We start from the raw sequence: 55,678 nt of genomic DNA, 5'->3' as shown, positions 1-55,678 counted from the left end.
GAGTCGCCTTCTCCAGCGACAAACCCACCTCCTCGGAGATCACCGTGCCGCCGGTGAGAATGGCAATGTCCTGTAGCATGGCCTTGCGGCGATCGCCGAAGCCCGGCGCCTTGACCGCGGCCACTTTTACGATACCGCGGATGGTGTTGACCACCAAGGTCGCCAGCGCTTCGCCTTCCACGTCTTCGGCCACGATCAGCAGCGGCTTACCTGACTTGGCCACGCCTTCCAGCGACGGCAGAAGTTCGCGGATGTTGGAGATCTTCTTGTCGTAAAGCAGAATGTAGGGATCTTCCAGTTCGGCGGTCTGGTTTTGCTGCGTGTTGATGAAGTACGGCGACAGATAGCCCCGATCGAACTCCATGCCTTCCACGACTTCCAGCTCATTATCGAGACCCGTGCCGTCTTCGACCGTGATCACGCCTTCCTTACCGACCTTGTCCATCGCATCGGCGATAATCTTGCCGATCGCTTCGTCGGCGTTGGCGGAAATCGCGCCGACCTGGCTGATCGCCTTGCTGTTTTCGCAGGGCTTGGAGAGCTTTTTCAGTTCGTCGACCGCGGCGATTACCGCCTTGTCGATACCGCGCTTCAGGTCCATGGGGTTCATGCCGGCGGACACGGATTTCATGCCTTCGCGGAAGATCGCCTGTGCCAGCACGGTCGCGGTGGTGGTGCCGTCGCCGGCCACATCCGAAGTCTTGCTTGCGACCTCTTTAACCATCTGTGCGCCCATGTTTTCGAACTTGTCCTGAAGCTCGATCTCCTTGGCCACGGACACGCCGTCCTTGGTCACGGTCGGGGCGCCGAAGGATTTATCCAGCACCACGTTACGGCCCTTGGGACCCAGCGTCGCCTTGACGGCATTGGCCAATACATTGATGCCGGTCATCATGCGATGCCGGGCGTCTTCGCTGAAACGTACTTCTTTTGCTGCCATATCGAATTCCTTGGATGTTGAGTTCTTTGAAACGAAAAAGTCAGGCGGAGGAAAATGGCGCGGTGTTCGCGCCGATCAGGCGTCGATGACCGCCATGATGTCGTCTTCGCGCATCACCAGCAGGTCTTCGCCATCCACCTTGACCTCGGTCCCGGAATATTTGCCGAACAGAACCTTGTCGCCGGCACTCACATCCAGCGCGCGCTTCTCTCCGCTGTCGAGAATCTTGCCGTTGCCGACGGCTCGGACTTCGCCCTTGATGGGCTTCTCCGCGGCGCTATCGGGAATTACGATCCCTCCGGGACTGGTTCTCTCTTCTTCCATACGTTTGATTATGACTCGATCGTGAAGGGGACGGATATTCATAGGCAAAACTCCTGAAATTTACCAAGCTTGTTGAACTGTCGAACTTTATTGTGAACTGGCGATGCCCTTGCTGGCAGTCGCCGACGGTGAGTGCCAATCATAATGGCGGCCAGCGGCTTGTCAAGCGCACGATTAATTCTCCGGTTTACGCCTGGATTCACCCTCGATTACGCGGCCGGTTCCCGCCGTCGGCCCCCTCGCGGGCCCGTTTACCCTCTTCGCCGGACGGTTTACATTGTGCACGGCGACGATCCGCATGCGCGGCAACAGGCGGCTAAGCAGGAACGCGCGGCTGGCCGGCCACAGGATCAAAAATCCAATCGCATCGGTGAAAAAACCGGGAATCACGAGCAACACGCCACCCACCAGCAGCGCGGCGGCTTCTAGCAATTCGCGCGCCGGCATCTCGTCGCGCCGCAGACTCGCCTGCGCGCGCCGCAGCGCGGCAGTGCCTTGCGCGCGCACCAGCATCGCGCCGAAGACCGCGGTCAGCACGGTGAGCACAATCGTCGGGAACGCGCCGATGACGCCGCCAACTTTGATGAAAAGGTAGATTTCCAGCAGCGGCACGCCGATCAGCGCCGCGGCTAATAATGGGAAAGGTCGCATCGAAAATCAGATAAGATGAAATTCACTGACATGTAAACATGGGGCCGGAACGCGCCAATTCAATGTCTCCGTTGTAAACCCGTTATTTTGCGTTCGATTATGACTGACTCACTACTCGTTTTTGCGACCTATCCCGATGCCGAATCAGCGCTGCTTGCGGCCAAGCACATCGTGCGGCAAAAGCTCGCCGCCTGCGTTAACGTGCTCCCGCAGATGACATCCGTCTACGAGTGGCAGAGCGAGGCGCGTACCGATACCGAGCATCTATTGCTCATGAAAACCACGGCTGCACGCTATCCGGCGCTGGAGAGCGCCATTCGGGACGCGCACCCTTATGAACTTCCGGAAATTATCGCGACTCCAATCGCGCGGGGACTTGACGGGTATCTCGAATGGATCGCGGCGCAGACTACAGCCTGAGCAACACACATCGGAAATGGACGGCGGCGCTATGTATCCTGCTGCTGTGCCTCGCGCTGTCCGCGCCGAATGAACCGGCATCGGCGCAGCATACAAACCTCGCGGCCGGCGCGAACCCGTTTGATGCGCTGGGCAAGCTGTTCGGCGGCGGGCAACCGGAGTTTCTACCGGCGGACGAGGCGTTCAAACTGAACGTTACCACACGGAATGCGTCCAGCCTGCTCGCGTCCTGGCAGATCGCGCAGGGCTACTACCTTTACCGGGACAAGCTGCGATTCAGCTTGCGGGGCAATGGCGTAAGGCTGGGCAGTGCGGAATTCCCCGCAGGCGAAATGGAGGAAGACGAGTACTTCGGCAGAGTCGAGATCTACACGCGGGAACTGCTGGAAATCACGTTGCCCCTGCGGCGCGATACCACCGCCGCGCGCACCATCACATTGAATGTAAGATATCAGGGCTGCGCCGAGGCCGGCATCTGCTGCCCGCCGATCGACAAACAGGTACGCCTGCGCGTTCCCGCCGCTGCCCCGAACGGTGACGCGGACGCGACGTTCAGTAACCCGCCGGGGACGCACAGCCGCGTCATCGCCCGCCACGGCCTTGGCCGCGCTGCGTTAACGGCAGCTTCGCGGTTAGCGCGCCCGTGACACGCGGTATTCCAGTCGCTTACCTGCTGGTGGCGCTGGGCGCGGCGCTCGCGGGTTTTTCCATTTATCAATGGTCACGCGCCCCGCAACCCGCGACATCACCATCAGTGGCAGTGGCGCCTGAAGCGCCGCAGGATCTGCTGGGCGCACCGCGTCCGGCGTTTAGACTGCCTGATCTCGATGGCCGGCCCGTATCGATCAGCCGCTGGGACGGCAAGGTCATATTGCTGAATTTCTGGGCCACCTGGTGTCCGCCGTGCCGCGAAGAAATGCCCGAGTTCGCGCAAACGCAAATTGAGTTCGGCGCGCGCGGGTTCCAGGTGGTCGGCGTGGCGCTGGACCGGCCGCGGGCAGTCGCGCGCTTCATTGAAGAAATCGGTGCGGACTACCCGCAACTCATTGGCCACGAAAACGCCATAGCCATCGCGGATCGATACGGCAACGCTTCCGGTGGCTTGCCGCACAGTGTGCTGATCGACCGCGACGGCGTGATTCGTTTCATCAAGGCGGGGCGTCTGAGCAGACGGGAACTCATTGACGAGTTATCGAAGCTGCTGTGAACCTCGCTCAACCGCGACCGCCCGAACATGCGCGTGTAACAGGCCGTGGCGGTGTAGATTCCCCCGCTATTTAAGTCATATTTCGCCCATTCTGACGCGAAGTTGCAGCCAACGGCAGCAATCTGGACATGACGGAAAGGGTCGTGCACAATCCGGTGCGCTCGTATAACATCAAGTCATCCATCATCAGCCATTGACGAAGATTATCTAGGAATGGCAAAAATACTGCTGCTAAACGGGCCCAACCTGAATCTGCTGGGGACGCGCGAGCCGGAGCGTTACGGGGCCGCCACCCTGGAATCGATTGGCGCTACGCTCAAGGGCCAGGCGCAGTCCGCCGGACATGTGCTCAGTGCGCTGCAAAGTAACGCGGAACATGAGTTGATCGAGCGCATTCACGCAGCGCGTAGTGACGGCACGGCATTCATAATCTTCAATCCGGGCGCGTTCACCCACACGAGCATTGCCCTGCGCGACGCACTGCTGGCGGCGGAAGTTCCGTTTATCGAGGTTCACATCACCAACATCCACGCACGCGAGGCGTTTCGCCGTCATTCGTATCTGTCGGACATCGCGGTGGCTGTGATCGCGGGTTTGGGCGCCAGGGGATACGAACTCGCGCTGACAGCGGTCATCGACGCCTTGAAATCCCATTAACCTGAACGACAATAACCGGACTAGCGAGTGAGAATCCGCGACGTTTCGCGCAACGTTGAACTGGGAACATCATGGATATTCGAAAAATCAGAAAGCTGATCGAACTGCTCAACGAGTCGGGTGTCGCGGAAATCGAAATCAGGGAGGGCGAGGAGTGGGTGCGCGTCAGTCGTGAGCGACCGCCACCCGCCGGCACACCAATTTATATTTCGGGCGGCGCATCGTCGCATCCTGTGGGCGAAACTCAGGGGCGTCCCGCCGCGCCCTCATCCACTGACGCGGAAACGGTAGAGCCGGCGATTACCGGACATCGGGTCACCTCCCCCATGGTCGGCACGTTTTATCGCGCGCCTTCACCGGGCGCCAAACCGTTTGTCGATATCGGCCAGAATGTTGAGGTCGGCGACACGCTGTGCATCATCGAAGCGATGAAGATGTTGAACCAGATCGAGGCCGACAAAGCCGGCGCGATCAGCGCGGTGCTGGCGGAAAACGGCCAGCCGGTGGAATTCGGCCAGAGCCTATTTGTTATTGAGTAATGACTCATCGAATAATGGGTCATCGAATAATGCATTACCAACTAATGGGTTATCGCCTGCCAGTCATCGGTTGATATGTCTACACACCTGGTTGCCCAGATTTAGCCCGCATGCTGGACAAAATCGTTATCGCCAATCGCGGCGAGATCGCGCTGCGCATCCTGCGCGCGTGCCGCGAACTGGGCATCAAGACCGTGGCCGTCCATTCGGATGTCGATCGCGCGCTGATGCACGTCAAGCTGGCCGATGAATCCGTTTGCATAGGCCCGCCGTCCGCGAACGAAAGTTATCTGAATATTCCCGCCATCATCAGCGCCGCCGAGGTGACCGACGCGGTCGCCATTCATCCGGGTTACGGATTCCTGTCGGAGAACGCCGACTTCGCCGAGCGGGTGGAATCCAGCGGCTTTAAATTTATCGGTCCGCGGCCGGAGACCATCCGTCTGATGGGCGACAAGATTTCCGCGCGCGACGCCATGCGCAAGGCGGGCGTGCCCTGCGTGCCAGGTTCCGAGGGTTCGCTGGACGACAGCCAGGACACCAATCTGCTGCTGGCCAAACAGATCGGCTATCCGGTCACTATCAAGGCGGCGGGCGGCGGCGGCGGGCGCGGCATGCGAGTGGTGCACGGGGAAGGCGCGCTGTTGAACGCGATCGCGCTCACGCGCGCGGAGTCCACGTCGGCATTCGGCAGCAACGTGGTGTACATGGAAAAGTATATGGAGCGGCCGCGCCACGTCGAATTTCAGGTGCTGGCCGATAATCACGGCAACATTATCCATTTAGGCGAGCGCGACTGCTCCATGCAACGCCGCCATCAGAAGATAATCGAAGAGGCGCCGGCGCCCGAGCTTACCGATCGGCAGCGCACCAAACTGGGCCAACTGGTGGTCGATGCCTGTAAACGGATCGGTTATCGCAGCGCCGGCACCTTCGAGTTTCTGTTCGAGGACGGCGAATTTTACTTCATCGAGATGAACACGCGCGTGCAGGTCGAACATCCGGTGACCGAGATGATCACCGGCATCGATATCGTCAAACAGCAACTGCTGATCGCCGCCGATGAAAAGCTCAGCATGCGGCAAAAAGACGTGGTCATTCGCGGCCACGCGATCGAGTGCCGCATCAACGCCGAAGACTCGCGCAGCTTCATGCCGTCGCCGGGTGTGATTACGCAGTTTCATTGCCCCGGCGGGCCGGGTATCCGGGTCGATTCCCATGTCTATAACGGCTACACGGTGCCGCCGTATTACGATTCTATGATCGGCAAACTGATCGCATTCGGCGAGAATCGCGAGTCCGCGATCAGCCGCATGAAAGGCGCACTCAGCGAGGCGGTAATCGAAGGCATCAAGACGAACATCCCGCTGCATCGCGACATCATGCAGGACGCGAACTTCCAGAAAGGCGCCACGGATATTCATTATCTCGAAAAGAAGCTGGGGCTTTAGAGAGCCCGCTCGCGCGAAGCTGGTTTCGCAAAGTCCGCTCCTGGCGCGCCTAAGCTTCGAAGAACTGCGCCCACGCGCGTTATGTATGCTTCAAATCTCCCTCACCATTGATCGCGCGCAACTTGCCTCAACCGAGCAGGCGCTGCTGGATCATGGCGCCTGTTCGGTGACCTTGCGTGACGCCGCCGACGATCCCGTGCTGGAACCGCGGCCGGGGGAGGCGCCCGTGTGGCCCACCGTTGTCGTCACGGGTCTGTATGCCGATAACATCGACACTGAATCATTGCAACGGCGTTTGCACGGCATGCTCGCGGGCCGGCCCCCGCTGGAAATTACGCGCCTTGCGGAGCGGGACTGGACGCAAGTCTGGAAACACGATTGCGCGACCTTGACATTCGGGCGTCGCTTGCGCGTACGCCGCGGCGATGGCCCCCAAGCTCGGCACCCTGAGCGTGACCACCCTGTCCAGATATCCTCGTCGGTCGATCTTTTTCTCGATCCCGGCCTCGCCTTCGGCACAGGGGATCACCCTACCACCGCGCTGTGTCTTCAGTGGCTGGACGCGAATCCGCCCCCGCAACTGCGAGGTGATCGACTATGGTTGTGGCTCTGGCATCCTCGGGCTGGCGGCGCTGAAACTCGGCGCGCGCCGCGTATACGCGGTGGACATCGACCCGCAGGCGCTCTTCGCCACGCGCGACAATGCCGCGCGCAACGGCATCGGGACACGCGCGCTGCAGACGTATTGCCCTGAGGAACTCCCCATGCATGCGGCCGACCTGCTGCTCGCCAACATCGTGGCGCGTCCGCTAATTGGGCTGGCGCAAACCTTCGCTACGCGCGTGATGCCCGGCGGGCGTGTGGTGCTGTCCGGACTGCTGACCGAGCAGGCTGACGCCTTGGCCGCCGTTTATTCGCCGTGGTTTACGTTCGCGCCGGCACAAGCAAAAGGGGGCTGGTCACTGCTGGCAGGGCTCAGACGCCCGGCGAGCCGCTGATGGTTCGCAAGTGCCCGACCTACAAGTCAGTATTTCGCGTGACGCGCTGATCATCGTCATCAGTTTACTGCTGCTGGCCGGCAATGCCTATCTTGAGCGCGATCACCTTTTGAACGGAAGTGACCGATCCTTTAGGTCCACTTGCCATTTCGATTATCGATTACCGCCGGTTATTTCTGCGGCAAAAAAAATGCTTGAAGGGGTTGGCAGCATTCGGAGCGAATGCCATGATAACCATCCCGTAAGTCATCGCGCACTTACACCCACAAAAATTTAAAAGAGCCGTCCCGGGCAAGCCGGGCGCGCCGGTATGCCGTCAACACTGGTAACTAGTTCGTTTCGAGTCTCAGCACTTGATCGGACACCGGGGCCGCCTAGTGATTCCCGCCTTGAAGCTGACCGGAGATAAACTAAGATATGCGAATGGTTCAGCATTCGGCATCGGTATTGCCCAACCAGGAGCGACGCAAACAACCGCTATGCACGGCGGTAAGAATTGCCATGTCGCTCTTTTTCGATCAGCTAAATGGCCATCAGCCGGACAGCCTTTATCGCCTGGTGATCGAGGAAGTCGAGCGACCGCTGCTCGAAATCCTGATGAAGCGCTGCGACGGTAACCAGACCCAGGCCGCGCAGTGTCTTGGTCTCAATCGTGGCACCTTGCGCAAAAAGCTCAAGCATTACGGACTAGAGTAGGCGTTCGCCGTTATGCCCGTTCCGGGCGGCGATCATTCACTCGCGCCGGATCGATCCGCTGCACCTCTGGCATAACGGTAAGGTGATCTGGCGATGTGACGATGCAGGGTGGTAACCCGCCACCCCGTCCGGGCGGGCGCACACAAGCTTGCGGGCGTATCCACCGACCGCAGTGGGTGAGCAGTCGGGACGTTTTTCGCCATGGAGGGCTACGCGGCGCCTGGATGTGTCGCTATGCGCCGGCGTACGGGATCAAACTGAACACCCTGCAGAGGTTCATGCACCGGCCAATAATGCAGAGGCTGATTACTAATTGCCCATGACTCCGTCACCCGCACGCGCGCTGCTCAGTGTTTCCGACAAGAACGGTATCGTTGAACTCGCGCAACGCCTGCGCAAACTGGGCATGGAGATACTGTCCACCGGCGGGACCGCGCGCCTGCTGGCCAAGCATGACATTCCGGTTATCGAGGTCTCCGATTACACCGGCTTTCCCGAGATCATGGACGGGCGGGTCAAGACCCTGCATCCCAGGATTCACGGCGGCATCCTCGGCCGGCCCGGCGAAGATGACGCGGTCATGGCCAGCATGGATATTCCGCCCATCGATCTGCTGGTGGTGAACCTCTATCCCTTCGAGCAGACTGTGGCGCGCGCTGACCATACGCTGGCCGAAGCGATCGAGAACATCGACATCGGCGGGCCGGCGATGCTGCGCGCGGCGGCCAAGAACCACGCGCACGTGGCCGTGCTGACCGACCCGGCGCAATATGCAGACGCGCTCTTGGCCCTGGAACGCGACGGCGCGATCTCGGACTGGACGCGCTTCGGCCTCGCCGTGGCGGCGTTCAATCACGTCGCGGTTTACGATGGCGCGATCAGCGATTATCTTTCTTCGCTGGACGGCCACGGCGCGCGCCAACCGTTTCCCGCGCAGGCCAATGGTCGTTTCGTGAAGGTCATGGACCTGCGCTACGGCGAGAACCCGCACCAGCAGGCGGCATTGTATCGAGATTTATATCCTGCCCCCGGCACGCTCGCCACTTTCCGGCAGTTACAGGGCAAGGAACTGTCCTTCAACAATATCGCGGACGCCGATACGGCGTGGGAGTGCGTGCGCCATTTCGGGCAGCCGGCCTGCGTGATCGTCAAGCACGCCAACCCGTGCGGCGCCGCTGTCGCGAAAGATATCGGCGCCGCTTACGATCGCGCCTATCGCACCGATCCCACCTCGGCCTTTGGCGGTATCATCGCCTTCAATCGAATACTCAACGCGGCCACCGCTAAAACTATCATCGAGCATCAATTCGTCGAAGTATTGCTGGCGCCGGGCTTCGAGACGGATGCGCTCAAAGTTATTCAGCGTAAAGCCGGTATGCGCGCGCTGGAGATTCCGCCGGGCGACGGTTACAACACGCACGACATAAAACGGATCGGCTCCGGACTGCTGATGCAGACCGCGGACAATCGCGCGATCACGTCAGACGACCTCAAGGTGGTCAGCAAACGTGCGCCCGGCTGGCAGGAGCTCGACGACCTTCTGTTCGCCTGGCGGGTAGCGAAGTTCGTCAAGTCGAACGCCATAGTTTACGCGCGCGACGAACACACTCTAGGCATCGGCGCCGGCCAGATGAGCCGTGTCTATTCGGCCCGCATCGCGGGGCTGAAGGCAGCCGACGAGGGCCTGCCGCTCGCGGGCGCGGTGATGGCGTCCGATGCTTTTTTCCCTTTCCGCGACGGCATCGACGCCGCGCATCTAGCCGGTATTGCCGCTGTCATCCAGCCCGGCGGCTCGCAGCGCGATGGGGAAATCATCACCGCCGCGGACGAGCACGGCATGGCGATGGTGTTCACGGGCGTGCGGCATTTCCGACACTGAAAAATCTTCCCTATCCCCTCTTTGCAACAAGAGAGGGGCGATATTCATTCGCCATCGCCGAAGCGGCAGCGCTATTCTTCCCCCTTTTCCAAAGGGGGATCAAGGGGGATTTTCCATGCTCATGGCCCGCATCCTGGAAATCGTCCTGCCCATCTTCGTGATCGTCGCGGTGGGCGTCGCGTACGGACATTACCGGCGGCCGGCAATGGAAGTCGCCAACCGCATTAATCTCGATGTGTTCGTGCCCGCGCTGGTCTTTTCGGCGTTGTCGACGCAGTCTTTCAATCTGGCGCACGCGCAGCTCGCGCTGGGTGGAACTGTGGTGATTTTAGGTTCGGGCCTGCTCGCCTGGGTGCTGACGCGATTAACATCGATTCAGTTCAAGACGTTCGCGCCGCCCATGATGTTTCGCAACGCCGGCAACATGGGGCTGCCGCTGCTGGTGCTGGCCTTCGGCGATGCCGGGCTGCCGGCGGCGCTGATTCTTTTTCTGCTCGGCAATCTGGCGCACTTCGGCTTGGGCACTTACATTCTCGATCAGCACGCACGCATAATGACGGTGTTCAAACAGCCCGTGATCGTCACCGCCATCGTTGCACTGACGATCAGTATGGCGGGCGTGAATGTGCCGAAGGCCATAGCCCTGCCCATTAACATGCTGGGCCAGATCGCCGTGCCGCTGATGCTGTTCGCGCTGGGCGTGCGGCTCACCGACGGTGACTTCGGCGAGTGGCGTATCGGTCTGCTGGGCGCGGTGTTCGCGCCGGTCAGCGGCCTCTTGATCGCCGCGCTGATGCTGGCGTTTCTCGATTTGCCGAAAGCGCAGGCGGGCGTGCTGTTTCTGTTCGGCGCGCTGCCGCCGGCGGTGCTGAATTTTTTATTCGCCGAGCGCTACCGTCAGGAACCTACCAAGGTGGCGTCCATCGTCATGCTCAGCAACCTGGCGACGGTGGTGACCCTGCCCTTGGCGCTTGCGTATGCGCTGCCGAAGTATGGATAGGACGGCCGCGTAATCCCATCATTGTTGCTGCTTGCTTAGAGATTGGCGTCTCTGGTCTCACCCGGGCTTCGACGCTATGCTCGCCGCATGACCCTGAAGATGACGATGAAAATTCTGATAATTGGCGGCGGCGGGCGTGAACACGCGCTTGCCTGGAAAGTCGCGCAATCGCCGCGAGTCGAACGCGTGTTCGTAGCACCCGGCAACGCCGGCACAGCGCGCGAGCCGAAGACGGAGAATGTCGAAATCGGCGCGGAAGATACTGCCGGGTTGCTGGAGTTCGCGTGCGCCAGTGCGATCGACCTGACGATAGTCGGACCCGAGGCGCCGCTGGTGGCGGGCATAGTCGATGCCTTTCAAGCCGCCGGCTTGCGTATTTTCGGCCCGACGAAAGATGCCGCGCAACTGGAAGGCTCGAAACGCTTCAGCAAGGAGTTTCTCGCGCGCCACCAGATCCCCACCGCGGCGTTCGCCGCGTTTACCGATATAGAAAGCGCCACCGCGTACATCCGTGAGCGCGGCGCGCCCATCGTGATCAAGGCCGATGGGCTGGCTGCGGGCAAGGGTGTGGTCCTTGCGTACAGCGAGAACGAGGCGATCGCCGCGGCCCGCGACATGCTGGGTGGCCGAACTTATGGCGCCGCCGGAACGCAAGTGGTGTTAGAAGAATTCCTGGAGGGCGAAGAAGCGAGTTTTATCTGCATGGTGAACGGCGAACAGGTATTGCCGCTCGCGACCTCGCAGGATCACAAGCCGCGCGACGACGGAGACACCGGCCCCAACACGGGCGGCATGGGCGCATATTCAGCGGCGCCGGTCGTCACGTCTGACGTACACGCGCGCATCATGCGCGAGGTGATCGAACCAACCGTGCGCGGCATGGCCGCCGAAGGCAATCCGTATACCGGCTTTTTATATGCCGGTCTGATGATCGATGCCGCGGGCAGGTCCAAGGTGCTTGAATTCAATTGTCGTCTGGGCGATCCGGAGACGCAGCCACTGTTGATGCGGCTGCGAACGGATCTCGTCGAGCTTTGCCTGGCCGCGCTTGGCGAAAAATTTGCGGATGCGAAGGTCGAATGGGACCCGCGGGTGGCACTGGGCGTGGTCATGGCCGCGGACGGTTATCCCGGCGTCTGCAAGTCCGGCCATACGATTGGCGGCCTGCACGACATTGACGCTGACGACGTAAAGGTGTTTCACGCCGGCACCGCCGAATGCGACGGAGCCATCGTCACCTGCGGCGGGCGCGTGCTGTGCGTCACGGCGCTCGGCGCTACCGTCGAAGAAGCGCGGAGTCTCGCTTACCGGGGGGTACGTCGCGTCGGGTGGGAAGGTGCGTATTACCGAACGGACATTGGCTATCGGGCCATGAACCGCCGCGCTGATGGCGGCAGTTGAGTTTAACCAGCGACTGTTGGCCCGCTGATTATCTTGCTGAAGCGGCCTAACGCTTCATCGCCTCGAAGAATTCGTTGTTGGTCTTGGTCGATTGCAAGCGCCCCAGCATGAAATCCATGGCTTCCACTTCGTCCATCTGATTGAGAAATTTGCGCAGTACCCACATTTTCTGCAATTCGTCGGGGCTGGTGAGCAGCTCCTCGCGGCGGGTGCCCGAGCGATTGATGTTGATGGCCGGGAAAACCCGCCGCTCGTAGATGCGGCGATCCAGGTGGATTTCCATGTTGCCGGTGCCCTTGAATTCCTCGAAGATCACGTCGTCCATCTTGGAGCCGGTGTCGATCAGCGCGGTGGCGATGATCGTCAACGAACCGCCTTCCTCAATGTTACGCGCCGCGCCGAAAAAGCGCTTGGGCTTCTGCAGCGCGTTGGCGTCCACCCCGCCGGTCAGCACCTTGCCCGAGGATGGTACTACCGTGTTGTAGGCTCGCGCGAGACGGGTAATTGAATCCAGCAATATCACCACGTCCAGCCTGTGTTCGACCAGTCGCTTGGCCTTCTCGATCACCATCTCGGCGACCTGTACGTGGCGGGTGGCGGGCTCGTCGAAAGTGCTGGACACGACCTCCCCTTTTACCATCCGCTCCATCTCGGTGACCTCTTCCGGACGCTCGTCGATAAGCAGCACAATGAGATAGCAGTCGGGATGATTGATGGCGATGCTCTGCGAGATGTTCTGCAACATGATGGTCTTGCCTGCCTTGGGCGGCGACACGATCAGCCCGCGCTGACCTTTGCCGATGGGCGCCACGATGTCGATTACGCGCGCCGTGATGTCCTCGGTGCTGCCGTTGCCGCGCTCCAGCTTAAGCCTTTTTTCGGCGTGCAGCGGCGTGAGGTTTTCGAACAATACCTTGTACTTCGCATTCTCCGGTGCCTCGAAGTTGATCTGATCGACCTTCAGCAGTGCGAAATAACGTTCGCCGTCTTTCGGCGGCCGGATCTTGCCGGATACGGTGTCGCCGGTGCGCAGGCTGAAGCGGCGTATCTGGCTGGGAGAGACGTAAATATCGTCGGGGCCGGCCAGATAAGAACAGTCGGCGGAGCGCAGGAAACCGAACCCGTCCTGCAGAATTTCCAGCACCCCGTCGCCGAAGATGTCTTCGCCACTCTTGGCGTGCGCCTTGAGAATGGAAAAGATAATGTCCTGTTTGCGCGAGCGGGCCATCCCGTCTACACCCACGCTCTGGGCGACGTCCACCAGTTCGGCGGCGGGTTTCTGCTTGAGTTCGGTGAGGTTCATAAGTCTGCGCTACCGTCAATGGATATAACGCGCTGGCCGGCGCGCACATACGCGCGGCAGCACTGGAAACAGATTCCGGCATAGGGCCTTTGGCAGGCGCCAGAGGTCTTATTTATCGATGAAAGCCTGGCTTTTGACGGCGCAATTTAAACGCTTCTCGCCCACTGGGACGTCGTCTTGGCAGTGTATCGTTTGCTAAAAAGAGGAAATGCCTGAACGGCAGGAATAAACTAAATTCTGCTGGATGCTAACACCATACCTGCGGGCCGTCCAGCGTTAATTCTTCACGCGTAAATTATTGCAATCCGCGACCTAAATGCTGTCATCGATAAATGCGGTCAGCTGCGACTTCGATACAGCGCCTATCTTGGTGGCCTGCACATCGCCATCCTTGAAGATCATGAGCGTGGGGATGCCGCGTATGCCATAGCGACGCGGCGCGGCGGGATTGTCGTCAATGTTGAGCTTGGTCACCTTCAGTTTACCGTCGTAGTCGCTAGCGATCTGATCCAGAATCGGCGCGATCATCTTGCACGGGCCACACCATTCCGCCCAGTAATCGACCAGTACCGGCATCTCCGCGCTGAGCACTTCAGCGTCGAAACTGTCGTCGGTAATATGAGTGATTTTTTCGCTCACGGGATAAGCCTTCGCAGCGGAGTGACGCGCGGTTAATTTTAATGGCCAAGAGATTAACGCATAGACCAAAACAAGTCCATGTCCGCAGGGGTTAGCCGCCATGCGACAAATTACGCTATGCTTGACCGATGACCACTCAACTGTTATCCGACATAAGTTTTTCCCAGTTCGAGTTGCCGGCGCCAGTCCAGCAGGGGCTGGACCACGCGGGTTTCTCGCGTTGCACACTCATTCAGGCCCGCGCCCTGCCGAACCTGCTCGCCGGCCGCGACGTCGCCGGTCAGGCGCAGACCGGTACCGGCAAGACCGCGGCGTTTCTCGTCGCGATGTATACGCACCTACTGAGCACAGAGGCGCCCGCCACCCGCACCGTCACGCAGCCGCGCGCGCTGATCCTCGCGCCGACGCGGGAACTCGCCATACAAATTCACAAGGACGCCGTGCAGCTGGGCCGCCACACGGGCTTCGAACTGGGGTTGATTTATGGCGGCACCGACTACGTGAAACAGCGCGACACCTTGACGGCGGGTGTTGACATCCTCATAGGCACACCGGGGCGCATTATCGATTATTTCAAGCAAAAGGTGTTTGATCTGCGCGCCATCGAAATCCTGGTGCTGGACGAGGCCGATCGCATGTTCGATCTCGGCTTCATCAAGGACATCCGTTTTCTGCTGCGGCGCATGCCCAAGCCCGAGGAGCGCCTCTCCATGCTGTTTTCGGCAACCCTCTCGTATCGCGTGATGGAGCTGGCCTACGAACACATGAACAACCCGGAACTGATCAAGATCGAGTCCGACCAGGTCGCGGCCGACAACGTACGCCAGATCATCTATTATCCGTCCAATGCCGACAAGATCCCGTTGCTGATCGGCCTGCTGCGACGGCATCGCCCGGAACGCACCATGATTTTCGTCAACACCAAACACGTCGCGGAAAAGGTCGCGGCCTGGCTCATCGGCAACGATTATCAGGTCGCGCTGTTGTCCGGCGATGTCCCGCAGCGCAAACGTCAAACGCTGCTGCAAGGTTTTCTCTCCGGCGAGTATCCGCTGCTGGTGGCGACCGATGTCGCCTCGCGCGGCCTGCACATTCCTGCCGTCAGCCACATTATAAACTTCGATCTGCCAGAATCCGCGGAAGACTACGTGCACCGCATCGGGCGTACCGCGCGCGCTGGCGCGGAAGGCGACGCCATCAGCTTCGCCTGCGAGGATTACGCGGTTCACCTGCCGGGTATCGAGGAGTTTCTAAACTACAAGATTCCCGCCGCGGATGTCGAACCGGAACTGCTCGTCGTCCCGCGCCCGCCAGCCAGGATCGAGCGCAAGCCCCGCCTGCCGGCGAGCAACGCAGGCGCCGGCAGACCGGGACGACGTCGGGCGGCACGCCGCACGGCCTGAAAGTCGCGCGCGTTGCGCACGATCTCCGACGAAATTCGATTCCCAGGATGAGCGAGCAGGTTATTTGTGTGCTGGGGGGCACGGGTTTTGTTGGGCGGCACCTCGTCAGCCGGCTGGCGGAACGGCAGCTGCGAGTGAAAGTATTGACGCGCAGGCCCGAGCGTCACCGCGGTTTGCTGGTGCTGCCCACAATCAGGCTGATCGAAGCCGACGTGCACGACCCCACGCAACTGAGACGGCATTTTCAGGGCTGCGACACCGTCATCAACCTGGTCGGAATTCTTAACGAACGCGGTCACGATGGCGCGGGTTTCCAGCGCGCGCACGTCGAACTGGCGCGCGCGGTAATCACAGCCTGCCGGCGGGCAGGTGTGCGGCGGCTGCTGCAGATGAGCGCGCTTGGCGCCGACGCCGCCACCGGCCCCAGTTTTTATTCGCGCAGCAAGGGCGCGGCGGAAGATTTTGTCCATGCCAGGCCCGGCGAGCATCTCAGCGTAACGAGTTTTCGGCCGTCGGTGATCTTTGGGCCCGACGACAGCTTCATCAATCGCTTCGCTGGCCTGCTCAGGTTCTCGCCGGTACTGCCGCTGGCCTGTCCCAACGCCCGCTTCGCGCCGGTTTACGTCGGCGATGTGGTGGACGCCTTCGAGGCCGCGCTACGCGACCGCACGACATTCGGCAGGCGCATCGATTTGTGCGGCCCGCACAACTACACGCTCCTGGAGGTGGTTCGATACATCGCCCGCGTGATGGATGTCAGGCGGCTGATCATTGGCCTGCCGGCGCGCCTGTCCAGAGCGCAGGCGAACCTGCTCGAATATGTGCCGGGCAAGCCGTTCTCGCTGGACAATTACCGGTCGCTCACCCGCGACAGCGTCTGTGTCGGCGCCGAGCGCTGTCCGACCTCGCTGGAATCCGTCGTGCCCGGCTATCTTGGAAGGCGCTGAAAATCCCTTGAAGCATCCTGCCCCTCGTCGCGCGATGATTGCGGGTAACCAAGGCTTTACGAGTCATCGCTACGACAGTCTGCGAGCCATCAAGGGCTCCAGCGCGCACGGGCAACCAAACATGCACAAGCTGATGCGCAGACAATTTGGATTCAGGCTGTGCTAGAGCGCCTACCTTCGCCCAGCGTAAGCATCGGCAGTCGTGGCCGTCGCATGCCGATCGAAATATGCGGCCGCCGCGCGCCGTACCGCCGCTGCTCGTTCGGGATCAGCCAGCAACGCCATGATCGTGTCAGCAAAGCGCTCATAAGCGGCTTCATCCGGCAGCACCTCATCCGGGCCAACGCCGCACGTACCGTCTACGAACTCATGATCGGCCCGCAATGGTACCGGCCATTCCGGATACGGCGCGCGATCCAACAGAGTGCATGCGCCCATCGCGAGCTGATCGATCATGCGCCACGATATGCACATATGCCGACCCGGTCGCAAAAGACCAGGCGTGACGTGGACATGGCGGTCCACAGATCATCTGCGCTTATAAAGTCGTCCGTGATCTCGACGCCGCAACGGGATAGACGATCGAAGTACTGCTGCGGAAGCTTGCGTGCGAACAACTTCGGCACCATGGCGCGCATAACAGAGCGGATCTTCAATTTAGCAACTGTCTCGAAGACCCGTACGAGATGCTCAACCGGATGCCAGAAAGTCGGTCCGCCACGTTTACCTGGCCACAATTTGGCAATCAACATCAGGTCCAATTGCTTAGGGCAGTCCCGCTGGTCGCGAGGAAGATGGTGCCGCCGTCGGCGAGTTCGAACCTGCCCTTGCGCTGCGCAGTGGCGCTGGTGAAGGCCCCCATTTCGTGTCCGAAGAGCTCGCTTTCGATCAACTCGCTGGGCAGCGCGGCGCAATTGACGATGATCAGCATTTTGTCCTTGCGCCCGCTGGCATTGTGCAGGGCCTTGGCGATCAACTCCTTACCGGTCCCCGTCTCGCCAGTCAGCAGCACTGTGGCGTCGGTATTCGCCACCACCTTGATGCTCTTGGCGATGGCGCGCATTTCGGCTGAATCGCCGATAAACTCGATTTTGCCGAGACCGATCCGCCGGCTGATCTCCTCCTGCCAGTTAAGGTGCTCCGTTTGAAGTTTGCGCAGCTCGCGTTCGGCCTTTTCGCGCTGGTTGACATCGCGCAGAAAGATCGTGCAGAGACGCCCTTCGTCCGTCGCTTCGACGGCAGAAACTGTTACCTCAATGAACGTGCCCTGCGATCCACCGGTGGGTACGCCAGCCGCGAACCTTGGCGTTCGTGTCTGAAACCTCGGCGACCAGGACACAGCGCGCCTGCGCGACAATGGCGCGCCATGCCCGAGAGAGCTCGCGACCAGCGGTCGTGACGTTATGTTCGTACATAGCGGCGGGGGCAGTCACAGCGTAGGTGTCCATTCACCAGTCTCTGCTTCGTTTACTTCTTCAGAAACCCTGATCGTTGCGGCGGCTCTTCCGGAGCATACAAGCACGGATGCCCGGGCAATATCCGCAGGAACCTAGAGGTTTCTCAAGCGTCTCTAGCGGATCAGAGCAACAACGCTGAAGCGTATTGTCACTCTTGCGCACCGGCCTGTTTGGATCGCCGTCTTTTTAGTCCATGGCTGGCGCGCTACTCCAACTACCGTACCCTCTTAGATGTCGCGCACGATTACGAGCAGCCATGGGCCGAGTTCAGATGAGCATGGCGCCGATTCGGTTCAAGCTCGCCCAGTGCCGCCACTGCGGCATAGAACCGCGCTAAATCGCCGTCACAGGCGGCCATTAATCGTTCGAAATCAGGCACCAGCTCTCGGTAGATAGCAACCGCCGCCAGCTTGGCGTTGTTGATCGGCGCGTTGAACCAGTGATCGTAGCCGTCACGACCGGTTCGGCGTTGTTGCAGGCGCACATATTGCGCGCGCAGTTGCGCGATCATCCGTCGCTTCCCTCGACGCTTGAACGCCGGCTTCGCGTCGCTCGCGTAAAGCGCGGACAGGCGCGCGCGAGCGGTTTCGATAAGATCGTAAAATACCTGTTTGTGTCGCCACGTGGTTCGATAGGCCCGCCGTTGCGCGCTCGTGCCGTGCGCCGCCAGCCAGCGATGCATGCCCGCGTGCTCGACCGTCATCGCGAAGCTTTCGTTGAACACCGCGTCACCGGCCGCATACACTTTAGCGTGCGCCAATTCGTGGAAGATGATGGCCGCGGTTTCTGTTTCGCCGCGATAAAGCATGCTGCTGAGCAGTGGATCGTCGAACCAGCCCAGGGTCGAATACGCCGCGACGCCGCCGACGTACACATCCATGCCTTCAGCCCGCAGCGCGCGCGCAAATTTTCGCGCGTCGCGCGCGGCGAAATAGCCACGATACGGCACGCAACCGGCGATGGGGAAACACCATTGCCGCGGTCGCAGCGAAAATTCCGGTGTGGCGAACAGCGACCAGACGACGTATGGACTTTCAAGCTGCACATAGCCGCGGTAACTGTCGTTGTCGGGCAGTGCGAGCACCTCGCTTGCAAAGCTGCGCATCGCCTGTGTCCGCGCCAGGCGGTTTTTTAGTTTCGCATCCGTGCCAGGGTCTTTCAGTAATGCCGCGACCGGTTCGCGGCTGGACAGCAAACGCAGCTGGCCGCCGATGGATTGCGCGTAATACGACATCGTACCGCATGCGGGGAGCGACCACGCCAGCAGTACTATCGTTAAAAATCGGCAACGATTGTGCATGGCTCAAGAAACTTAACACGTACAGCGCGATTTCCACCATCGTTATCCGGCCACGGATCAGTCGCATTCCTCAGCGGTTATGCGCTAGGCTTTTGCGCATGAAGATTTTTATGGTGGGCGGCGCCGTGCGCGACAAACTGCTGGGTCTGTCGGTCAAGGAACGCGACTGGGTGGTGGTGGGCGCGAGGCAGGAAGACCTGGAAGCGCAAGGGTACAAGGCAGTTGGCCGGGACTTTCCGGTATTTCTGCATCCGCGTACCAAAGAGGAATACGCGCTCGCCCGCACCGAGCGCAAGACCACCGCGGGCTATCGCGGATTCAGCGTTCATGCCGCACCGGACGTCAGCCTGGAACAGGATCTCCTGCGCCGCGACCTGACCATCAACGCCCTGGCCGAGGACGACACCGGCAACGTCATCGACTTCTACGGCGGTCGCGACGATCTGCGGCAGCGCGTGCTGCGCCACATTTCGCCTGCCTTCGCGGAAGATCCCGTGCGGATTTTGAGAACCGCACGTTTCGCGGCCCGCTTCAAACACCTGGGATTCAAGGTCGCCGAAGAAACCATCGCGCTCATGCGCGCGATGGTCAAGAGCGGCGAAGCGGACGCGCTGGTGCCCGAGCGCGTCTGGCAGGAGCTCGTCAAGGCGTTGGGCGAGCGCACGCCCGCCGAGTTCTTCGAGGTGCTGCGCAGGTGCGGCGCCCTGGCGGCGATATTCCCCGAACTCGACCGGTTGTTCGGCGTGCCGCAACCCGCCCGCTATCACCCGGAAATAGATACCGGCGTGCACACTTTGCTGGTATTGACCGAAGCCGCGCGGCTCACTACAGACCCGCGGACCCGATTTGCCGCGCTAACACACGATCTCGGCAAGGGTGTCACGCCGCGCGAACAATGGCCGCACCATTACCGCCACGAGCAGCGTGGCGGCGAACTGGTAGCCGCAGTGTGCGACCGGCTCAAGGCGCCAAATGAATATCGCGCGCTGGCCGGCCAGGTCGCGCGTTATCACCTGCATTGTCATCGCGCGCTGGAACTGCGAGCCGCGACGACATTGAACGTGCTCGAGCGGGTGGATGCGTTTCGTCGCCCGCAGCGTTTTGAGCAGTTTCTGTTGGCCTGCGAGGCGGACGCGCGCGGACGTGCGGGCATGCAGGATAACGACTATCCGCAGGCCGGAATCCTGCGCGCGGCGCGCGCGGCGGCCGCAGGTGTGGATGCGGGCGCACTGGCGCGCGCGGGCCTCAAGGGCGAGGCGCTGAAGCGTTCATTACGTGCGCGGCGCATCGCGGCGATCCGCGATTTGCGAAGTCCCGGTGCCAGCCACGATCAGACAAACACTGTCAGCAACACCACGCCCAGCACCACGCGATAAAACCGATCCATTCGAGCAGATTCAGGAATACGTCGTCAGAGATAGACATGAGCCGCGAAAGCTTCCGACGTTTAAGTCTACAGGCGCCCGCGGAAATCCCGCAACGAGAAGCGCATAGTCGGGGCGTAGTGTTTCCCAAGCGCCATTACCTGAAAGCGATCCCCCATCTCACCGGGCAACGTCAGTAATTTTATTTCCTGAGCCACGCGCAGATATGCCGCGGCATTATCGGCGAGTTCCAGTGTCTCCAGCAGACCGCTTCCCAGCAGGAATTGCGCCTGACTTGTGTATGCCAGCAGGTCGAGTTCCGCCGTCGCGGCCGCTTCCGCGACCACAGTGAAATCCACGTTGGCGCTGATGTCCTGCAAGCCGGGATAGAAGAAGGGATCCGCATGGGCGCGGTGGCGATAGTGGCACAGCAAGGTGCCGTCACGTCGCTGCGGATGATAGTACTCGCCGCGCGGATAACCGTAGTCGCAGATCAGAACCAGTCCGCGCGCCAGCCGTGCGCCGAGCGCGCCCACCCACGCATCGAGCGCGGGGCTGAATTCGCTGCGATAACCGTCAGGTAGCGGCCCCGGCAAGGCCGCGGTGATATTGTCAACCTGCGCCCGCGTCGGCACATCGGCGGTGCGCTCCCGAAAGTCTAGCCGGCCGACTGAATCGTACCCCACGCGCCGCTCGAAGACTGCACCGTCGCGCACCGCGAAACACATGACCGGCATAGCGTCCAGCACCTCATTGGCCAGCACCACGCCGGCAAAACCCTGGGCGGGGAGGACTTGCAGCCACTCGACTCGTTCAGTTAAGTGCGGCACAGATGCACACAACCGCTCGTGCTGGCGTTGGCGCAATTCGCCGCTCAGTTCCAGCATAAGGTAACGGCCTGGCAGCGCACCGAGACGCTCCAGATCCGCCAGCAGTTCCGCCGCAAGCGCCCCCGATCCCGGACCGAACTCCAGCAGGTCGCCGCCTTCGAGTTCCTTGAGCGCCAGCGCGCAGTGACGCGCGATTGCGCGCGCAAAAAGCGGCGAGAGCTCGGGCGCGGTGACAAAGTCGCCATCAGCGCCGAATTTGCGCGAGCCATTATGATAATAGCCAAGCCGCGGCGCGTACAACGCCATTTCCATATAGCGGTCGAAGCCGATGCTGCCACCGTCGGTTTCGATGGCGCGCCGGATCTCGTCCACCAGCGCGGCGCTCAATGCCTGCGCGTCCGGATCGGGCGCGGGCAGCGCCAGCGCATGCCGCGTCGATTCTGAATGTGGAGACGACATCAGGATGCTTCCGAACCGCCGCTCGCGTCAGGATCGCGCGATACCCGAACGACGCGCGGGATCGCGAATGACATACCGCCGGGGCCGCGCTTACTCAACGGCCTCCGCGCCAGGTTCGCGCCCGGCAGTCTGATAGTAATAATCGTAACGGCTGAGGACGTCGTTGGTAAAATCCCAGGCCTCGTTGTAGGACAGCCCACTGTTGTCGGGGATGATAACGCGCACGTACAAATCATTGCCGTAACGTGCCTTGAGTTCGTCCAGCCGGCGCATCATCTGCGAACCGCTCACGGTACTAAATGCCTGATCCGCGCTGTCTTTCAAACCGATGCGGTAGCCATCGGGTTCCTTGTCGTAACGCACTTCCACGACGTGTTTGCCGTCGGCGCTGCGCGCGGGCTGAATCAGCCGGTCGTACTTGACCCGCAAGGTGTCGAAATCGCCCCGCAATTCCGTCAGCCGCTGTTCGCTTTGCTGGCTTTGCTGCACGGCTTCCACGCGCTCCTGACGAATGTCGCGCAATTCTTGCGTGCGAGCGCCCAAGGTCATATCGAGTTCCGCGGACCGTTCCCGCGCCGCGCTCACACGGCTTTGCTGACGATCGTAGGCCGCCCGGAGTTCTAAGGTCTCGGTGCGCGCCTGCTCGACCCGGCTCTGCATGGCGCGCTCGGTCTCCGACGCCGCTTCGAGTTCCCGGGAAAGCTGCGCGATTCGCGCCTCCGCCGCGATCAGGTCAGTTTCGCCGCCTGCCAGCGAATCCCGCAACGCCGCGCGCTCGGCGCGCACTTGTTCGTTCGCCTGTTCAAGGGTGCTGACCCGTGCGGTGAAAGCCTCCAGCGACTGCGCAAGCTCCGCGATTCTCGACTCCGCGGCCTGCAACTCGGTCTGGCGCGCGGCGTATTGCGCCTGCATTTGACCGCCGCGCTGCCGTGCCTGCTCGAGCGTTGATTCCAGCGCGCCGACCTGCTGGCGGGATGACTGTAACGCTTCCTGGAGGCGGCTGGAGTCGGCGCGCTGCGCCTCGAAAGCCGTCTGCAATTCCTCGCGCCGTGCCGCGGCCTGCCGCGCCTCCTGCTCCAGCGCGCTCACCCGCTGCCGCGACGAAGCCAGATTGCCCGACAGATCCGCGGCACTTGCCCTAGAGGATTCGAGTTCCGACTCTGTCCGCGCGACCGCGCTTAACAGTTGCGCGCGCTCGGCGCGCAGCGAATCCGTTTCGTCATACGACGACAGTAAAGTCGCGGACAGTCGCTTGACCGCGGAGCGTGCAGACGACAGGCTGCTGTCGCGCTCGGCCAGTAGTTGTGCGTCGCGCTGCGCTTCACTGGCGGCGCGCTCGAGTCGCACCTTAAGATCCGCGATTTCCGCTTGCGCGCGCACGAGTTGCTGTTCCACCGCAGCCTGAGCTTGCGTTCTGTCGCGCGCCGTCTCGGCAGCCCGTTGCTCGGCCTCGATGCTGCCGCGCAGAGTCTCGACCAGTTCCCAGTTGCGCATGATCAACACCATGCTGGTCAACAGAAAGATCATGACCACCACCGTCATGATGTCGGTGAACGAGGGCCATACCGCGTTGTGTTCGGATAGCGCGTCGCCGTGCGCTACACGCAGATCGACAAAGCCCCGGCTCATTAACGCGAATCGCCGGCCGGCAGGCGGAATCCATCGCGCAGCATGCTTTTGATCGTGCGCACGTCGCCGGTCATGCCGCTCATGCGCGAGTCCAGTTCAGCCAGCATCATGCTCATGCGGTGACCGACCTGCGCGTAGTCGTTGACCGTTTCGCGCAGGCGGATACCGGCCTCGGCGTATTCGGTCTGACTGCCGCGCATGCTCTCCGCGGTCTGCCTGAGTTGATCGACCAGATGCGCGATCTCGTGCATGATCGAATCGGCGTTGCGGGAAAACCGTGGCAGCAGGTAAAGCTGGGTCACCTGCTCGACGCCGCTGATGACGTGTGTCTGCGCATCGGTCAGGCGGATATAAAAGTAACCGGTGAACACATAACAGATGATCGCGATGATGGTCGTGGCCGGCGCGACCGACATGCCGTGGATCAGCACATCCATGCTGCCTAAGTTCTGTTCCGCTTCGAGCAGATCGGCCGCACCCACAAGCGCGATCGCCAGACCAACAATGGTGCCGAATACGCCCATCAGGATCAGAATATTGTTGACAAAACGCGGGAACGACAATCGCTTGCTCTCATCGGCCAGCAGCAGCGCGGTCAGCGCGCCGTGATCGACCGGCGCGTTCTGCTTGCTGATTCTTAAAATGGCGGCATAGCGTCTATGGATGATGCTGCGCGGGTTTACGCCCGCCGTTAAATCGCGCTGCTCGTCGTCCAGCGAGCGCATGAATCTGGCCAGCGCGGCTTCCTCGCGCGAATAGTGACGCAGCCCCGCGACGATCGCGATCAGCCCCGCCAGGAACAAGGTCAGGGTCGCGCTGTTGATGATATAACCGGCGATCGTGACCTGACCGCCAATGTAAAAATCGAAGATAAACCGACGGCACAGAAACATCACCACGAGCAGCAGTATTGCCGCCACGGCCAGCCGGAACATGATCTGCCGGCTGTAATTCGCATTGAAATCTTGCATTGACCCGCCTTTGATTTATTTGTCCGCTATCAGGGTCGACCATCAGGGTCGGCAGTCAGTGTAACGCCGCGCTCCGCCAGGCATGCGTCTGTGGATGCCGCGGCGCCATTTCATGTACTATTCTCCGCCCGCCTGGGCCAGGCATAACGGCGCCTGCCTTTACGCCTGCCCCAAACGCTGGGTAGACTAAACGGATACCAAGCGGTGCGTAAGCTGTATCAGTTTATCGACACCCGAAGAGGTGGGACGACGAAAATGCCCGCCTACGCTAACATCGACGATTAGGCAGCCTGGCACCGTATGCCGCACGGCAACTCGGAACTCCAGGAAAATCCATTATTATTCTGCATATTTATCGACGCGCTGGCTAGCAAGCCAGGGCTTTTTGTATCGCGCGAACCGCGATCCGTTAAGGGCAACGACGAATATGGAATTTTTTCTCACGGAAGTTTATCGGTGGCGCATTCCCGTCGGCATTTTAATTCTGCTGTCCATCTTTCTGCTGGTCAGTATGGTCGGACGGCAGCCGCCCGGCAAATTCCGGCTATTCCTCTCGCAGGCGGGCATCGTCATCGCTCTTGTGGCGCTGCTCGCGATGGTATTTTCGGGATCGCTGCACTGGGTATTCGCCGTCATCGGCGCTCTTCTGCCCATCGTGGTCCGGCTGCTGCCCCTGTTGTGGCGCGCTGCGGTCGCGAAACCAAAAGCGCCCCCACCCGCCCGCGCCCGATCGCGCAAGTCCTCGCGCAAGCGCGCGTCAAAGGCGAAATCATCGGACGATAGCGGGGGCAATAATGGCTACACGAATGTCCAGACACGTTACCTGCGGATGTCGATAAGCGAGCAGACCGGCGAAATGCGCGGCAAAATCGTGAGCGGCGTCCACAGCGGCGGGCACTTGAGCGAACTGACGCTCAAAAAGTTGCAGGCGCTGCACGCCCAGTACACCCGCCGCGACGCCGAATCGGCGGCACTGCTGGCGGCCTACATCGAGCAGGCGCACGGCACCAGCGCCAGGCAGGAATCCGGCGAAGCCCATGCGGATAACAAGTCAGAGAGCAAATCCGATCGCACGGAAAAACAAGACCGCGCAGACTCCAGACAGAGCAAAGCCAATGGTGGAGGCATGGGCAAAGGCATGAGCCACGAGGAAGCCTACGAAATACTGGGCCTCAAGGCCGGCGCCGATGCCAAGACCGTCACCGACGCGCACCGACGCTTGATGCAGAAAATGCACCCGGATCGCGGTGGCACCAATTACCTGGCCGCCAAAATCAACCAAGCGAAAGACTTGCTGGCCGGTTAGTTCGCCGGTTAATTCCGCGCCACGGGCGCGGATCAAATCAATGCGCGGCGACATCAATGGCGTTGCTGCAACAAGTCCAAAGACGCTAGGCTTTGCGCTGCTGCGTGCCCAGCAACGCCTCGACCTCCCGTTCGGCGTTCAGCCAGTCATCCAGCGCGATGCCCGGCGAAAAACCCCGCTTTTCCGCGATGTGGTAGGCCGCCACCGCAACCATCCGCCAGCGTTCCTCGGGGTTCAAGGTCAGCGATGGCGTTTGTTTCACGGGTTTACTGCGCGCGGCGGTCTTTTTAACAGCCGGCGTTTTGGCCCTGGCCATACGTTTTTTCGGCGCCGCGGGCGGTTTGGATGTGCTCATGCGTTAGCCTCTCTAGGGTTGGTGAACAACGATAGACCGCGGTCCGTGCGCAGGCTTTGTTGTTCCAGCAATTTGGGCACTGCATCTATCGAACAATCTACCCTAACGTCATTCATACGGAGCATATAGATTGCGCAAAAGATACTCCGAACAACATATCAGTTGAGCGTCTCGAACATGCTTGAATAAGCGTGCGCGTCAAAAAATACTTCGATCGATACAATTTTGCCGTCTCTGGCCCTCATCCATTGCGCGATCCGGGTGTTGGCCAATGCATCCATGGTGGTTATCAGATTGAATATCGCGCACGCCTGGTCGCCGTCCACGAACAGCTTGCGGCGCTCGATGCGTTTAAGTACCGGACCCACGCGGTTAATGTCCGCGATAAACTCCGCAGCATTGTCGAACGTCTCGATGGGACTTGTATAAAGAAACTCGTCGGCCGACAGGCATTGTTGCGCCTGCTCGAAGTCGCGCGCCTCGATCGCATCGAGAAAGCAGTCAACCAGCTCCCGCACTGTGGATTCGTTCACCGTACTCCCGTTGCGGTGATGGCCTGTAAATGACGCATGTTAACGACGCATTGCCCGCGTGAACTCGGCGTCGATAACGACCCACTCCTGCGCATATCCGCCGACTATGCGCGTACATCCGAGATCGATCGGCTTCCCGTCCGGCCGTGCGATGTCGACCACACGCCCCGGCTGCACCGTCTCGCCCATACGCCGTTCCAGCGAAACTTCAATGGCGCGCCCGTCGTGGGTGTTGACCACCTGCCGCATCTGGCCACCTAATGAAACACAGGCCGCGTCGTTGGCCCCCACCAGCTTTATGTATTTCCGCGCCACCTCTTTGCCCGCCGCCTGCGCGGCCAACAACAGCAACACGAACGCAATCGATGCGCGCATGCTCAAACCTTTCGATAAAGTTTCGCGCCGCCGGCGATGAACTCGTCCGCCTTCTCGCGCAGGCCCGTGTCCACGGCGCTGGCAACGTCGCCCATATTATTGCGTCTGGCGTAATCGCGCACGTCCTGGGTAATCTTCATCGAACAGAAGTGCGGACCGCACATGGAACAGAAATGCGCGACCTTCGCGGAATCCTTCGGCAATGTCTCGTCGTGATACGCGCGCGCTCGCTCGGGGTCTAATCCCAGATTGAACTGATCTTCCCAGCGGAATTCGAAGCGGGCCCTGGAAAGCGCGTTGTCGCGTACCTGCGCGCCTGGAAATCCCTTGGCGAGATCGGCGGCGTGCGCGGCAATCTTGTAAGCGATAATTCCTGTCCGCACGTCGTCCTTGTCGGGCAAACCCAGATGCTCCTTGGGCGTGACATAGCACAGCATGGCGGTGCCGTACCAGCCGATCTGCGCCGCGCCGATGGCGCTGGTGATGTGATCGTAGCCCGGCGCGATGTCGGTGGTGAGCGGACCCAGCGTATAAAACGGCGCCTCGAAGCAGTCCTTGAGTTCCCGGTCCATGTTCTTCTTGATGAGCTGCATTGGGATGTGACCGGGGCCCTCGATCATGGTCTGCACGTCGTGTTTCCACGCGATCTTCGTCAACTCGCCCAGTGTTTCCAGTTCCGCGAACTGCGCCTCGTCGTTGGCGTCGGCGATGGAACCGGGACGCAGGCCATCGCCGAGGGAAAAGCTCACGTCGTAAGCTTTCATGATCCCGCAGATGTCTTCGAAGTGCGTGTAAAGAAAGCTCTCGCGATGATGCGCCAGACACCACTTGGCCATGATCGAGCCGCCGCGCGAAACGATGCCGGTCACGCGGTTCGCGGTCAGCGGCACGTGGGCTAACCGCACGCCGGCGTGAATCGTAAAATAGTCCACACCCTGCTCGGCCTGCTCGATCAAAGTATCGCGGAAGATTTCCCAGCTCAGGTCCTCAGCACGGCCATCCACCTTTTCCAGCGCCTGATAAATGGGCACGGTGCCGGTCGGCACCGGTGAGTTGCGCAAAATCCATTCGCGCGTCTCGTGGATGTGCTTGCCGGTGGAGAGGTCCATCACCGTGTCCGCGCCTAAGCGGATACCCCACACCATTTTTTCGACCTCTTCGGCGATGCCGGACGTCACCGCCGAGTTGCCCAGATTGCAGTTGATCTTAACGCGGAAATTGCGGCCGATGATCATCGGCTCGGACTCGGGATGATTGATGTTGGCCGGGATGATCGCGCGACCGCGAGCCACCTCTGCGCGGACAAATTCCGCTGTCACGGTAGCGGGAATGGCCGCACCGAATCGATTGCCACGATGCTGCCGCAGATAACCGGCGCGCTGGTAAGCCTCGCGCAATTCCTCAAGCCGGCAATTCTCGCGGATTGCGACGAACTCCATCTCCGGTGTGACCACACCTTTACGCGCGTAGTGCATCTGCGTGACGTTGGCGCCCGGCATGCCGCGACGGGGTTTATGGATCTGCTTGAATCGCAGGCGCGCGAGTTCGGGATCGACCTGGCGGGCGCGGCCATACGAAGAACTGGGACTGCTCAAGGTTTGTGTGTCGTCGCGCGCGTCAATCCATGCCGCGCGCGGCGCGGGCAGGCCAGCGAGCAGGTCAACAGCGACATCGGGATCGGTGTATGGGCCGGACGTGTCGTAAACAGTCACGGGCGGATTGTGCTGCACGCCGAAACTGGCCGGCGTATCAGCCTGTCGGATCTCGCGCATCGGCACGCGCATGTCGGCACGCGAACCCCGCACGTAAATCCGGTGTGACCCGGACAGCGGCCGCGTGACCTCCGCGGAAAGGTCCGCTGTGGACAAACGCGCGGTGACGTGGACCAATTCTTGCGAGATAGCGCTCATGTCATCTCCTGCCGTTAACATAAGCGGAGAATACAGGCTGTGAAGGCGCCCATTTTTATTCGCGAGCATTTTTCACGAGCCTTCCCTCCGCCGGTACAATCCGGTTCAGGTTCCAAGGGTATCTCTCAGCCCATTACCGGGCACCCCTAGTCTCGATGCGGCTGAAGTTATAGAAAATTTCCGCGCTTTGCAACCACGCGCGGCGCCGGCGGCAGGCGGGCCGCGCCCGCGGACTTGTCTGCGGCGGCCGGTGTCCGTAATCTTAGCGACCCTAGCTACGATAACTTAGAACACGCATGAATCTCGTACAGGCCCGCGACAACATGATCGAACAGCAGCTTCGCGCGTGGGAGGTGCTGGACGAGGATGTGCTGAATGCGCTTACCTCGGTGCCGCGCGAACGCTTCGTGCCGGCACGTTATAAAAATCTCGCGTTCGCTGATTTCGGCATCCCGCTGACACATGGGCAGACCATGATGGCGCCGAAAGTCGAGGGTCGCATGCTGCAGGCGCTGGGTATCCGCTTCGGCGATCGCATCCTGGAGATCGGCACCGGCACCGGTTTTGTCACGGCATGTCTGGCGAGGCTGGGCGGCCAGGTCGAGAGCGTGGATTTCTTCGATGACCTGATCGAGGATGCCAAAATGCAACTGGCCGCGCTGGAAATTCGTAATGTCAATGTGGGCGTCGGCGACGCGGCCAGCGGCTGGCTTTCTGATGAACGTTACGATGTCATCGCGGTCACCGGCTCGGTGCCGGAATATCGGCCCGTCTTCGAACAACAGCTTGCCATCGGCGGGCGCCTGTTCGTCATCGTCGGCGAGCGGCCGGTCATGTCCGCGATGCGGGTGACGCGCACAGGCGAGCATGAGTTCTCACGAAAAAAACTGTTTGAAACCGAGCTACCCGCGCTATTGAACACGTCCAGGAAATCCCCTTTCATATTCTGATATGGCACACTCTGATAGGGCACGCTCTGGTGTGGCGATAGCGGCAGGCGACAGTCGATGTTGAATGAGGGGAACTTTGAAACATGATGCGTACAAGAATGCGGTTGCTGGCGTGTGTGGCCGGCGTAGCGGTGCTCGCGGCCGCGCCCGCGCAGGCTGAAGACCTGCTGGATATTTACCAGTTGGCCGCGCGGGAGGATGCGCAACTGCAGGCCGCGCAGGCGGACTTCCAGGCGACCGGGGAGTTTCGCCCGCAGGCGTGGTCAGCGCTGCTGCCGCAAGTCAATTTGAGCGGCCAGTATATCTGGCAGACACTCGATTCCACACGCACCCAGGACGGCTTGGTGAACACTCAGTCCGGCGGTTTCGATACCGATGGCTACACCCTGCGGCTGGATCAGGTGATTTACGATCATTCGCTCATCGTGCAGTTATGGCAGGCGGATTCCAGCATCGCGCAGGCGCAGGCCGAGCTGGATGCGATCGCGCAGGCACTGGTGCTGCGCGTAAGCGAGGCTTATTTCAACGTGCTGGCGGCACGGGACGGGCTCCAGTTTGCGGTCTCCGAGAAAAAGGCCATCGGCCGCCAGCTGGAGCAGGCACGAAAGCGCTTTGAGGTCGGCATGATCGCCATCACCGATGTGAAGGAAGCACGGGCAGCGTACGATCTGGCCGTCGCGCAGCAGGTCAGCGCGCAAAACCAGCTGGCCGTCACCCGCGAAGCGCTGCAGGTAATCACCGGTCAGTTGCCCGGACGTCTGCGCGACTTGCAGAATCGCATCCCGCTGCTGACACCCGACCCGGCGGATGTCGATCAGTGGGTGCGAACGGCCAACGAGCAGAACCTGCAGCTGATCGCCGCCCAGTTCGCCACCGAGACCGCCTCGCTGGAAGTGGACAGGCGCCGGGCCGGACACTACCCGACCTTAGGATTGTTCGCACAAAAAGCCGAGAACGATTCCGGTGGCGGGGTGTTCGGCGCCACTGAGACGGATGACCAGTCGGTCGGCCTGGAACTCAATATCCCGATCTTCTCCGGCGGGTTCGTCACCTCCAGCACGCGCGAAGCCAGTTACCTCTTCGAGCAATCACAGGATCTGCAGGAGTTGCAGCGCCGCGAGGCAATACGCCAGACGCGCGCCTCCTATCTGAACGTGATCGCGGGCATCAGCCGGGTCAAGGCACTCAGGCAGGCGCTGGCATCGAACCGCGCGGCCGCGGCCGCGGCGCGGGCCGGATTCAGAGTCGGTACGCGCACCTCGGTGGACGTGCTGTTAGCGCTGCGCGAGACCTTTCGTACCCAGCGCGACCTGTCCCGCGCCCGCTACAACTACCTGCTGAATACCTTGCGACTCAAACAGGCGGCTGGCACCCTGGGCGGAAATGACCTCGTCAGCCTCAATGACTGGCTGTACTAAGCCCCCAAGCGGGTATGATGGAGCATTCGTGAGCATCTTGTGGTAATCCAGCCCGTGTAATCAAGCCTATCGTGATCCACCCTGTCGGGTTCAACCTGCTGTGATCACCGTGCTGTGATCAAGGAGTTGCTGCCCTACCGCGCGGCGCTTCTCGTCGCCTCGCCGCTTTTCATCGGCTATACGCTGTGGCGCGCGGCGCGCGATGGCGGCGCGGATTACCTATGGCAACGACTCGGCCGCCACCTGCCCGACATGACGCAGCCGGTGTGGATGCATTGCGCCTCGGTCGGCGAAGTGAACGCCGCATTGCCGCTGCTTAACGCCCTGCGCGCCCGTTATCCCGAAACGCCGCTACTCGTTACCACCAACACACCCACCGGGCGCGCGGTTGCATTGCAGGAAATGGGGGCGGACATAACGCACGCCTATCTGCCGCTGGACTTCAATTTCAGCGTCGCGCGTTTCTTGAGGACAGTGCGGCCGCGCTGTCTGGTGGTGATGGAGACGGAGTTGTGGCCCAATCTATATCAGCAGTGCGCGACCCTCGATATCCCGTTGATCCTGATCAACGCGCGACTTTCCGAGCGTACCTTGAGGGCGCCGGCGCCACTGCGGCGAGCCTACGCCCACGCGCTCGGCCAGGTCGCTGCGATTCTCGCCCGGAGCGATGCGGATGCGAGTAAATTCCGTCGGCTGGGCACGCCAGTGGGCCGGCTGGTCATTGTCGGCAACATCAAATTCGCCGCGACCGGACCGACGCCGGCCCAGTCCGGTCAGGCCTTGTCCGCGCACGACCCGGTCGGCCGGCCCTACTGGCTTGCGGCTTCCACGCATCCGCATGAGGAATTGCATCTGGCGCGCATCTGGCGGCGCCTGCCCGCCACCAGCGAACTGCTCGTGATCGCGCCGCGCCATCCGGAACGCCGCCACGCGATCCTCAAGGAACTCGCGCCACTGGGTTTCGAGATCGCAGTGCGCGGCCGCGGCGATGCGGTGAAGCCGACGACCCGTATCTACCTAGCCGACACCCTGGGCGAATTGCAGTCGTTGATGACGCACGCCGCGTTCGTATTCATGGGCGGGTCGCTGATTCCGCGCGGCGGCCATAATATTCTCGAGCCGGCGCGTCTTGCCAAGGCGGTGCTGGTTGGCCGGCACATGGACAATTTCGCCGAGGAAACGCGCAGCCTGCTGGCGGCGGAAGGTCTGCTGATGGCGCAGGACGACCGCGAGCTCGGCTTCGCGCTTGAACGCCTGCTCACCGACGCGGAATTGCGTAAAGCGCTGGGCCAGCGCGCGGCCGCTTTCATGCGTGGGCACGAGCATGTGTTGCAGGCGTATCTCGAACGGCTGGAACCGCTGTGCCGCCTGCGCTACCCATCAGCTCAGGCCGCCGATACGTAGCCTGTATGCAAGGCGTCGAAATCGGACTCGCTGAAGTGCAATCCGGCGTTGAGATATTTGAGCTTGCGCAGCGAGCGATGCAGACGCGCAAGATTGGCGCGCCGCCAGCGCGCGGCCGGCGACCTGACCCTGGCGCGGTCGAAATCGATGAGGGTCACGGCGCCGCCCGAGTTCAGCAGAACGTTGTGCGCGTTGAGATCGGCGTGCCACACGCGCGCAGCGTGAAACGTCGCGATCACGCGCCCGATTTCACCCCACGTTTCCGCGGCCAGCGGCGCGCGCGCCAGCAGTTCGGACAGCGGCGTGGCGTTCATCAGTCGATAGGTAATCAGGTCGGCTCGGTAGAACGCGCCCGCGATGACCACGCGCGCGGCGCATGGCCGTGGCGCCGGCAGGTTGCGTCGCGCCAGCGCGGCCAGCAGGCGCCACTCGCGCCAGGCACGGGTTCGATGCAGGCCGGTGTAAATATAGCGATCATCAAGCAGCGCCGCGACTATGCCTCCGCGTCGATAATGCCGCAATACGTATTCCGCGGCTTCCTGACGAAAAAACAGCGCGCTGCCGCGCCCCCCCGCGCTGCCGATGACTTTTCCACGCGCGGTCAGCGCGGCGGGATCGAACCACGCGCGGTCGAGGATTTCGGCAGCTTCGGCGTCATACAGCATATATTCTCCGCCGGAGCTTGAGATAGCCTCACGCATTGCCTCAATGACACGCCCCCTGACTGCACCACCCGCATCGATCTGCCCGCCGCGTCTGGAAGATTCTTGGTGGACTTGTTCAGCGCTTCTTTATGGAATGCCTTCGCCTGTGGCGGGAGCGTAAGCGGGATAGGACTTTTCCTCGACGAGTTCCGATCCCAGCAACCGGTTGATCTCCCGCTTGAGCGCGGAGCGCCGATCGTTGTTGATGTAGATTGCGCGCGCCAGCTCGATGAATTTCTGATCGAACTCAGCGTCCGCTTCCTTCTGGCGTATCTGGTCCTCGATATCCCACAACGCTTCGTTGACGGCCTTCAGCGCCTCGCGCTGTGCGCCGATCTCCGCGCCGGCCTGGCCGGAGGTGAGCCAGGTATTGGTGAGCAGATCCAGTTCGTGGTTGATATGTTGCAGCTTGGCTGGCTCGCGGATGCGGTCGGCCTTGATTTCCAGAATCACGAGTTTGTCGATGAGTTCACCGATCGACACCGGTATGCTGACCAGGCTCATGTTATGGCAACGCTCCCTCGGGCGCGGTGGACCGACATTCGGCCAATATTATTAAGACGAGCACTCCCGCGGCTGCGGCCAGTTTCAGGCCCTGCATCCCGCGAGAGCGGAACTTTAGCACCGGACGGCACTAAATTCGATAATCCTGGCCCAGATAACTTTTCACAACCGTTCCTGCCGTCTCGGTCCATGCGCCGCGGCGGCATGACCCGGCTCGCCACGGCGCAGTTTGCGCACGGCGCTTACCGCCGGGCCGGCGTGGTTGCGACGCCATCGGTCGTGGCCGGTCGCGCGAGGCCGCACAGATAAGCGCTGACCTCGGCGGACGTGATGCGCCGCATGCACGCGCAAACATTGGATCGGCGACATAGCGAGCATTTCTCCGGGAGCTGAAAAACGCTGGTTCTGGGGCCGATCGGCCCCCAGCGACCCGCGTGCTTGGAGCCCACCGGCGCGTAGAGACCAACCACGTGCAGGCCGATGGCGGCGGCCATATGCAGCGGCCCCGTACTGGCCGCAAGCAGCCCATCGACCCGGTGCATCAGCGCGATCAGGTCGGTCAGCATGAGCCGCCCCATAACGTCGTGCACGTGCGGCAGGTGCATGGGCAGGCTGGATCGGACCTGTTCCGCCTCCCTGTGGCTGCCGGTGACGAAAACATTGAAGCGCGCCGCGCGCAGGTTCCCGATCAGCGCCGCGAAATGCTCGATCGGCCACTCGCGCGAGGTGCCGCCGGACTTGGGGTGCACGATCAGATTGAAACGCTCAGGATCGATCGCGGCGGCCAGCGCCGGCCGCAGCTGGGGCACGATGTTCAGCCCGAAGCAGTCGCGCATCTCGTCGAGGCTGTACGTATCGCGCAAACCCACGCCGCGCAACAGTTTCAGATTTAACTGGGCTTCATGCAGCGGCGAATGATGCCGGTGCAGATACACCAGCCGGTTGCAGGTCAGCCAGTGTGACATGCGTCGCGAGGTCGCGATGCGCAGCGGGATTTGAGCAGCTTTGGCGAGCCGCGCGATCTCTGGTTTTGGCAGCACGTGGAAAATCGCGTCCGCGCCCATTGCCCTGAACTGCGCGACCTGCTCGACATGCGGCGTGGACTCGATCTCGTCCCATGCGTACACGCCGTCCAAGTGTTCGCAAGCCAGCGCCAGCGGTCGGGTATAGTTGCGTCCCAGCAGCGAAACGCGGCAACCGGGGAACGCCGCTTTCAGCACGCCAGCCATGGGCAGGGTCAGCACCACATCGCCAATGCTGTCCGGCCGGCTCAACACGAAGTGTCTGTTTGCAACCGCGGGGCTGTTTGTAGCAAGTTTGTTTATCATGTTTCCGATACGCAATATCAGCGCCTTGCGCCTTGCCACGATCAATGGCGACCGTCTGAGCTCGAAACGAGCTGTCGGCAGGTTGCGTTGAATACGTCGGCTACGGCGATATCGCGCAGACAATTGTAATGCCCGAAGCGGCAGGTGCGGTCGAAACAGGGACTGCACGCGACGTTCAGATACATAATCGTCGCGCGTGCGGACAACGGCGGCGTGTAAGCGGGCGTGGATGAACCATAGAGCGTCACCAGCGGCACGCCCACCGCGGCGGCCACGTGCATGAGACCGGAATCGTTGGTCACCGCAACCTGCACGCGCGCGAGCAGATCGATGGCATCGTGCATTTGTGTTTTGCCGCACAGATTCACGCTACCCGCAGTTAAACCCAGTCTGGATTGCATAACGATAGACTCGCCAAGCTCGAAATCCTTTTGCGACCCGAGCACCCAGGTTTGCACGCCATTTTCCGCCAGACGCCGCGCCAGGGCGGCATAGTAATCCGGTGGCCATTGCTTGGCGGGCCCGTACTCCGCGCCGGGCATTAACCCGACCACCGGCCCGGTCGCGGAAAGACCCAGTTGCGCGACCAGCCGCAAGCCATTGACCTCGTCCACTGTCAGGGCCGGCCGCGGCAGCTCTTCCAGCGGCGGCGCGCACGCGCCCGGCGCAAGCCCCAGACCCGCGTAACGCTGCACCACTAGCGGCATGGCCGCCGGGTCCAGCGGCCGCCGATCATTGATCACGCCGTAACGGCTCTCACCCAGATACCCCGTGCGGCGTGGCACCCTCGCAAACCAGGGAATAATGGCCGATTTGAAAGAACGCGGCAGGATCAGCGCCTGGTGATATCCGCGCCGCGCGAGTTCGCGGCCCAGTCGATAACGCGTGCGCAAGCGTAACTCACCGTGTCCCAGCGGCACCTGCACCGCTTCGCGCACCTCCGGCATGCGCGCCAGCAGCGGCGCCGACCAGGCCGGCGCCAGCACGTCGATCTCGATTTCCGGGTGCTGGCGGCGCAAGAGCTTGAACAGCGTCTGCGCCATGATCATGTCGCCGACCCACGCTGGACCCACCACCAGCACGCGCTCCGGGCCTGTCACCGCACAACCCGAGCGCCGATGTGGCGCATCATGATGCGTTACGCGGCCCCTTGTTCAGCGCATCGAGATAGAGCGGCACCCCTTCCTCCACCGGCCTGAAGCGATGAATAAGCCCCGCCTCGCGAAAGTGCTCCATATCGGCTTCAGTAAAACTCTGGTAACGACCCTTGAGCGCGTCCGGGAACGGGATGTACTCGATGTCACCGAAGCCGTGATAGCTGGTCACCGCGCGCGCCACCTCATTGAACGTCTGGCTGCGGCCGGTGCCGAGGTTGAAGATCCCCGAGATCGCCGGATGCCCCAGCAACCATAGATTCACTTCGGCCACGTCGTCCACATAGATAAAATCCCGGCGCTGCTCACCGTCGGCGTAACCGTCAGAGCCGCTGAACAGTCGGATTCTGCCGGTTTCCAGCACCTGCCGGTTGAAGTGAAAGGCGACGCTCGCCATCGCGCCCTTGTGCTGCTCGCGCGGCCCGTACACGTTGAAATAACGCAGGCCGACGATCTGGCTGCGCGCCGATACAAGCGCGCGGCGCACGTATTGGTCGAACAGAAACTTTGAGTAGGCGTAAACGTTTACCGGTCGCTCGTGGCGGCGCTCTTCCTTGAAGTCCGGACCCCTGCCGTACACCGAGGCCGATGAGGCGTAGATGAACGGCACGTCACGTCCCATGCAGTAATGCAGCAGCGCTTTGGAGTATTCGTAGTTGTTTTCCAGCATGTAGCGGCCATCCCACTCCGTGGTGGTCGCGCACGCCCCCTGATGAAACACGGCGTCGATGGCGCCGGCGAACGCTTTGCCATCGTGTACGCGCCGCAAGCAATCGTCCCTGTCCAGATAATCGTAAATGTCGCAGTCGGCGAGATTCATGAACTTGGCGCCGTTGCGCAAGTGGTCGACCACCAGAATGTCGGCGCGACTCCGTGCGTTGAGAGCCCGGACTATGTTGCTGCCGATAAAGCCGGCGCCGCCGGTTACGATAATCATGCGTTTCAGATGCCTTTGCGTATGGCGGCGATGATCGCGCTGGTGGAACACCCGTCGATGTAATCCAATACGATGACCTCGCCGCCGTGCGCGCGCACCCAGTCGCCGCCCTCCACGTCGTCCGGTCGATAATCGCCGCCCTTGACTAGAGTGTCGGGACTCAACGCCTCGATCAGCCGCCGCGGCGTATCCTCGGCAAACGAGACCACCCAGTCTACGCTTTCCAGCCCGGCCAGCACCGCCATGCGCTGCATCAGCGGATTGACCGGCCGATTCGACCCCTTCAGGCGTCGCACCGAGTCGTCATCGTTAACCGCCACCACCAGCCGATCACCCCGCTGCGCGGCCTGCGAGAGATAAGCCACGTGACCCGCGTGCAGGATATCGAAACACCCGTTGGTCATCACCACTCTCTCGCCGCTGGCGCGCGCCTTCTCCAGCAACGCCACCAGCGCTACTTCGGTCACCAGGCCGCGTTGCAGGGGCTCATGCTTCAGCATCGCGGTCTGAAGTTCGCGCAAAGACGCGGTGGCCGTGCCGAGCTTGCGCACCACCACACCAGCCGCCAGGTTCGCAAGCGCGACCGCCTCCGGCATAGACGTCCCGACCGCGAGCGCTGCGCCCAGCACGCCGATCACGGTATCGCCGGCGCCCGTGACGTCGAATACATCGCTGGCATGAGTGGGAAATGCCAGCGGCGGCGAGCCGACACGCAACAAAAGCATGCCTTTTTCGCTGCGAGTAACGAGCAGCGCCTCCAGCTCGAGATCGGCGAGCAGACGCTGCCCTTTCGCGGTCATCTCAACGTCGTTCGCGCAAATTCCCGTCACCGCCTCGAATTCGGCCTGATTCGGAGTGATGGCTGTGGCGCCGCGATAGCGTCCGAAATCCGCACCTTTCGGATCGACCAACACCGGCTTGCCGGCACGCCGAGCATGTTCAATGAGCGATTTAACGTCGCGTAAGGCGCCTTTACCGTAATCGGACAGGATCACGAGATCATGCGTCGCCAGGTTGCGCGTGTACGAGCCTGCAAGCGCTGCCTGATCGACATCCGCGAAACCATCCTCGAAATCCAGGCGGATCAACTGCTGATGGCGGCTGATCACGCGCAACTTGGTGCTGGTCGTGCGCTGTGCGACAGTGATGAAATGACAGCGCACGCCGTCGCGTTCCAGCAGCGCCTTGAGCGAGGTCGCCGCCTGATCGTCACCGGTGAAGCCGATCAGGGTAACGGCGCCGCCCAGTGCCGCAACATTCAGCGCTACATTGCCCGCGCCGCCCGCACGCTCTTCCTCCTCGCCGACATTGATGACCGGCACCGGCGCCTCGGGTGAGATCCGGGAGGTCGCGCCATACCAGTAGCGGTCAAGCATCAGGTCGCCGACCACCAGCACTCGGGCGTTAGAGAAACCCGGAATTGAAAGTCGCATGCAGTCAGTGGGTTCGGTTAAGCGGAATCAGCTTATACGATCGATTGTTCTCAGGCCACTGGACGAAGCGATCGCGTAATTCAAGCGCAGCCGCGACGCGCATGATCGGACGCGCATGATCGAATGGGAGCGCTCGCGGGCAGGCGCGACTGAGATGACCGGCCCAGCTATCAGCTAGAAGCTTAACGCTCCCATTCAGTCTGCTGCAAGCCACCTAACACGCAGCCGGCACTCACCTACCACTGTGCCGACGGTTTGAGGGCGAGGCTTATTGCTGACGGACAGCCAAGAGCACATTAAACGTATCGACGGGCAAAGCGCGACTGAGCAGCGCCGATACGATGACTATGACGTCCCCTTTTGTCTTCTCGTTCGTGCTGCTTTCTAACCAGCATCCTTTATTCTGATACAGCTAACCAACCGCCTGCCAGCCACTGAAGATTCTCGGGATGCAAATACCGATTACTGGCGGCTGCAAGAGCCTCGTTGGCGGCACGCTCGGCCAGTTTCATCAGGGACTCGTTTCGCTCTCGGGTGACCTCAGCATGGCCTGACACGGCTTCACTCAGCAGCCAGACGCCAAACTCGGCAGGGTTGGTTTCCACGGATTGTCCGTCCAGCCTGAACACGCTAAAAGACTGCCGCATGCGCCGACCCTGATCGTCCTGCCAGCGCAATAATGCCGTGAGAACAGACTCACCGGTAAGCGCCTTAATGACTGCGCATTGTCCCCCGAAGTCGTAGGACTTTGCCACGCGCACTAGATAGGTCATGAACGGTGCAGTCAGGTCCATCATTGTAGTGTTAGCGCGATTCGACGCCAGCAGGCGGTCGAAGGTAATGTCCATACGCGCCGCCTTCATGCCGAGCTCGTTTCGGATGGCGTCCGGCAGGCGAATCTTGAGCACTTTGTTGTTGTGGAGCATCTCTATGATCTCCACGCCTATAAGCCTAAACATGCCGAACACAAACGCTTGGACGTGTTGATCAGTGATCTGTAAATTCTCAGCCAACTCTTCCTCATCGTACCGCGCGGCATGCTCAAATAGCTCGCGCTGCTTCTGTGCTGACCCGCGGGCTTTTTTAAGGGCTTCATCGATACGTTGCTGAGTCCGCTGAATGCCCGATTCCGTTGCTGCCACTAATACGGTCCCGACGTCGAGCAGTTCCGCCACCTCGCCGAGGACGTCTTCTGCCAGCCGCTCGTTATATTCGTGCCGAGACACCGTCGCCAGATCGGCCACGACCGCGTTTAGCCGTCGATACATGAGATCAATGATGTCTTCGTCCACCGTCCCGGTTACATGGAGGTTGAACACAACGACGGGCATCTCCTGGCCATATCGGTAGAGACGACCGACGCGCTGAACGAGCCGCATAGGATTCCATGGCAAGTCGTAGTTCACCATCACGTGGCAGCGGCGCTGGAGGTTGATTCCTTCGCCGCCCGCCTCCGTTGAGATCAGGAACTGGCCCTCTGCCTCGAAATACTGGATTGCTTGTCGCCGCTCCTCGTGATCCATCGAGCCGTGTATGAGCCTCACGCATTGCTCACCATACCGCTCCACGAGTTCTTCCCGAAGATAGTCCTGAGTGCCGCGATACTCAGTGAAGATCAAAACCCTTTCCTTTGGGTTGCTGACCAAGATCTGGCCGATGATCTGGTCGCAGAATCCACACAGCTTATTGTCATGCTGCTTTAGGCTCTTGGCGCCCTGAATGAGCTGGTCTAATAGCGCAAGTTCGCCTTCAAAAAATGCTCGCCCCGTAGCTTCTTGTTGCTCTTCCCATTCGCCGGCATAACGTTCGTCAATCGGCAGCTCTTCAGTTTGTCCACCGCTTGCATTAATCAGTCGCTCTCTACGTCTTAGGAGCGCGTTGAGTATCGCCGCCGAACTAGACGCGGCGAGCTTGCGGTAGATGGTCATCACGAACCCAATTGCGCGCCCGGCCGTGCCGCCGGTGTTTCCGCCTGCCGCATAGCCGCGCCGAAGGTACTTCTGCAGGGCTCGGTCGAACGTCACAGCCTGTTCGCTGGGATGCACTCGAATTGTGCGAGTCTGCTTGCCCTTAAAGACGAAGTTGCCCACGGCATCGGTCACATCGGCTTTGTAATTTCGGTAGACCATCTCGCTAATGATCTCAGGGTTAAGCGTGAGCGTTTGTAACTCCTCTTTGCGTTCTGGACGAAGCAATTCGAGTAGCGCGATAAATTTGTCCTGCATACCTTGATGCGGCGTGGCAGTAAGCAGGACAATCGAGCGGGTTCTGCTTCGGAGTACCTGTGCAAGTTGGAATCGCTCCGAGTAGTCGTAGCGCATGCCATATTGCCTGCGGCTCAGACGGTGGCCCTCATCCACGATCACCAGGTCCCAATTCGGCGCATGCAGAAGACTGTTTAGATCGGTCTCCTGCTTGAGTTTATCCATGGAGCCGATGACGAAGTCGTGCATCTTCCACTGGCGAGGCTCGTTGATGAAAAAGTCCTCGCCGTAGATTTCAAAGCCTTCAAAACCAAACTTGTAGTAGAGCTCGTCCTTCCATTGCTTAGTGAGACCAGCCGGCGTGATGAGTAGCACTCGACCTAACAGTTCGCGCTGCTGCAGCGCGGCCAGCAGCATCCCCATTTCGATCGTCTTGCCGAGACCGACGTCGTCGGCGATAAGCCAATTGAGATTGCCCGAGGCGAGAATGTGATGAACGAGGTGGATTTGGTGGGGCAGCGGGTCTATGTCGAGGTGCGACAGAGCTCCGGTGTTCTCGTTCCAAATCTCTAGAGCGTGAGCCAGCACCTTCAGCCTGAATCGCTCAGGAGAGTCTTTGTCTCCAGTATCACCCGTAATGAACCGGTGACGCGGGCCCTTGACCTGTCGTAGGTTCTGATATGGCAGCCATGCGCGCTTGCCTGTCTCCGGGAAGTCGACAAGCACCTGCTCGCGGTTGCCCAGTTTTCGCAGGCCGATGATCCCTCCGTAACCCAGCGACTGGCGCCCAGTCCCACCGCCCGCTTCAAGCACCTCCATGCGGAGCCCGAACCCGCAGCTGAGCTGGGAAACGGGCACTATTGATTGCCGGCGATCCGGTTTCAACCACTCGACCTTGGCCTTCGGGTCGTTATCATGCGGAACGGTCATGCGGACTATACCAAGTCGGTCTGCGCGACCCTCCTCTCGATCACGCACCCAGCAACCGGATACTGGTAGTGGTAGGTCATTCATCTTCTAGGCTCCGTGTAATATGGTCACGACCGGTGTAGTCGCCCTGCGCTATTGCCGCCAATATGTGCGGATGCCCAGTGTAACGAGAATCTAGATCAGTACTCGATTGATGGATTCGCACCCCCAATCGCATCAAGATGCTTCGTCTTTCGGCACCCACCAAATCCGTCAATCCTAGATCAGACGCATCATCAAAATCTTCTGAACGAGGTTCTGGGAAGTTGACCGGACAGAAAGGGTGCAGCGTCCAATTGCCGCCTGCGACGCGGAAATAGAGATACTTGATGAACGCGCAGAACTGACGACGAAGACTGTCGCTGCTGTACCAGGTATCGAACTCGTTCTCGACAAACAGCTCAAGTTCCTCCTCGAACGGAATACCGGGGACGGAGCGAACGATCAGAATCGCCATCGACCATGACATGACTCGGTAGCAATCTTTGGCTTGAGGCGGATAGAAGAATGCCGTCCAGTAGCGCTCGTTTTCCGCCCAGATTTCTCTCAGTCTGAGGGCAATGGGGAACTCTTCTGGATCGAGTCCTTTTTCAATTTCTCTCTCCAGCGCGACGCGCGCCATGGACCAGCCGTATCGAACGAAGAAGTCTTGCAAAGGACGTAGGTGCTCTCGATCCCAGCCGACTCGCTCAAGAAATTCTGCGGCGACTTGTAACGCGCGTTGCTCTCGCGTGACGCCCCGGGGTAAAGGTTCCTCATCAGCGTCTTCTGAGATGTCGTCGATCAGCTCTTCAATGTCGACTAGGTAGGGATCAACTTCGTCGGTCTGGTCGGACGGGTAGTAGAACGCGCTCTGAGACGCAAGCTCTTCAGGAAACTCTTGAAATTCAACATCGTCGAATGCGGGCAGGACTTGTTCGTCATCAACCTCAAAGTCGAGCTCGCCTTGCGGGTAAAGTGCCTCCTTGAATGCATCAAGGCTGAGGGCGGCCATCTTTGTCTCCGCGATCCGCATTTGACGCTCATTCTCGAAAGGCACATCGAGGTCTTGTTGCAGGCACGAAGTGTCGTTCGGTGAATCGCTCTGGTGGTCACCGGGGGTGCTGTCGAAACGCGAGGCAGGTTGCGGAGGATAATTGGAAACACTTAGCGTGTCCGGACCGCGTTGGATTTCGATCAAGCCCCGACTTACGGGCTGATCTGACGACTGATCGAGGATCTGCTGGCTGACGTGTTCCTGAAGCCGCACCCCACTTGCGGCGCTATCCTGTTCTGCTAAGTAATCCATGTCCAAAGCAGACACTTCCTCGTGCCCGACCTGAAACGCGTGAATTCGACCACGCTGCTGAAGTTCGAGGGCTTCTTGTAGGATACTGACAGCATTGTGGGCGCGATGCTCAAGCAGATACAACCGGCCAAGTGCCCGCAGAAGACGCGGATCGCGGCCCGATTGGGCGATTGACTCCTCCAAGACTTCGGCCGCTGCCCGCAACTGACCGCAGGCCGCTAACCGGTCGACTTCATGTAGCAACTCCGCAAAACCCACTACGGTTCTCCACCGCCTTCAAGCCCCTCTCCGCTACTGGCCGCATTTATTATTTTTATCGACGGTACGTTCTCGATCCCGCATTTCCGCAATACAGGCGTTGAAATTAGCTCGATGTGGTACATCTTCTACTGCAAAGGTGCCTTATCTACGACACACCAATACCAAGAAACACGCATATAGGCGCATAATTTTGGAATGCGAGCTTTCCGTTGCTGTTTAGGCCACAAAACCTCCTACCAAATATAGACGACAAGTTGAGCTATAGAGTGTCGTCTAAGCCAACGGTCATATCAATCATTCCGGTCACGAGCAGAATAAATTCTTCACCTGCAATTTTAGGCTGACCTATGATCAGCCAGACGAGAGCCAAGGCCAACTCCCCACAGCTCAGCCGCGCGGTGGTTAAGGCCAGGGAAGCCGTGGGCACGACAACAATGCCTTGCTGCATCAGCGCAACCGCTTGCAAGGCGTCGCCTTCACCGCGCTGCTGAAGAATACGTTTAAAAAAATTTCGTAGAGGCTTGCAGTCGGGACAAGAAGTTCCTCCGTCGGCTTTATGGCGGTTGCGAAGAAAATCGGCATTAGGCCCAGATGCGAAATACTCAAGCCAACCCGACGACAACATTCACGTCCTGTCTTGCTCTCTCGGAACGTCGGTATCGATGCCTTTGAGAAAGCCCTTCATCTCCGTGAGCGGGCGCACGGGAATAAGCTCGGTCCGGTTTTCCAACAGGACGATTTGAACCTTCTGGCCGGGAGGGAGCTTGAGAGATTCGCGAACTTCTTTACGGATAACGACCTGGAACTTGGAAGAAATAGTCAGGATATGCATAGCCTGTCGTCGGTGATGCTTTCGTAATATCGAATCTATACTGATGCACGAGTCCTCGCACCCGGCAGTGCTTTAAGCATAGATCAGGCGCCGGCCTTTAGGTTCTGGTATTGGATCGCCGAATTCCTTCGCGGTGTCCAGCCACAATTGAATTGCATCTTTCGCATTCGCCAAAGCAGCTTCTTGAGACGCTCCATGCGCCATGCAACCCGGCAACTCTGGCGCCTCCGCAATAAACGACTGATCTTCCTCGCTCCATTAGATAATTGTCTCGTATCGATACATTACAGTTCACTCGCTAAGTGGTATTTCAGAACCACCGCTCGCACTTGTCGAACCTGGTACGGATGGGCATCCTCCACATGCTCTGCAACTACATGTTGAATAGCTTTAGCGGCCGATCTCGGCTACAGACAGCCCGCGACATAATTACGCCTTCACGCCGCCGACTTGCCGTTATCTGACTCGCGATATGCCGATGCCAGCGCGCGGCGCCATAGATCATGACGTCGACCTCACCGACAGCCGGCCGTAGAGCGCGATGTCAGGCGGCCACCATTTCGACCTTTCCCGGTAGCTTGCTGAGGATGAGTTCTTTCAGCTCAACCTTGGTGCTGGCATTGTCGATGTCGATACCAACGAGGTTTCCCCGGGCGTCATAATCAAGCACGACACCCTCCGAGATCTCCCGGCTCTCTGAGCTGAGCTGTTCGGAGAGATCGATATAGAGCGAATCCGTTTCAGGATAGTAATTGAGTTTCATGGCTTGAACTTTCGGACCGGGAAAGCGTTATGAATAGGTACCTTATCCCCAAGCGTGATAACCCTCAAGCATCGGCCGCCAAGCGCGGGCACTGCCGCCCAGAAGCGAAATCGATTGTGCTCTTGGGGCTCAGCGCGCACCGCATTTTCCAGAACGTAAATGCACCACTCCTTTTTGAGGAATGGCCGCTTGCGGAGGACTTGTACGTTAAAATATTCAGTAAAGCGATATTCGGCCATGAATCTAAGGTAACACCGTGTTCGTGGCACGCCAGGTCCCCGGCCGTGGCGCCGGCAGAAAACTCCAGGCCTCCCTGGTCCGGCGACGGACACATCTCTAGGATTCGCATACTCCATCAGCTACTCTGGTTTGATGCCGACCCACAAGGTGCTGGTGGTTCGCAACGACAAGCTCGGCGATTTCATGCTCGCCTGGCCGGCGTTTGCGCTGTTAAAAACCAGCCTGCCGGATTGCCGGATCGACGCGCTGGTGCCGGAGTATACCCGCCCACTGGCGGTAAACTGTCCGTGGATTGACCGCGTGGTGGTCGATCCGGCAGAAGACCCGCGGGGCTCCGCGCTGACGCGGACGCTCAGCGATAACGCCTACGACGCGATCGTAACTTTATTTTCCACTTCTCGTGTCGGCCTGGCCGCCTGGCGCGCGGGGATTCCGGTGCGCATCGCGCCTGCGACCAAGCTTGCCCAGATTTTCTACAATCAACGCTTGACCCAACGACGATCGCGCTCGGAGAAGCCTGAGTTCGCCTACAATGTCGATCTGGTCAAGCATTTGCTGAACCTTTGGAATCGCCTTCCTAAGCCGCCCGCGGCGCCGCCTTATTTGCAGTTCGGCAGCGAGCAGATCGCCGCGGCGCGCGCGGATCTACTGGCGCAACATGGCTTCGATTACCATGCGCGGCTGGTTTTCATCCATGCCGGCAGCGGCGGCTCGGCCAGGAATCTTTCAATCCCGCAATACGCCACGCTGGCAACCAGGCTTGCCTCTAACGATGGCAATGTCTTCGTGTTGTGCGCCGGGCCCGGCGAACTTTCGCGGGCGCGGGAGCTGGCCGCATCGATTGCCGGCTGTGCGCACGTGGTTTTCGATTCGCGCGAGGGGCTAGTGAATTACGCGCGCCGTATCGCGTTTGCCGATCTGTTCATCAGCGGCAGCACCGGGCCATTGCACATCGCCGGCGCGCTGAACCGCCCGACCGCGGCGTTCTATCCGCGCCGCCAATCCTCGACCGCGCTGCGCTGGCAAACGATAAATGACGCATCCAGACGGCTCGCCTTCTCGCCGTCGCCGCACGCTGATGACCACGACATGAGCGCAATTGACCTCGACCGGGCAGCCGCGGCGATCATAAAAATTCAGCGGTTCCTTAGCAGTTTCAAGCGGACGTTTGGCACGTCATAATACCGCAACGCCGACCTAACTTGACCGCGCGCGCTGGTGATGCTGATCTCCACGGGTAACGATACTACCTATCCCAGAGCCGAGGTCCGCGTATATGGTCTTTCACAAGCCCGAACTCTTGGCGCCGCACTCATGGAGGTTGTGCGCCGGCGGAAGAATCGCGGCAAGGCGCTGGAATTAGCAATATCGGCGCCTAATGCCGACCCAGCGCCTGCCGATAAGTCGCGTGTGTCTTTCGCGCGGTCTCCGCCCAGGTAAAGCTTCTGGAATATATCATCGCCGCCCGCCGGGCATGTAGCGGCACGTTAACGGCCTTTAACAATCCCTCTGCGATGCTCGCTTCCGAATAGGGATCCACCAGCACGGCGTGCTCGCGGCCGAGTTCGGCGGTCGCGCTCAGGTTCGATGTCAGCACCGGCGTGCCACAGGCCATGGCCTCCAGCACCGGCAGGCCGAAGCCCTCATATAAGGAGGGAAACGCAAACGCGCTGGCGGCCGCGTAAAGACAATTCAGGTTTGCCCCCGTCATGTAGCCGGGGAACCTGACACGCGAGGCGACGCCACCAGCATTGATGATTCGCGCGAATCCGTCGCGCATGCCGCCCGGGTCGTGGCCGACGTAAACCAGCTCGTACGCCGAGCTCAATCCGGAGCGTATATAGGCGCGCAGCAGCCGGGCCAGATTCTTGCGCCGCCCGAACTCTCCGACGAACAGAATATAGTCGCGCTCGAAGCCCTGCTCGCGCCGCCAGCGCGCAAGCGCGCGCGGAGCGGGCGCGGCAAAGCCCGGTTCGACCCCCAGATGGATCACTTCGACGCTGTCGGGTGGAAACTCGAACCTGGCTAGAAAATCCGAGCGCGTGCTCTCGCTGGGGCAGATGATCCGATCGCTGATGCGCGCCAGCCACCGGTACCGGGCCAAGGTGCGCTCCCTTGCATCCTCCGGGGTTTGCGCCTCGGGATGCAGCGAAAATAGATCATGCACCGTAGCGACCTTTTTGACGTGTTTCCAGTCTGGCACGCGCGCGTCTAGCCCGTGGACGAGGTCGAAAGCAGGCCGCACGGGCCACCAGGGTTCCTGAATCCAGATTGACCTTATCTCCGCCAACGACAGTCGCAGGTGACGCCGCGGCCAACGCGAGAGACGATAGGCGCAGGCAATGGTATCGGCACGGTCGCCGGCGGCGACTTCCGCGACCATTGCCCGCGCCAGATGCTCGGCATAGCGAGCGATGCCGGTGCGTACGGGACGGCATACGGCGGTTAACTCCAGGCACAGGCGCATGGCGCGAAATGGCCCGACGTCAAACCGCGGGCTTTTCCACTCGTAAGCGGGTGATCATGTCGCGCCCGGGATAAACGAAAGCATAATTCTTTTCCCACCACCCCAGGCCCTTGGCCCTGATTGCGAGCTTTGGAAACCAGTAGCGCAGGTTCTTTCCGAAGCTGACATCCACCGAGACCATACTGAAGGGCGCGACCCGGCTGCGCAGATAACCCTGGCAGAATATCTGGGGCCACAGCGTGCCCAGATGCCAGCGATGCGTCGGGTCCTGGTAGGAATCATGGGAGGAGAAATGCGGCGTCGTGACCTCCACCAGCGCCCCGTGTCGGCCAACGCGATGCACCTCGTTCATGAAAGCCGGAATGTCTGTCACGTGCTCGATCAGGTGGCTCACGATGATGTGGTCGTAGCCATCAGCAGCCAGCGGCCAGGGTGTGTGGTCCAGGTTCGCAACCAGATCCACGCCGTCGAAAGGATAGTGATCGACACCGACGCTGCCCGGATACTTGTTGTCGCCGCAGCCGAGGTCCAGGACGGCGCCCTCCGGATGCATCATCCCCGCCGATCCGCTGCCGCCCGATGCTCGGCGACCGCCAGGCTGGATAGAAACACCAGCATGAATAGGAGATAGATACTGATGAAATTGTTACTGCCCATCCACGCGTGGCCGATACCGAAGATGGCGAAGGCGAGCGTCACTGTCATCCCGCCAAGGACGGCAAAGCTGCTGCCGTGCTCCCGGCGGGTGCCCCAGTGACGGGCGAACGCCAGCAGCGGCGTCACCAACAGACCGGCGGTGAAGGCTAACAAGGCGAAAACACCACTCTCGGCAAACGTGTGAATAAAGGCGTTGTGCGCCTGCTCCAGGAGCATTGGATCTTGCGAATAGGACGTGCCGCTTGCCAGCAGTTCGCCCGCGGCTTCGTCATAGTCTCCCAAGCCGGTACCGAACCACGGCTCATCGCTACCGATGATCAGGGCGTTGCGCCACATATTGAGCCGCAGACCCCACGAACTGAATTTGCCCGGGGACTCCATATACAGCTCGATGTCCTGGTACCCCGACTGGAAACCCTCGAAGACGAGCGAACGCGGGTGTAAGCAGAGCACACACAGCACCACGAAACTACCGGCCAGGAGTAACGAGCGTAACCGCGTCATATGCCGGCGCTCATGGGCCAGCATCAGAATGAACACGATCGGCACCAGCAGCCACGCGTTGCGCGTCAACGAAAGGTAGCTGGCATACAGGCCGGCGCCGATTGCGACCGCACCCAATATATTCTGCCAGGCGCGCGCGCGCAGGGTGACCATCGCCAGCCCCGCCAGTACGGTGCAGAGCATCAGCACGTCGGCGAACTGCACCGGATCGCGACTGCCGCCGGGCCGCTCGATGCCTAACGCATAACGTTGATTCACGACGACCGCGCACATGACGAACAGACCCGCCACGATGCCGGTGATCAGCGGACGCGACAGATCGAGACCGAAGCGCCGCGTCATCAAATAGATCGGCACAAATGCCACGAATCGCAGATGCTTGCTGTAACCGTCGAAAGCATCGGCCAAGTGTTCGCTCGCGATCAACATGCTCAAACCCACGGTAGCGGCGTAAGCCAGGAAGCCGGTCAGCACCTGCTTTTCCCAGCGATACAATTGCCTCCAACCCTGCCAGCCAAACACTAGCCCCAAGGCGAACAGGACCCCGAAGGTGCCGGTGGCGCCATGGGGCGCCGTTACGGCCAGCACGGGGAAGAGAAAAACGACGCCTGCGGCCGTAACGTCAACGGGAGCCTGCGCCCGCGACTGCCAGCCAACTTGCGTGGATAAGCCTGTCACCATACGGCTTGCAACACGTGAGACCGATACCCAGCGCGCGGCCGCGCGCTGGAATAGTCACTCATTCGAGAGCACAAACTCGGTGCTGCAATAAGGACAGCGCATGCGTCCGCCCTTGCTGTCCTCGATGGGGATGTAGACCAACGGGTGCGAATCCCACAGGCTCATGCCCGGCAGCGGACAGTGCAGCGGAAGGTCGGCGCGCGCGATGGTATATGCGCGCCGGTCATTGGGCGTTGTGAACTTGTCCTGCGCGTCCGAACTGTGCGGGTTGGGCATGGCGTTCCTCAAGTTCAGGCGACCGGGGTGAGCCAGTCCTGATGGTCGTCGCGGCGGCCGCCGACGAGATCGAAGAACATGGTCTGCAGGCGTTCGGTGATGGGGCCGCGCCGGCCGGTGCCGATAGCGCGATTGTCCAGCTCGCGAATGGGCGTCACTTCGGCGGCGGTGCCGGTGAAAAACGCCTCGTCGGCGATGTACACCTCGTCGCGCGAGATGCGCTTCTCGCGCACCGGGATGTCCAGTTGCCCCGCCAGGGTGATAATCGTGCGGCGCGTAATGCCGTCCAAAGCGGAGGTGAGGTCCGGTGTGTACAGCACGCCGTCGCGCACGATGAAGATATTCTCGCCGCTGCCCTCGGCGACATAGCCTTCGATGTCCAGCAGTAGCGCCTCGTCGTAACCGTCGCGCGTGGCCTCTTGAAGGGCGAGCATGGAGTTCATGTAGTTGCCGTTCGCCTTGGCCTTGCACATGGTGATGTTGACGTGATGGCGCGTGAATGACGACGTCTTGATGCGCAAGCCCCTTTCGAGATTGTCCTTGCCCAGATATGAACCCCACTCCCAGGCCGCGATCATGCAGTGCACGCGCAATCCCTCCGCGTGCAGGCCCATGCCCTCCGCGCCGTAGAAACACATGGGCCGGATGTATGCTGATTTGAGTTGATTCTTGCGCACCACCGCCAGTTGCGCGGCACTGATCATTTCTTTGTCGAACGGCATGGCCATCCCTAAGATATGCGCCGAGTTGAACAGCCGGCTGGTGTGATCGGCAAGCCGGAAGATTGCCGTGCCGCGACGGGTGTCATACGCGCGCACACCCTCGAACACCCCCATGCTGTAATGCAGGGTATGCGTCAGCACATGCACCTTGGCTTCTCGCCAGGGCACCATCTCGCCGTCGAACCAGATCAGACCGTCACGATCGGCCATGGACATCGGGGGTACTCCCGTAATTTACTATTCTTGATTCGCAGGCCGGTGAAGTTAACCCAAAGACTACAGAGGCGCAAAGGATGCGAAGGCATAAAAGGTTAAACATAAGCGTAGAAGGATACGATGGCGGATGATGCTTGCCTGCCTCATGACGCCTTTGAGCAATATGCAACTTTGCGAATTCAGCGCCTTGGGCATGCTTCGCGGTTAATGCTTTATCGTGTTTGCTTCATTGTATGTTCTGTTGGGGCACTTCCATCAGGTCCCGCCACAAACGCTGGACGCCGGCGCGCTCCTCGGCGAATTCTTGGCCATCCACTACCGCGGCGGACTCGCCTTGCAAGCTCAGCGCGTGGACCGAATCGCGGTAACCGCGATAAGCATCCTGCAGAAAACCTGCGTCCTCGGCCGTTAACAAGCCGCTCGCGGCGAGGCCGTCCAGGATGCGAATATTATCCGTGAATTCGCTTAAACGGGCGTGATCGTGCGCGTGCGCCAGCACCTGGTATTGCACCATAAACTCGATGTCCGCGATACCGCCGGCGTCTTTTTTCAAATCGAAGCGCGTATAGTCGTGACTGCCCAGTTCGCGCCACATGCGCTCACGCATCTCACGCACCTCGCGGCGCAGCCGCGGAATTTCTTTTTTACGCGCCAGCACCTCGTGGCGGATACGCTGAAACTGCGACGCTATTCCCCCGCTGCCTGCCACCGCCCGCGCTCTCACCAACGCCTGCTGCTCCCAGGTCCAGGCCTTTTCGCGCTGATAGAGTTCGAACGACTGCACGCCGCTGACCAGAATCCCCGCCGCACCACTGGGGCGCAGGCGCATGTCCACTTCGTAGAGCTGACCGGCGGGGGTAAATGCCGTCAGCGCATGCACGATTCGCTGGGCCAGACGCACGAAAAACGTGGCGTTATCGATCGATTTTTCGCCGTCGGTGCATTGCTGCTCGCCGGCGCTATCGTGCAGATAAACCAGATCCAGATCAGAACTGTAGCCAAGCTCGATACCGCCCAGCTTGCCGTACGCGATAATCGCGAATCCCGGCCGGTATTGCTCGCCGTCGATTACGCAGCCGGGCTTGCCGTAACGCGCCGTCATCTGCTGCCAGGCGATATTCAGCACGTGCTCCAGAATCACCTCCGCGATCCAGGTCAGTTGATCGCTGATCCGCATCAGGGGCAGCGCTTCCATCACATCCGCCGCCGCCACGCGCAGCACGTTGACCTGCTTGAACTGCCGCAAACGCTCCATCTGCGCCTCCATATCGAACGGGTCGATTTGGGCAAACTCATCGCCAAGCCGCGCCGCGAGACCGGCCCGGTCGGGCGGCGCGTAAAGATCGCGGGGGTTGAGCAATTCGTCCAGCAGAATCGGGTGATGGGACAGATATTCGGCAATCCATTTACTCGCGGCGCTCAATTTTACGAGCTGCGCGAGCGCCTCGCGATGTTCGGCGAGCAACGCGAGATAAACCGAGCGCCGCGCGATGGCCTCGATGAGCGGCAGAATTCGCGACAACGTCCGGGCAGGATCGGGCTGCCGTGCGACCTCCGCCAGTAGCAAGGGCATCAGCCGGTTGAGGCGCTCGCGGCTGGTTTCATCCTGCGCCTGATAAGCATGCCCGGTGTAAAGGGCCTTGATCGCCGGCACCACGGTCGAAGGATCGTCGAACCCGGCCTTGCGCAGCAGAGCTAGCGTACGGTCGTCGTCTGAATGGCCCTGCGACAGCTCGACCAGCGCGCGATTGCTGCCGGTATGACCCACCTCCGGATCAACAGACTCGGGTTCGGCGAAGGTGCGCTCGAACCGCTCGTGCACCCGTCGGCGATGCGCATCCAGCGTTTCAGCGAATGACGCCCAGTCATCGAAATTCATGGCGAACGCGAGCCGCGCGCGTTCGATGTCATTCTCGGGCAGCGCGTGCGTCTGCTGATCGTTCGCCATCTGCAGGCGGTTTTCGACTCGTCGCAGGAACGCGTACGCGGCCAGCAAAGCATCGACATCCGCTTGCGGGAGATGGCCTTTTCTGGCGAGGCACGGCAACACGGCGCGCAGCTCACGCTGCTGAAGTTCCGTGTCGCGACCGCCTCGCACCAGTTGAAAGGCCTGCGCGATGAACTCGATCTCGCGGATGCCGCCGGCGCCAAGCTTGATGTTGTCGATCAATTCGCGCCTGGCGACTTCGCCGTCGATCAGCGCTTTCATGTCGCGCAGGCTGCCGAATGCGCCGTAGTCCAGATAACGGCGAAAAACGAAGGGTCGCAGACGCCGCAGCAATTCGTCCCCTTTGGCGCGATCGCCGGCGACGACCCGCGCCTTGATCATGGCATAGCGCTCCCACTCGCGGCCGTGCGTCTGATAGTAATGCTCCATGGCGTCGAAGCTGATCGCGAGCGGCCCGTCGCCGAACGGCCGCAGCCGCATGTCGACGCGGAATACGAAGCCTTCGGCCGTGTATTCGCTCAGTACCTTTATGAATCTCTGCCCCAGCCTAGTGAAAAACTCGCGGTTGTCCCGCGCGCGGCGGCCGTCGGTCTGGCCGTCTTCCGGATACGCGAAGATCAAGTCGATGTCGGAAGAAAAATTCAGCTCAGCCCCGCCCAGCTTGCCCATGCCCAGCACCACCAGCTGCTGCGCCTCGCCTTGCGGGTCGCGCGGTACCCCATATCTCTCGCAGGCGCGGCTATAGCAATGTTCGAGCGCCTGCTCGGCAAAGTGCCCGGCCATTGCGGAGAGTTCGCGCAAGGTTTCATCCAGGTTGGCAGCACCGGTCAGATCGCGCCACGCGATGCGCAGCCACTCCCGCCGGCGCAGCACGCGCAAGGCACGTATCAGCGCGGCTTCGGGAGCAGCGGGCTCGACCGCGCCCGCAACCCGCGCGGCCATCTCGTCCGGGGTGTAAGCGCGCTGAAGATGTCCGGACTCGAACAGCTTGGACAGCAGTTCCGGGTTCTGTAAGCAGGTCTTCGCGGCGAACGGGCTGGCGGCCCACACGCGCAGTATCTCCTGTCGCCTATCCTGCAATGCATCGCGGGCGTCAAACGCCTCCCAGTGGCGCTGGACGTCGGCGCGCAGGGACTCCGGCAAGCCGCCTGGTTCATTAGTAGAATTCGGTGACACCGCGCTAATCGTTAATCTTGTGGGTCAATCAGGTTATGGACCAGGCGGGTTACGGACCGCCGTGAGTGAGAGGCATGCTTTTGAGCGTACCAGAACCCGGCACGATTTGCCGTGGTCGCGGCCGATAACGCGTTTGCGATTGTAGCGTCACTTCGCAATGATAACGTTTCTCATTAATGGTACTCTGCGCCGGCAAACAAATTATTGGAGGCTCGTTGAATGAAACCCGCTCTCAAGCTCGCGACCGCCCTATGTACGATGCTTAGCCTGATCGGCTGTGACTCGTCCAGCGAGGGCATCAGCGTCTATTCGGCCCGCGAAGAACAGCTTATCAAGCCATTGCTGGACGATTTCACCGAGCAGACTGGCATCGAGGTTAATCTGGTCACCGGCGACGCCGACGAGCTGCTGCAGCGCCTGGCAAGCGAAGGCCGCAATACGCCCGCCGACGTGCTGATCACCACCGACGCCGGCCGTCTGCATCGCGCTGAAAAGCTGGGTCTGCTGCAGCCGGTGCAGTCAGCGATTCTCAACGCCGCGATACCGGCCAACTATCGAGACACCGACGGTTACTGGTTCGGCCTGTCGATGCGCGCGCGGCCCATCATGTACGTGAAGGGAAGAGTCGATCCGGCGCAGCTATCGACTTACGAGGCGCTAGCCGATAAACGCTGGCGCAAGGAGATCTGCATCCGCACGTCCAGCAACATCTACAACCAGTCGCTGGTCGCCTCGATGATCGCAAGCCTGGGCGAGGAACGCGCCGAGCGCTGGGCCAGAGGGCTGGTGAACAACTTTGCGCGCAAGCCCACCGACGGCGACCGCGATCAGATCGAAGCGGCGGCGGCGGGGGTGTGCGATATCGCCATCGCCAACACTTATTACTACGGCCAGATGCTCAACGATCCTGATCGCAGCCAGCAGGAAGCGGCCAGCAAAGTGGCGATCTTCTGGCCCAATCAGGAGGAACGCGGCACGCACGTCAACATTAGCGGAGCGGGTGTGACCAAAGCTGCCCGACACCGCCAGGACGCCGTGAAGCTGCTTGAATTCCTGGTCAGCGACGAGGCGCAACACTGGTACGCGCAGGCGAATCAGGAGTATCCCGTCAAGGTCGGCGTCGCGGCAAGTGAAACCTTGCGCTCCTGGGGCGACTTCAAGGCCGATAGCCTGAACCTTTCCCGGCTGGGCGAGCTCAACGCGAAGGCCGTGAAGCTGATGGATAGAGTCGGCTGGCCGTAACGTGCGAGCCGCACCCACCGCGTCACGGCGTGAAGCTGTCAGCCTGAACCCATGAGCAGCGTACCGACCGGCACATTGCCGTTCGCCCGGTCCCGCGGCCGCGCAATCTGGGGGCGGCCGGGCGCCTGGGACGCGGGCGTGTTTGCCATCGCCATGGTGCTCGCGCTACCGTTGCTCACCGTCGCGAGCTTCGTGTTCCACCCGGCGCGCGCGGTATGGGCGCATCTGGCGGACACGGTGCTCAAGGGCTATATCCTCAACTCCCTGGCGTTGATGCTGGGGGTTGCGGTCGGCGCCTTAAGCCTGGGCGTCTCCACGGCCTGGCTGTGTTCCACCTGCCGCTTTCCCGGCCGGACGGTATTCGAATGGGCGTTGCTGCTGCCGCTGGCGATGCCGGCGTACATCATCGCCTACACCTACACTGGGATGCTGGATTTTGCCGGGCCGGTGCAGACA

The 55,678-nt window shown here is 60.8% G+C and carries 55 protein-coding genes, 1 pseudogene and 1 riboswitch; of the genes and pseudogenes, 22 read left to right on the top strand and 34 right to left on the bottom strand.

The window, feature by feature from the left end:
* The 3 genes from groEL to H0V34_04450 form a co-directional block, all read right to left on the bottom strand.
* Window positions 1-940 (bottom strand): chaperonin GroEL (gene groEL, locus H0V34_04460; protein MBA2490975.1); only part of this gene is annotated, 940 nt, incomplete at its 3' end.
* A gap of 75 nt (window positions 941-1,015) precedes the next feature.
* Window positions 1,016-1,306 (bottom strand): co-chaperone GroES, encoded by a 291-nt coding sequence (gene groES / locus H0V34_04455; protein ID MBA2490974.1) that lies wholly within the window; start codon window positions 1,304-1,306, stop codon window positions 1,016-1,018.
* Between the two features lie 132 nt (window positions 1,307-1,438).
* Window positions 1,439-1,915 (bottom strand): FxsA family protein, encoded by a 477-nt coding sequence (locus H0V34_04450; protein MBA2490973.1) that lies wholly within the window; start codon window positions 1,913-1,915, stop codon window positions 1,439-1,441.
* A gap of 99 nt (window positions 1,916-2,014) precedes the next feature.
* Between H0V34_04450 and H0V34_04445 the strand changes: the two genes are divergently transcribed.
* From H0V34_04445 to purD, 12 genes are all read left to right on the top strand, one after another.
* Window positions 2,015-2,335 carry a divalent-cation tolerance protein CutA gene (locus H0V34_04445; protein MBA2490972.1) on the top strand — a complete coding sequence of 107 codons (321 nt, stop codon included), beginning with the start codon at window positions 2,015-2,017 and terminating at the stop codon, window positions 2,333-2,335.
* Complete coding sequence (locus H0V34_04440) at window positions 2,308-2,982, top strand: hypothetical protein (GenBank protein ID MBA2490971.1); 675 nt, start codon at window positions 2,308-2,310, stop codon at window positions 2,980-2,982. Before H0V34_04445 ends, H0V34_04440 begins: the two co-directional genes overlap by 28 nt.
* Entirely contained in the window at window positions 2,979-3,542 is a 564-nt protein-coding gene (locus tag H0V34_04435; protein ID MBA2490970.1) for a TlpA family protein disulfide reductase, read from the top strand. Before H0V34_04440 ends, H0V34_04435 begins: the two co-directional genes overlap by 4 nt.
* 213 nt (window positions 3,543-3,755) lie before the next feature.
* Window positions 3,756-4,199, top strand: a complete 444-nt coding sequence (gene aroQ, locus H0V34_04430) for a type II 3-dehydroquinate dehydratase (GenBank protein MBA2490969.1) — start codon at window positions 3,756-3,758, stop codon at window positions 4,197-4,199.
* Between the two features lie 71 nt (window positions 4,200-4,270).
* On the top strand, window positions 4,271-4,738 hold the full coding sequence (locus H0V34_04425; protein MBA2490968.1) for an acetyl-CoA carboxylase biotin carboxyl carrier protein: 468 nt from the start codon (window positions 4,271-4,273) through the stop codon (window positions 4,736-4,738).
* Between the two features lie 110 nt (window positions 4,739-4,848).
* Complete coding sequence (accC, locus tag H0V34_04420; GenBank protein ID MBA2490967.1) at window positions 4,849-6,189, top strand: acetyl-CoA carboxylase biotin carboxylase subunit; 1,341 nt, start codon at window positions 4,849-4,851, stop codon at window positions 6,187-6,189.
* Window positions 6,190-6,274: 85 nt separating this feature from the next.
* Window positions 6,275-6,943 carry a 50S ribosomal protein L11 methyltransferase gene (locus tag H0V34_04415; GenBank protein MBA2490966.1) on the top strand — a complete coding sequence of 223 codons (669 nt, stop codon included), beginning with the start codon at window positions 6,275-6,277 and terminating at the stop codon, window positions 6,941-6,943.
* 254 nt (window positions 6,944-7,197) lie between these two features.
* Window positions 7,198-7,464 carry a hypothetical protein gene (locus H0V34_04410; protein ID MBA2490965.1) on the top strand — a complete coding sequence of 89 codons (267 nt, stop codon included), beginning with the start codon at window positions 7,198-7,200 and terminating at the stop codon, window positions 7,462-7,464.
* Between the two features lie 140 nt (window positions 7,465-7,604).
* On the top strand, window positions 7,605-7,883 hold the full coding sequence (fis, locus tag H0V34_04405) for a DNA-binding transcriptional regulator Fis (GenBank protein ID MBA2490964.1): 279 nt from the start codon (window positions 7,605-7,607) through the stop codon (window positions 7,881-7,883).
* Window positions 7,884-8,202: 319 nt separating this feature from the next.
* Window positions 8,203-9,762 (top strand): bifunctional phosphoribosylaminoimidazolecarboxamide formyltransferase/IMP cyclohydrolase, encoded by a 1,560-nt coding sequence (gene purH, locus H0V34_04400; GenBank protein MBA2490963.1) that lies wholly within the window; start codon window positions 8,203-8,205, stop codon window positions 9,760-9,762.
* Window positions 9,763-9,877: 115 nt separating this feature from the next.
* Window positions 9,878-10,762, top strand: a complete 885-nt coding sequence (locus H0V34_04395) for an AEC family transporter (protein ID MBA2490962.1) — start codon at window positions 9,878-9,880, stop codon at window positions 10,760-10,762.
* A gap of 105 nt (window positions 10,763-10,867) precedes the next feature.
* On the top strand, window positions 10,868-12,163 hold the full coding sequence (gene purD / locus H0V34_04390) for a phosphoribosylamine--glycine ligase (protein ID MBA2490961.1): 1,296 nt from the start codon (window positions 10,868-10,870) through the stop codon (window positions 12,161-12,163).
* A gap of 46 nt (window positions 12,164-12,209) precedes the next feature.
* Here purD and rho read toward each other — a convergent pair whose 3' ends face one another.
* Window positions 12,210-13,466 carry a transcription termination factor Rho gene (gene rho / locus H0V34_04385; GenBank protein ID MBA2490960.1) on the bottom strand — a complete coding sequence of 419 codons (1,257 nt, stop codon included), beginning with the start codon at window positions 13,464-13,466 and terminating at the stop codon, window positions 12,210-12,212.
* A gap of 312 nt (window positions 13,467-13,778) precedes the next feature.
* Complete coding sequence (gene trxA, locus H0V34_04380) at window positions 13,779-14,105, bottom strand: thioredoxin TrxA (GenBank protein MBA2490959.1); 327 nt, start codon at window positions 14,103-14,105, stop codon at window positions 13,779-13,781.
* 128 nt (window positions 14,106-14,233) lie between these two features.
* Here trxA and H0V34_04375 point away from each other — a divergent pair, with 128 nt between their 5' ends.
* Window positions 14,234-15,508 (top strand): DEAD/DEAH box helicase, encoded by a 1,275-nt coding sequence (locus H0V34_04375; GenBank protein MBA2490958.1) that lies wholly within the window; start codon window positions 14,234-14,236, stop codon window positions 15,506-15,508.
* 38 nt (window positions 15,509-15,546) lie between these two features.
* Window positions 15,547-16,455, top strand: a complete 909-nt coding sequence (locus H0V34_04370; protein ID MBA2490957.1) for a complex I NDUFA9 subunit family protein — start codon at window positions 15,547-15,549, stop codon at window positions 16,453-16,455.
* Between the two features lie 171 nt (window positions 16,456-16,626).
* Here H0V34_04370 and H0V34_04365 read toward each other — a convergent pair whose 3' ends face one another.
* The 4 genes from H0V34_04365 to H0V34_04350 form a co-directional block, all read right to left on the bottom strand.
* Entirely contained in the window at window positions 16,627-16,911 is a 285-nt protein-coding gene (locus tag H0V34_04365) for a hypothetical protein (protein MBA2490956.1), read from the bottom strand.
* The gene (locus tag H0V34_04360) at window positions 16,908-17,207 is read right to left on the bottom strand and encodes a hypothetical protein (protein ID MBA2490955.1); all 300 of its coding nucleotides are present in this window, start codon (window positions 17,205-17,207) and stop codon (window positions 16,908-16,910) included. Before H0V34_04360 ends, H0V34_04365 begins: the two co-directional genes overlap by 4 nt.
* Window positions 17,207-17,518 carry a sigma 54-interacting transcriptional regulator gene (locus H0V34_04355; GenBank protein MBA2490954.1) on the bottom strand — a complete coding sequence of 104 codons (312 nt, stop codon included), beginning with the start codon at window positions 17,516-17,518 and terminating at the stop codon, window positions 17,207-17,209. Before H0V34_04355 ends, H0V34_04360 begins: the two co-directional genes overlap by 1 nt.
* 638 nt (window positions 17,519-18,156) lie before the next feature.
* Window positions 18,157-19,146, bottom strand: a complete 990-nt coding sequence (locus tag H0V34_04350; GenBank protein MBA2490953.1) for an aminopeptidase — start codon at window positions 19,144-19,146, stop codon at window positions 18,157-18,159.
* A gap of 164 nt (window positions 19,147-19,310) precedes the next feature.
* On the opposite strand from H0V34_04350, the gene H0V34_04345 reads away from it, so the two are divergent.
* Complete coding sequence (locus tag H0V34_04345; protein ID MBA2490952.1) at window positions 19,311-20,588, top strand: multifunctional CCA addition/repair protein; 1,278 nt, start codon at window positions 19,311-19,313, stop codon at window positions 20,586-20,588.
* 77 nt (window positions 20,589-20,665) lie between these two features.
* Here the strand turns inward: H0V34_04345 and H0V34_04340 are convergent, their stop codons facing one another.
* The 3 genes from H0V34_04340 to H0V34_04330 form a co-directional block, all read right to left on the bottom strand.
* Window positions 20,666-21,865: an SAM-dependent methyltransferase gene (locus H0V34_04340; protein MBA2490951.1), complete on the bottom strand. Its 1,200-nt coding sequence runs from the start codon at window positions 21,863-21,865 to the stop codon at window positions 20,666-20,668.
* Window positions 21,866-21,955: 90 nt separating this feature from the next.
* A complete protein-coding gene (locus tag H0V34_04335) occupies window positions 21,956-23,494 on the bottom strand; it encodes a hypothetical protein (protein MBA2490950.1) in 1,539 nt (512 codons plus the stop codon).
* Window positions 23,494-24,465: a hypothetical protein gene (locus tag H0V34_04330; GenBank protein MBA2490949.1), complete on the bottom strand. Its 972-nt coding sequence runs from the start codon at window positions 24,463-24,465 to the stop codon at window positions 23,494-23,496. Before H0V34_04330 ends, H0V34_04335 begins: the two co-directional genes overlap by 1 nt.
* A 427-nt stretch (window positions 24,466-24,892) precedes the next feature.
* Between H0V34_04330 and H0V34_04325 the strand changes: the two genes are divergently transcribed.
* Complete coding sequence (locus H0V34_04325; GenBank protein MBA2490948.1) at window positions 24,893-25,771, top strand: DnaJ domain-containing protein; 879 nt, start codon at window positions 24,893-24,895, stop codon at window positions 25,769-25,771.
* 85 nt (window positions 25,772-25,856) lie between these two features.
* Here H0V34_04325 and H0V34_04320 read toward each other — a convergent pair whose 3' ends face one another.
* The 4 genes from H0V34_04320 to thiC form a co-directional block, all read right to left on the bottom strand.
* On the bottom strand, window positions 25,857-26,126 hold the full coding sequence (locus H0V34_04320; protein ID MBA2490947.1) for a DUF2934 domain-containing protein: 270 nt from the start codon (window positions 26,124-26,126) through the stop codon (window positions 25,857-25,859).
* 158 nt (window positions 26,127-26,284) lie between these two features.
* Window positions 26,285-26,659 (bottom strand): nuclear transport factor 2 family protein, encoded by a 375-nt coding sequence (locus H0V34_04315; GenBank protein MBA2490946.1) that lies wholly within the window; start codon window positions 26,657-26,659, stop codon window positions 26,285-26,287.
* 39 nt (window positions 26,660-26,698) lie between these two features.
* Complete coding sequence (locus H0V34_04310) at window positions 26,699-27,034, bottom strand: hypothetical protein (protein MBA2490945.1); 336 nt, start codon at window positions 27,032-27,034, stop codon at window positions 26,699-26,701.
* A 2-nt stretch (window positions 27,035-27,036) separates the two neighbouring features.
* Window positions 27,037-28,944, bottom strand: coding sequence for a phosphomethylpyrimidine synthase ThiC (gene thiC, locus H0V34_04305; protein MBA2490944.1), 1,908 nt, complete (start codon window positions 28,942-28,944; stop codon window positions 27,037-27,039).
* A gap of 65 nt (window positions 28,945-29,009) precedes the next feature.
* A riboswitch (TPP riboswitch) is annotated at window positions 29,010-29,102 on the bottom strand.
* A 138-nt stretch (window positions 29,103-29,240) separates the two neighbouring features.
* Here thiC and H0V34_04300 point away from each other — a divergent pair.
* The 3 genes from H0V34_04300 to H0V34_04290 all read left to right on the top strand — a co-directional run bounded on the left by H0V34_04300 (window position 29,241) and on the right by H0V34_04290 (window position 32,716).
* The gene (locus tag H0V34_04300; GenBank protein MBA2490943.1) at window positions 29,241-29,894 is read left to right on the top strand and encodes a protein-L-isoaspartate O-methyltransferase; all 654 of its coding nucleotides are present in this window, start codon (window positions 29,241-29,243) and stop codon (window positions 29,892-29,894) included.
* A gap of 86 nt (window positions 29,895-29,980) precedes the next feature.
* Entirely contained in the window at window positions 29,981-31,312 is a 1,332-nt protein-coding gene (locus H0V34_04295; GenBank protein ID MBA2490942.1) for a TolC family outer membrane protein, read from the top strand.
* A 114-nt stretch (window positions 31,313-31,426) separates the two neighbouring features.
* Complete coding sequence (locus H0V34_04290; GenBank protein ID MBA2490941.1) at window positions 31,427-32,716, top strand: 3-deoxy-D-manno-octulosonic acid transferase; 1,290 nt, start codon at window positions 31,427-31,429, stop codon at window positions 32,714-32,716.
* Here the strand turns inward: H0V34_04290 and H0V34_04285 are convergent.
* From H0V34_04285 to H0V34_04230, 12 genes and pseudogenes are all read right to left on the bottom strand, one after another.
* Window positions 32,698-33,417, bottom strand: coding sequence for a 3-deoxy-D-manno-octulosonic acid kinase (locus H0V34_04285; protein MBA2490940.1), 720 nt, complete (start codon window positions 33,415-33,417; stop codon window positions 32,698-32,700). The genes H0V34_04290 and H0V34_04285 overlap by 19 nt on opposite strands.
* A gap of 90 nt (window positions 33,418-33,507) precedes the next feature.
* Window positions 33,508-33,924, bottom strand: a complete 417-nt coding sequence (locus H0V34_04280) for a hypothetical protein (protein ID MBA2490939.1) — start codon at window positions 33,922-33,924, stop codon at window positions 33,508-33,510.
* A gap of 242 nt (window positions 33,925-34,166) precedes the next feature.
* Window positions 34,167-35,252 (bottom strand): glycosyltransferase family 9 protein, encoded by a 1,086-nt coding sequence (locus H0V34_04275; protein MBA2490938.1) that lies wholly within the window; start codon window positions 35,250-35,252, stop codon window positions 34,167-34,169.
* A gap of 41 nt (window positions 35,253-35,293) precedes the next feature.
* Entirely contained in the window at window positions 35,294-36,301 is a 1,008-nt protein-coding gene (gene waaF / locus H0V34_04270; protein MBA2490937.1) for a lipopolysaccharide heptosyltransferase II, read from the bottom strand.
* Window positions 36,302-36,380: 79 nt separating this feature from the next.
* On the bottom strand, window positions 36,381-37,343 hold the full coding sequence (gene rfaD, locus H0V34_04265; GenBank protein MBA2490936.1) for an ADP-glyceromanno-heptose 6-epimerase: 963 nt from the start codon (window positions 37,341-37,343) through the stop codon (window positions 36,381-36,383).
* 5 nt (window positions 37,344-37,348) lie between these two features.
* Window positions 37,349-38,776, bottom strand: coding sequence for a bifunctional D-glycero-beta-D-manno-heptose-7-phosphate kinase/D-glycero-beta-D-manno-heptose 1-phosphate adenylyltransferase HldE (gene hldE / locus H0V34_04260; protein ID MBA2490935.1), 1,428 nt, complete (start codon window positions 38,774-38,776; stop codon window positions 37,349-37,351).
* A 398-nt stretch (window positions 38,777-39,174) separates the two neighbouring features.
* Window positions 39,175-41,994: a DEAD/DEAH box helicase family protein gene (locus H0V34_04255; protein ID MBA2490934.1), complete on the bottom strand. Its 2,820-nt coding sequence runs from the start codon at window positions 41,992-41,994 to the stop codon at window positions 39,175-39,177.
* Window positions 41,987-43,495: a hypothetical protein gene (locus H0V34_04250; protein ID MBA2490933.1), complete on the bottom strand. Its 1,509-nt coding sequence runs from the start codon at window positions 43,493-43,495 to the stop codon at window positions 41,987-41,989. The genes H0V34_04255 and H0V34_04250 overlap by 8 nt, the downstream gene beginning before the upstream one ends.
* 262 nt (window positions 43,496-43,757) lie before the next feature.
* Complete coding sequence (locus H0V34_04245; GenBank protein ID MBA2490932.1) at window positions 43,758-44,123, bottom strand: hypothetical protein; 366 nt, start codon at window positions 44,121-44,123, stop codon at window positions 43,758-43,760.
* Window positions 44,124-44,330 carry an AbrB/MazE/SpoVT family DNA-binding domain-containing protein gene (locus H0V34_04240; GenBank protein MBA2490931.1) on the bottom strand — a complete coding sequence of 69 codons (207 nt, stop codon included), beginning with the start codon at window positions 44,328-44,330 and terminating at the stop codon, window positions 44,124-44,126.
* Between the two features lie 72 nt (window positions 44,331-44,402).
* Window positions 44,403-44,615, bottom strand: a pseudogene (locus tag H0V34_04235) (type II toxin-antitoxin system HicB family antitoxin).
* 259 nt (window positions 44,616-44,874) lie between these two features.
* Window positions 44,875-45,093 carry a DUF2283 domain-containing protein gene (locus tag H0V34_04230; GenBank protein ID MBA2490930.1) on the bottom strand — a complete coding sequence of 73 codons (219 nt, stop codon included), beginning with the start codon at window positions 45,091-45,093 and terminating at the stop codon, window positions 44,875-44,877.
* 372 nt (window positions 45,094-45,465) lie between these two features.
* Here H0V34_04230 and H0V34_04225 point away from each other — a divergent pair, with 372 nt between their 5' ends.
* The gene (locus H0V34_04225) at window positions 45,466-46,515 is read left to right on the top strand and encodes a glycosyltransferase family 9 protein (GenBank protein MBA2490929.1); all 1,050 of its coding nucleotides are present in this window, start codon (window positions 45,466-45,468) and stop codon (window positions 46,513-46,515) included.
* 193 nt (window positions 46,516-46,708) lie between these two features.
* Here the strand turns inward: H0V34_04225 and H0V34_04220 are convergent, their stop codons facing one another.
* From H0V34_04220 to glnE, 6 genes are all read right to left on the bottom strand, one after another.
* Window positions 46,709-47,800, bottom strand: coding sequence for a glycosyltransferase family 4 protein (locus H0V34_04220; protein MBA2490928.1), 1,092 nt, complete (start codon window positions 47,798-47,800; stop codon window positions 46,709-46,711).
* 19 nt (window positions 47,801-47,819) lie between these two features.
* Window positions 47,820-48,356 (bottom strand): hypothetical protein, encoded by a 537-nt coding sequence (locus H0V34_04215; protein ID MBA2490927.1) that lies wholly within the window; start codon window positions 48,354-48,356, stop codon window positions 47,820-47,822.
* The gene (locus tag H0V34_04210; protein MBA2490926.1) at window positions 48,353-49,642 is read right to left on the bottom strand and encodes an O-antigen ligase family protein; all 1,290 of its coding nucleotides are present in this window, start codon (window positions 49,640-49,642) and stop codon (window positions 48,353-48,355) included. Before H0V34_04210 ends, H0V34_04215 begins: the two co-directional genes overlap by 4 nt.
* A 54-nt stretch (window positions 49,643-49,696) precedes the next feature.
* Window positions 49,697-49,918 (bottom strand): zinc-finger domain-containing protein, encoded by a 222-nt coding sequence (locus H0V34_04205; protein MBA2490925.1) that lies wholly within the window; start codon window positions 49,916-49,918, stop codon window positions 49,697-49,699.
* Window positions 49,919-49,932: 14 nt separating this feature from the next.
* Window positions 49,933-50,856, bottom strand: coding sequence for a branched-chain amino acid transaminase (locus H0V34_04200; GenBank protein ID MBA2490924.1), 924 nt, complete (start codon window positions 50,854-50,856; stop codon window positions 49,933-49,935).
* A 226-nt stretch (window positions 50,857-51,082) separates the two neighbouring features.
* Entirely contained in the window at window positions 51,083-53,989 is a 2,907-nt protein-coding gene (gene glnE, locus H0V34_04195) for a bifunctional [glutamate--ammonia ligase]-adenylyl-L-tyrosine phosphorylase/[glutamate--ammonia-ligase] adenylyltransferase (protein MBA2490923.1), read from the bottom strand.
* Between the two features lie 210 nt (window positions 53,990-54,199).
* Between glnE and H0V34_04190 the strand changes: the two genes are divergently transcribed.
* Entirely contained in the window at window positions 54,200-55,222 is a 1,023-nt protein-coding gene (locus H0V34_04190) for a Fe(3+) ABC transporter substrate-binding protein (GenBank protein MBA2490922.1), read from the top strand.
* 153 nt (window positions 55,223-55,375) lie between these two features.
* A partial coding sequence (locus tag H0V34_04185; GenBank protein MBA2490921.1) for an iron ABC transporter permease occupies window positions 55,376-55,678 on the top strand: 303 nt, incomplete at its 3' end.

The sequence above is a fragment of the Gammaproteobacteria bacterium genome (assembly GCA_013696315.1).
GTDB lineage: Bacteria > Pseudomonadota > Gammaproteobacteria > JACCYU01 > JACCYU01 > JACCYU01.
This window is presented reverse-complemented; position numbering and strand designations above follow the sequence as displayed.

Coding starts and splice junctions, on each gene's coding strand:
- groES (MBA2490974.1), bottom strand. CDS start 1,306: ATGAATATCCGTCCCCTTCACGATCGAGTCATAATCAAACGTATGGAA.
- H0V34_04450 (MBA2490973.1), bottom strand. CDS start 1,915: ATGCGACCTTTCCCATTATTAGCCGCGGCGCTGATCGGCGTGCCGCTG.
- H0V34_04445 (MBA2490972.1), top strand. CDS start 2,015: ATGACTGACTCACTACTCGTTTTTGCGACCTATCCCGATGCCGAATCA.
- H0V34_04440 (MBA2490971.1), top strand. CDS start 2,308: ATGGATCGCGGCGCAGACTACAGCCTGAGCAACACACATCGGAAATGG.
- aroQ (MBA2490969.1), top strand. CDS start 3,756: ATGGCAAAAATACTGCTGCTAAACGGGCCCAACCTGAATCTGCTGGGG.
- H0V34_04425 (MBA2490968.1), top strand. CDS start 4,271: ATGGATATTCGAAAAATCAGAAAGCTGATCGAACTGCTCAACGAGTCG.
- accC (MBA2490967.1), top strand. CDS start 4,849: ATGCTGGACAAAATCGTTATCGCCAATCGCGGCGAGATCGCGCTGCGC.
- H0V34_04415 (MBA2490966.1), top strand. CDS start 6,275: ATGCTTCAAATCTCCCTCACCATTGATCGCGCGCAACTTGCCTCAACC.
- fis (MBA2490964.1), top strand. CDS start 7,605: ATGCGAATGGTTCAGCATTCGGCATCGGTATTGCCCAACCAGGAGCGA.
- purH (MBA2490963.1), top strand. CDS start 8,203: ATGACTCCGTCACCCGCACGCGCGCTGCTCAGTGTTTCCGACAAGAAC.
- H0V34_04395 (MBA2490962.1), top strand. CDS start 9,878: ATGCTCATGGCCCGCATCCTGGAAATCGTCCTGCCCATCTTCGTGATC.
- purD (MBA2490961.1), top strand. CDS start 10,868: ATGAAAATTCTGATAATTGGCGGCGGCGGGCGTGAACACGCGCTTGCC.
- rho (MBA2490960.1), bottom strand. CDS start 13,466: ATGAACCTCACCGAACTCAAGCAGAAACCCGCCGCCGAACTGGTGGAC.
- H0V34_04375 (MBA2490958.1), top strand. CDS start 14,234: ATGACCACTCAACTGTTATCCGACATAAGTTTTTCCCAGTTCGAGTTG.
- H0V34_04365 (MBA2490956.1), bottom strand. CDS start 16,911: ATGATCGATCAGCTCGCGATGGGCGCATGCACTCTGTTGGATCGCGCG.
- H0V34_04360 (MBA2490955.1), bottom strand. CDS start 17,207: ATGTTGATTGCCAAATTGTGGCCAGGTAAACGTGGCGGACCGACTTTC.
- H0V34_04355 (MBA2490954.1), bottom strand. CDS start 17,518: ATGCGCGCCATCGCCAAGAGCATCAAGGTGGTGGCGAATACCGACGCC.
- H0V34_04350 (MBA2490953.1), bottom strand. CDS start 19,146: ATGTCGTATTACGCGCAATCCATCGGCGGCCAGCTGCGTTTGCTGTCC.
- H0V34_04345 (MBA2490952.1), top strand. CDS start 19,311: ATGAAGATTTTTATGGTGGGCGGCGCCGTGCGCGACAAACTGCTGGGT.
- H0V34_04340 (MBA2490951.1), bottom strand. CDS start 21,865: ATGTCGTCTCCACATTCAGAATCGACGCGGCATGCGCTGGCGCTGCCC.
- H0V34_04335 (MBA2490950.1), bottom strand. CDS start 23,494: ATGAGCCGGGGCTTTGTCGATCTGCGTGTAGCGCACGGCGACGCGCTA.
- H0V34_04330 (MBA2490949.1), bottom strand. CDS start 24,465: ATGCAAGATTTCAATGCGAATTACAGCCGGCAGATCATGTTCCGGCTG.
- H0V34_04325 (MBA2490948.1), top strand. CDS start 24,893: ATGGAATTTTTTCTCACGGAAGTTTATCGGTGGCGCATTCCCGTCGGC.
- H0V34_04320 (MBA2490947.1), bottom strand. CDS start 26,126: ATGAGCACATCCAAACCGCCCGCGGCGCCGAAAAAACGTATGGCCAGG.
- H0V34_04310 (MBA2490945.1), bottom strand. CDS start 27,034: ATGCGCGCATCGATTGCGTTCGTGTTGCTGTTGTTGGCCGCGCAGGCG.
- thiC (MBA2490944.1), bottom strand. CDS start 28,944: ATGAGCGCTATCTCGCAAGAATTGGTCCACGTCACCGCGCGTTTGTCC.
- H0V34_04300 (MBA2490943.1), top strand. CDS start 29,241: ATGAATCTCGTACAGGCCCGCGACAACATGATCGAACAGCAGCTTCGC.
- H0V34_04295 (MBA2490942.1), top strand. CDS start 29,981: ATGCGTACAAGAATGCGGTTGCTGGCGTGTGTGGCCGGCGTAGCGGTG.
- H0V34_04285 (MBA2490940.1), bottom strand. CDS start 33,417: ATGCGTGAGGCTATCTCAAGCTCCGGCGGAGAATATATGCTGTATGAC.
- H0V34_04280 (MBA2490939.1), bottom strand. CDS start 33,924: ATGAGCCTGGTCAGCATACCGGTGTCGATCGGTGAACTCATCGACAAA.
- H0V34_04275 (MBA2490938.1), bottom strand. CDS start 35,252: ATGATAAACAAACTTGCTACAAACAGCCCCGCGGTTGCAAACAGACAC.
- waaF (MBA2490937.1), bottom strand. CDS start 36,301: ATGATCATGGCGCAGACGCTGTTCAAGCTCTTGCGCCGCCAGCACCCG.
- rfaD (MBA2490936.1), bottom strand. CDS start 37,343: ATGATTATCGTAACCGGCGGCGCCGGCTTTATCGGCAGCAACATAGTC.
- hldE (MBA2490935.1), bottom strand. CDS start 38,776: ATGCGACTTTCAATTCCGGGTTTCTCTAACGCCCGAGTGCTGGTGGTC.
- H0V34_04255 (MBA2490934.1), bottom strand. CDS start 41,994: ATGAATGACCTACCACTACCAGTATCCGGTTGCTGGGTGCGTGATCGA.
- H0V34_04245 (MBA2490932.1), bottom strand. CDS start 44,123: ATGTTGTCGTCGGGTTGGCTTGAGTATTTCGCATCTGGGCCTAATGCC.
- H0V34_04240 (MBA2490931.1), bottom strand. CDS start 44,330: ATGCATATCCTGACTATTTCTTCCAAGTTCCAGGTCGTTATCCGTAAA.
- H0V34_04230 (MBA2490930.1), bottom strand. CDS start 45,093: ATGAAACTCAATTACTATCCTGAAACGGATTCGCTCTATATCGATCTC.
- H0V34_04225 (MBA2490929.1), top strand. CDS start 45,466: ATGCCGACCCACAAGGTGCTGGTGGTTCGCAACGACAAGCTCGGCGAT.
- H0V34_04220 (MBA2490928.1), bottom strand. CDS start 47,800: ATGCGCCTGTGCCTGGAGTTAACCGCCGTATGCCGTCCCGTACGCACC.
- H0V34_04215 (MBA2490927.1), bottom strand. CDS start 48,356: ATGATGCATCCGGAGGGCGCCGTCCTGGACCTCGGCTGCGGCGACAAC.
- H0V34_04210 (MBA2490926.1), bottom strand. CDS start 49,642: ATGGTGACAGGCTTATCCACGCAAGTTGGCTGGCAGTCGCGGGCGCAG.
- H0V34_04205 (MBA2490925.1), bottom strand. CDS start 49,918: ATGCCCAACCCGCACAGTTCGGACGCGCAGGACAAGTTCACAACGCCC.
- H0V34_04200 (MBA2490924.1), bottom strand. CDS start 50,856: ATGTCCATGGCCGATCGTGACGGTCTGATCTGGTTCGACGGCGAGATG.
- H0V34_04190 (MBA2490922.1), top strand. CDS start 54,200: ATGAAACCCGCTCTCAAGCTCGCGACCGCCCTATGTACGATGCTTAGC.